This window comes from Serratia marcescens (assembly GCF_001902635.1).
In the GTDB taxonomy this organism is placed as follows: Bacteria; Pseudomonadota; Gammaproteobacteria; order Enterobacterales; family Enterobacteriaceae; genus Serratia; species Serratia marcescens_F.
On record NZ_MJAO01000003.1, the window covers coordinates 109,488 to 166,812 of the forward strand.

Annotated in this window: 54 protein-coding genes (2 of these 54 only partly in view); 31 read left to right on the forward strand and 23 right to left on the reverse strand. The window is 59.5% G+C overall.

Annotated features, from left to right (window positions below; genetic code table 11):
• Both brnQ and proY read left to right on the forward strand, forming a co-directional pair.
• On the forward strand, window positions 1–262 hold the 3' end of the coding sequence (gene brnQ, locus BHU62_RS03660; RefSeq protein WP_073529207.1) for a branched-chain amino acid transport system II carrier protein. 1,055 nt of this gene lie to the left of the window's left edge; only the last 262 of its 1,317 coding nucleotides appear in the window; the start codon falls outside the window, past its left edge; the stop codon is at window positions 260–262.
• 73 nt (window positions 263–335) lie between these two features.
• On the forward strand, window positions 336–1,742 hold the full coding sequence (proY, locus tag BHU62_RS03665) for a proline-specific permease ProY (protein WP_073529343.1): 1,407 nt from the start codon (window positions 336–338) through the stop codon (window positions 1,740–1,742).
• A gap of 31 nt (window positions 1,743–1,773) precedes the next feature.
• Here the strand turns inward: proY and BHU62_RS03670 are convergent, their stop codons facing one another.
• The gene (locus tag BHU62_RS03670) at window positions 1,774–2,037 is read right to left on the reverse strand and encodes a hypothetical protein (protein ID WP_073529208.1); all 264 of its coding nucleotides are present in this window, start codon (window positions 2,035–2,037) and stop codon (window positions 1,774–1,776) included.
• 132 nt (window positions 2,038–2,169) lie between these two features.
• Window positions 2,170–3,426 carry a mechanosensitive ion channel family protein gene (locus tag BHU62_RS03675; protein WP_073529209.1) on the reverse strand — a complete coding sequence of 419 codons (1,257 nt, stop codon included), beginning with the start codon at window positions 3,424–3,426 and terminating at the stop codon, window positions 2,170–2,172.
• Between the two features lie 247 nt (window positions 3,427–3,673).
• Between BHU62_RS03675 and malZ the strand changes: the two genes are divergently transcribed.
• On the forward strand, window positions 3,674–5,497 hold the full coding sequence (malZ, locus tag BHU62_RS03680) for a maltodextrin glucosidase (protein WP_073529210.1): 1,824 nt from the start codon (window positions 3,674–3,676) through the stop codon (window positions 5,495–5,497).
• A gap of 52 nt (window positions 5,498–5,549) precedes the next feature.
• Here malZ and ggt read toward each other — a convergent pair whose 3' ends face one another.
• The 3 genes from ggt to BHU62_RS03695 form a co-directional block, all read right to left on the reverse strand.
• On the reverse strand, window positions 5,550–7,313 hold the full coding sequence (ggt, locus tag BHU62_RS03685) for a gamma-glutamyltransferase (RefSeq protein ID WP_073529211.1): 1,764 nt from the start codon (window positions 7,311–7,313) through the stop codon (window positions 5,550–5,552).
• Window positions 7,314–7,548: 235 nt separating this feature from the next.
• On the reverse strand, window positions 7,549–8,151 hold the full coding sequence (locus tag BHU62_RS03690) for a peroxiredoxin C (RefSeq protein WP_073529212.1): 603 nt from the start codon (window positions 8,149–8,151) through the stop codon (window positions 7,549–7,551).
• 229 nt (window positions 8,152–8,380) lie between these two features.
• A complete protein-coding gene (locus tag BHU62_RS03695; RefSeq protein WP_073529213.1) occupies window positions 8,381–8,962 on the reverse strand; it encodes an ACP phosphodiesterase in 582 nt (193 codons plus the stop codon).
• 120 nt (window positions 8,963–9,082) lie between these two features.
• Between BHU62_RS03695 and queA the strand changes: the two genes are divergently transcribed.
• From queA to secF, 5 genes are all read left to right on the forward strand, one after another.
• Entirely contained in the window at window positions 9,083–10,153 is a 1,071-nt protein-coding gene (gene queA, locus BHU62_RS03700; RefSeq protein ID WP_073529214.1) for a tRNA preQ1(34) S-adenosylmethionine ribosyltransferase-isomerase QueA, read from the forward strand.
• Between the two features lie 72 nt (window positions 10,154–10,225).
• Window positions 10,226–11,353, forward strand: coding sequence for a tRNA guanosine(34) transglycosylase Tgt (gene tgt, locus BHU62_RS03705; RefSeq protein WP_073529215.1), 1,128 nt, complete (start codon window positions 10,226–10,228; stop codon window positions 11,351–11,353).
• Window positions 11,354–11,508: 155 nt separating this feature from the next.
• Window positions 11,509–11,841: a preprotein translocase subunit YajC gene (yajC, locus tag BHU62_RS03710; RefSeq protein WP_004940391.1), complete on the forward strand. Its 333-nt coding sequence runs from the start codon at window positions 11,509–11,511 to the stop codon at window positions 11,839–11,841.
• A 24-nt stretch (window positions 11,842–11,865) separates the two neighbouring features.
• Window positions 11,866–13,713, forward strand: a complete 1,848-nt coding sequence (secD, locus tag BHU62_RS03715) for a protein translocase subunit SecD (RefSeq protein ID WP_073529216.1) — start codon at window positions 11,866–11,868, stop codon at window positions 13,711–13,713.
• Between the two features lie 10 nt (window positions 13,714–13,723).
• Window positions 13,724–14,692 (forward strand): protein translocase subunit SecF, encoded by a 969-nt coding sequence (gene secF / locus BHU62_RS03720; protein WP_019454209.1) that lies wholly within the window; start codon window positions 13,724–13,726, stop codon window positions 14,690–14,692.
• A gap of 65 nt (window positions 14,693–14,757) precedes the next feature.
• Here the strand turns inward: secF and BHU62_RS03725 are convergent, their stop codons facing one another.
• Window positions 14,758–15,318: a DUF3251 domain-containing protein gene (locus BHU62_RS03725; protein WP_073529217.1), complete on the reverse strand. Its 561-nt coding sequence runs from the start codon at window positions 15,316–15,318 to the stop codon at window positions 14,758–14,760.
• A 176-nt stretch (window positions 15,319–15,494) separates the two neighbouring features.
• Here BHU62_RS03725 and nrdR point away from each other — a divergent pair, with 176 nt between their 5' ends.
• From nrdR to pgpA, 6 genes are all read left to right on the forward strand, one after another.
• On the forward strand, window positions 15,495–15,944 hold the full coding sequence (gene nrdR / locus BHU62_RS03730) for a transcriptional regulator NrdR (protein ID WP_073529218.1): 450 nt from the start codon (window positions 15,495–15,497) through the stop codon (window positions 15,942–15,944).
• 10 nt (window positions 15,945–15,954) lie between these two features.
• On the forward strand, window positions 15,955–17,064 hold the full coding sequence (gene ribD, locus BHU62_RS03735; RefSeq protein ID WP_073529219.1) for a bifunctional diaminohydroxyphosphoribosylaminopyrimidine deaminase/5-amino-6-(5-phosphoribosylamino)uracil reductase RibD: 1,110 nt from the start codon (window positions 15,955–15,957) through the stop codon (window positions 17,062–17,064).
• Between the two features lie 107 nt (window positions 17,065–17,171).
• Complete coding sequence (ribE, locus tag BHU62_RS03740) at window positions 17,172–17,642, forward strand: 6,7-dimethyl-8-ribityllumazine synthase (RefSeq protein WP_004940385.1); 471 nt, start codon at window positions 17,172–17,174, stop codon at window positions 17,640–17,642.
• 20 nt (window positions 17,643–17,662) lie between these two features.
• The gene (gene nusB, locus BHU62_RS03745; protein ID WP_073529220.1) at window positions 17,663–18,079 is read left to right on the forward strand and encodes a transcription antitermination factor NusB; all 417 of its coding nucleotides are present in this window, start codon (window positions 17,663–17,665) and stop codon (window positions 18,077–18,079) included.
• A 51-nt stretch (window positions 18,080–18,130) separates the two neighbouring features.
• Complete coding sequence (gene thiL / locus BHU62_RS03750) at window positions 18,131–19,123, forward strand: thiamine-phosphate kinase (protein ID WP_073529221.1); 993 nt, start codon at window positions 18,131–18,133, stop codon at window positions 19,121–19,123.
• A complete protein-coding gene (gene pgpA, locus BHU62_RS03755; RefSeq protein WP_073529222.1) occupies window positions 19,116–19,610 on the forward strand; it encodes a phosphatidylglycerophosphatase A in 495 nt (164 codons plus the stop codon). Before thiL ends, pgpA begins: the two co-directional genes overlap by 8 nt.
• Before the next feature lie 32 nt (window positions 19,611–19,642).
• Here pgpA and BHU62_RS03760 read toward each other — a convergent pair whose 3' ends face one another.
• From BHU62_RS03760 to xseB, 4 genes are all read right to left on the reverse strand, one after another.
• On the reverse strand, window positions 19,643–20,617 hold the full coding sequence (locus BHU62_RS03760; protein ID WP_073529223.1) for an aldo/keto reductase: 975 nt from the start codon (window positions 20,615–20,617) through the stop codon (window positions 19,643–19,645).
• 107 nt (window positions 20,618–20,724) lie between these two features.
• Entirely contained in the window at window positions 20,725–22,590 is a 1,866-nt protein-coding gene (gene dxs, locus BHU62_RS03765) for a 1-deoxy-D-xylulose-5-phosphate synthase (RefSeq protein ID WP_073529224.1), read from the reverse strand.
• Between the two features lie 34 nt (window positions 22,591–22,624).
• Window positions 22,625–23,545, reverse strand: a complete 921-nt coding sequence (gene ispA, locus BHU62_RS03770) for a (2E,6E)-farnesyl diphosphate synthase (RefSeq protein ID WP_073529225.1) — start codon at window positions 23,543–23,545, stop codon at window positions 22,625–22,627.
• A 5-nt stretch (window positions 23,546–23,550) separates the two neighbouring features.
• Complete coding sequence (gene xseB / locus BHU62_RS03775) at window positions 23,551–23,814, reverse strand: exodeoxyribonuclease VII small subunit (RefSeq protein WP_015376838.1); 264 nt, start codon at window positions 23,812–23,814, stop codon at window positions 23,551–23,553.
• A 160-nt stretch (window positions 23,815–23,974) separates the two neighbouring features.
• On the opposite strand from xseB, the gene thiI reads away from it, so the two are divergent.
• Window positions 23,975–25,423, forward strand: a complete 1,449-nt coding sequence (gene thiI / locus BHU62_RS03780; protein ID WP_073529226.1) for a tRNA uracil 4-sulfurtransferase ThiI — start codon at window positions 23,975–23,977, stop codon at window positions 25,421–25,423.
• A gap of 66 nt (window positions 25,424–25,489) precedes the next feature.
• Here the strand turns inward: thiI and yajL are convergent, their stop codons facing one another.
• Together yajL and panE are read right to left on the reverse strand one after the other, a co-directional pair.
• Window positions 25,490–26,080, reverse strand: a complete 591-nt coding sequence (yajL, locus tag BHU62_RS03785; RefSeq protein ID WP_073529227.1) for a protein deglycase YajL — start codon at window positions 26,078–26,080, stop codon at window positions 25,490–25,492.
• Complete coding sequence (gene panE / locus BHU62_RS03790; RefSeq protein WP_073529228.1) at window positions 26,043–26,954, reverse strand: 2-dehydropantoate 2-reductase; 912 nt, start codon at window positions 26,952–26,954, stop codon at window positions 26,043–26,045. Before panE ends, yajL begins: the two co-directional genes overlap by 38 nt.
• A gap of 182 nt (window positions 26,955–27,136) precedes the next feature.
• Here panE and BHU62_RS03795 point away from each other — a divergent pair, with 182 nt between their 5' ends.
• Window positions 27,137–27,628 (forward strand): YajQ family cyclic di-GMP-binding protein, encoded by a 492-nt coding sequence (locus BHU62_RS03795; RefSeq protein WP_025301759.1) that lies wholly within the window; start codon window positions 27,137–27,139, stop codon window positions 27,626–27,628.
• Window positions 27,629–27,662: 34 nt separating this feature from the next.
• Here the strand turns inward: BHU62_RS03795 and BHU62_RS03800 are convergent, their stop codons facing one another.
• The 8 genes from BHU62_RS03800 to BHU62_RS03835 all read right to left on the reverse strand — a co-directional run bounded on the left by BHU62_RS03800 (window position 27,663) and on the right by BHU62_RS03835 (window position 36,569).
• On the reverse strand, window positions 27,663–29,027 hold the full coding sequence (locus tag BHU62_RS03800; RefSeq protein ID WP_073529229.1) for an MFS transporter: 1,365 nt from the start codon (window positions 29,025–29,027) through the stop codon (window positions 27,663–27,665).
• A 198-nt stretch (window positions 29,028–29,225) separates the two neighbouring features.
• Complete coding sequence (gene cyoE / locus BHU62_RS03805; RefSeq protein WP_073529230.1) at window positions 29,226–30,116, reverse strand: heme o synthase; 891 nt, start codon at window positions 30,114–30,116, stop codon at window positions 29,226–29,228.
• A gap of 17 nt (window positions 30,117–30,133) precedes the next feature.
• Window positions 30,134–30,472 carry a cytochrome o ubiquinol oxidase subunit IV gene (locus BHU62_RS03810; protein ID WP_004940369.1) on the reverse strand — a complete coding sequence of 113 codons (339 nt, stop codon included), beginning with the start codon at window positions 30,470–30,472 and terminating at the stop codon, window positions 30,134–30,136.
• On the reverse strand, window positions 30,469–31,086 hold the full coding sequence (locus tag BHU62_RS03815; protein WP_073529231.1) for a cytochrome o ubiquinol oxidase subunit III: 618 nt from the start codon (window positions 31,084–31,086) through the stop codon (window positions 30,469–30,471). Before BHU62_RS03815 ends, BHU62_RS03810 begins: the two co-directional genes overlap by 4 nt.
• Window positions 31,076–33,067, reverse strand: a complete 1,992-nt coding sequence (gene cyoB / locus BHU62_RS03820) for a cytochrome o ubiquinol oxidase subunit I (RefSeq protein WP_073529232.1) — start codon at window positions 33,065–33,067, stop codon at window positions 31,076–31,078. Before cyoB ends, BHU62_RS03815 begins: the two co-directional genes overlap by 11 nt.
• A gap of 3 nt (window positions 33,068–33,070) precedes the next feature.
• Window positions 33,071–34,021 (reverse strand): cytochrome o ubiquinol oxidase subunit II, encoded by a 951-nt coding sequence (gene cyoA, locus BHU62_RS03825; protein ID WP_073529233.1) that lies wholly within the window; start codon window positions 34,019–34,021, stop codon window positions 33,071–33,073.
• 439 nt (window positions 34,022–34,460) lie between these two features.
• A complete protein-coding gene (gene ampG, locus BHU62_RS03830; RefSeq protein ID WP_073529234.1) occupies window positions 34,461–35,939 on the reverse strand; it encodes a muropeptide MFS transporter AmpG in 1,479 nt (492 codons plus the stop codon).
• Window positions 35,940–35,990: 51 nt separating this feature from the next.
• A complete protein-coding gene (locus tag BHU62_RS03835; protein WP_073529235.1) occupies window positions 35,991–36,569 on the reverse strand; it encodes a lipoprotein in 579 nt (192 codons plus the stop codon).
• 313 nt (window positions 36,570–36,882) lie between these two features.
• On the opposite strand from BHU62_RS03835, the gene bolA reads away from it, so the two are divergent.
• The 9 genes from bolA to BHU62_RS03880 all read left to right on the forward strand — a co-directional run bounded on the left by bolA (window position 36,883) and on the right by BHU62_RS03880 (window position 47,529).
• Window positions 36,883–37,197, forward strand: a complete 315-nt coding sequence (bolA, locus tag BHU62_RS03840; protein ID WP_004940361.1) for a transcriptional regulator BolA — start codon at window positions 36,883–36,885, stop codon at window positions 37,195–37,197.
• Between the two features lie 367 nt (window positions 37,198–37,564).
• Window positions 37,565–38,869: a trigger factor gene (tig, locus tag BHU62_RS03845; protein ID WP_073529236.1), complete on the forward strand. Its 1,305-nt coding sequence runs from the start codon at window positions 37,565–37,567 to the stop codon at window positions 38,867–38,869.
• A 437-nt stretch (window positions 38,870–39,306) separates the two neighbouring features.
• Window positions 39,307–39,930, forward strand: coding sequence for an ATP-dependent Clp endopeptidase proteolytic subunit ClpP (gene clpP, locus BHU62_RS03850; RefSeq protein ID WP_073529237.1), 624 nt, complete (start codon window positions 39,307–39,309; stop codon window positions 39,928–39,930).
• Between the two features lie 143 nt (window positions 39,931–40,073).
• Complete coding sequence (gene clpX, locus BHU62_RS03855) at window positions 40,074–41,345, forward strand: ATP-dependent protease ATP-binding subunit ClpX (RefSeq protein ID WP_004940354.1); 1,272 nt, start codon at window positions 40,074–40,076, stop codon at window positions 41,343–41,345.
• A gap of 194 nt (window positions 41,346–41,539) precedes the next feature.
• Window positions 41,540–43,894 carry an endopeptidase La gene (gene lon / locus BHU62_RS03860; protein WP_073529238.1) on the forward strand — a complete coding sequence of 785 codons (2,355 nt, stop codon included), beginning with the start codon at window positions 41,540–41,542 and terminating at the stop codon, window positions 43,892–43,894.
• 216 nt (window positions 43,895–44,110) lie between these two features.
• The gene (gene hupB / locus BHU62_RS03865; RefSeq protein ID WP_004940351.1) at window positions 44,111–44,383 is read left to right on the forward strand and encodes a nucleoid-associated protein HU-beta; all 273 of its coding nucleotides are present in this window, start codon (window positions 44,111–44,113) and stop codon (window positions 44,381–44,383) included.
• 178 nt (window positions 44,384–44,561) lie between these two features.
• Complete coding sequence (gene ppiD, locus BHU62_RS03870; protein ID WP_073529239.1) at window positions 44,562–46,445, forward strand: peptidylprolyl isomerase; 1,884 nt, start codon at window positions 44,562–44,564, stop codon at window positions 46,443–46,445.
• A 138-nt stretch (window positions 46,446–46,583) separates the two neighbouring features.
• Window positions 46,584–46,961 (forward strand): ComEA family DNA-binding protein, encoded by a 378-nt coding sequence (locus BHU62_RS03875; RefSeq protein WP_073529240.1) that lies wholly within the window; start codon window positions 46,584–46,586, stop codon window positions 46,959–46,961.
• A 154-nt stretch (window positions 46,962–47,115) separates the two neighbouring features.
• Window positions 47,116–47,529 carry an acyl-CoA thioesterase gene (locus BHU62_RS03880; RefSeq protein WP_073529241.1) on the forward strand — a complete coding sequence of 138 codons (414 nt, stop codon included), beginning with the start codon at window positions 47,116–47,118 and terminating at the stop codon, window positions 47,527–47,529.
• 35 nt (window positions 47,530–47,564) lie between these two features.
• On the opposite strand, the gene queC is transcribed toward BHU62_RS03880, so the two are convergent.
• Together queC and BHU62_RS03890 are read right to left on the reverse strand one after the other, a co-directional pair.
• Window positions 47,565–48,263: a 7-cyano-7-deazaguanine synthase QueC gene (gene queC / locus BHU62_RS03885; protein ID WP_073529242.1), complete on the reverse strand. Its 699-nt coding sequence runs from the start codon at window positions 48,261–48,263 to the stop codon at window positions 47,565–47,567.
• Between the two features lie 115 nt (window positions 48,264–48,378).
• Window positions 48,379–50,094, reverse strand: a complete 1,716-nt coding sequence (locus BHU62_RS03890; protein ID WP_073529243.1) for an SgrR family transcriptional regulator — start codon at window positions 50,092–50,094, stop codon at window positions 48,379–48,381.
• A 104-nt stretch (window positions 50,095–50,198) separates the two neighbouring features.
• Between BHU62_RS03890 and cof the strand changes: the two genes are divergently transcribed.
• The gene (gene cof / locus BHU62_RS03895; protein ID WP_073529244.1) at window positions 50,199–51,023 is read left to right on the forward strand and encodes an HMP-PP phosphatase; all 825 of its coding nucleotides are present in this window, start codon (window positions 50,199–50,201) and stop codon (window positions 51,021–51,023) included.
• A 60-nt stretch (window positions 51,024–51,083) separates the two neighbouring features.
• On the opposite strand, the gene BHU62_RS03900 is transcribed toward cof, so the two are convergent.
• Entirely contained in the window at window positions 51,084–52,124 is a 1,041-nt protein-coding gene (locus tag BHU62_RS03900) for a PLP-dependent cysteine synthase family protein (protein ID WP_015376851.1), read from the reverse strand.
• A gap of 122 nt (window positions 52,125–52,246) precedes the next feature.
• Here BHU62_RS03900 and BHU62_RS03905 point away from each other — a divergent pair, with 122 nt between their 5' ends.
• From BHU62_RS03905 to amtB, 5 genes are all read left to right on the forward strand, one after another.
• Window positions 52,247–52,708 (forward strand): Lrp/AsnC family transcriptional regulator, encoded by a 462-nt coding sequence (locus tag BHU62_RS03905; RefSeq protein WP_073529245.1) that lies wholly within the window; start codon window positions 52,247–52,249, stop codon window positions 52,706–52,708.
• 92 nt (window positions 52,709–52,800) lie between these two features.
• Window positions 52,801–54,576, forward strand: coding sequence for a multidrug efflux ABC transporter permease/ATP-binding subunit SmdA (gene smdA / locus BHU62_RS03910; RefSeq protein ID WP_073529246.1), 1,776 nt, complete (start codon window positions 52,801–52,803; stop codon window positions 54,574–54,576).
• Window positions 54,569–56,347 (forward strand): multidrug efflux ABC transporter permease/ATP-binding subunit SmdB, encoded by a 1,779-nt coding sequence (gene smdB, locus BHU62_RS03915; protein ID WP_073529247.1) that lies wholly within the window; start codon window positions 54,569–54,571, stop codon window positions 56,345–56,347. The genes smdA and smdB overlap by 8 nt, the downstream gene beginning before the upstream one ends.
• Before the next feature lie 284 nt (window positions 56,348–56,631).
• Window positions 56,632–56,970 carry a P-II family nitrogen regulator gene (gene glnK, locus BHU62_RS03920; RefSeq protein ID WP_073529248.1) on the forward strand — a complete coding sequence of 113 codons (339 nt, stop codon included), beginning with the start codon at window positions 56,632–56,634 and terminating at the stop codon, window positions 56,968–56,970.
• Window positions 56,971–57,005: 35 nt separating this feature from the next.
• On the forward strand, window positions 57,006–57,325 hold the start of the coding sequence (amtB, locus tag BHU62_RS03925; RefSeq protein WP_073529249.1) for an ammonium transporter AmtB. The gene runs 967 nt beyond the window's last position; the window shows 320 of its 1,287 coding nt (coding positions 1–320); it begins with the start codon at window positions 57,006–57,008; its stop codon lies beyond the right edge, outside the window.

Consider the following 57,325-nt stretch of genomic DNA (forward strand, 5'->3'; position numbering starts at 1 on the left):
CGTGCTGGTGGTGTTGAGCTTCACCCTGCGTTGGTGGCACAGCGCGCCGCGCATCATCGCGCCGGTGATGCTTGTCAGCCTGTTGTTTGGTATCCTTGACGCGGTGAAAGCGTCCAGCTTCCAGCAGTTGCTGCCGGCCTGGACCACTCACCTGCCGCTGGCGGAGCAGGGGTTGGCATGGTTGCCGCCTTCGCTGCTGATGCTGGTGCTGGTCGCGATTTATGATCGGGTGTGCACGCGTTCCCAAGTAACCGCGCACTGATAATCTCCCGGCTTAATCTAGGGCCACGGACATGTCCGTGGCTTTTTTACGTTTAAAACTATGGGTCATCTTCATGCAACAACAGTCACCCACCGCTGCCCCCGTCAATAAGCTGAAACGCGGCCTCAGCACGCGTCATATCCGCTTTATGGCGCTGGGGTCGGCCATCGGCACCGGGTTGTTTTACGGCTCGGCGGACGCCATCAAAATGGCCGGTCCGAGCGTGCTGCTGGCTTACCTGATCGGCGGCATCGTGGCCTTTATCATCATGCGCGCGCTGGGAGAGATGTCGGTCAACAACCCGCAGGCCAGCTCGTTTTCCCGCTACGCGCAGGACTACCTCGGCCCGATGGCGGGTTACATCACCGGCTGGACTTACTGCTTTGAAATCCTGATCGTCGCCATCGCCGACGTGACCGCTTTCGGCATCTATATGGGGGTCTGGTTCCCGGAAGTGCCGCACTGGATCTGGGTGCTGAGCGTGGTGCTGATCATCGGCGCCATCAACCTGATGAGCGTCAAGGTGTTCGGCGAGCTGGAGTTCTGGTTCTCGTTCTTCAAAGTCGCCACCATCATCATCATGATCGCGGCCGGCATCGGTATCATCATCTGGGGCATCGGCAACGGTGGGCAACCGACAGGCATTCATAACCTGTGGTCGAACGGCGGCTTCTTCAGCAACGGCGTCATCGGTATGATCCTGTCGCTGCAACTGGTGATGTTCGCTTATGGCGGCATCGAAATCATCGGCATCACCGCCGGTGAAGCCAAAGACCCGAAAAAGTCGATTCCGCAAGCCATCAATTCGGTGCCGTGGCGCATTCTGGTGTTCTACGTCGGTACGCTGTTCGTCATCATGTCGATCTACCCGTGGAACCAGGTGGGTACCAACGGCAGCCCGTTCGTGCTGACTTTCCAGCATATGGGCATCACCGTGGCGGCAGGCATCCTTAACTTCGTGGTGATCACCGCTTCGCTGTCGGCGATTAACAGCGACGTATTCGGCGTCGGCCGCATGCTGCACGGCATGGCCGAACAGGGCCACGCGCCGCGGGTGTTCAGCAAGGTGTCGAAACGCGGCATTCCGTGGGTGACGGTGGTGGTGATGATGCTGGCGCTGCTGCTGGCGGTGTACCTCAACTACATCATGCCGGAAAATGTGTTCCTGGTGATCGCCTCGTTGGCCACTTTCGCGACCGTGTGGGTGTGGATCATGATCCTGTTCTCCCAGATCGCCTTCCGCCGCAGCCTGAGCAAAGAACAGGTCAAGCAGTTGGCGTTCCCGCTGCGCGGCGGGGTATTCACCTCGGTGGTGGCGATCGTGTTCCTGGTGTTCATCATCGGCCTGATCGGCTACTTCCCGACCACGCGCGTCTCGCTATACGCCGGTCTGGTTTGGGTCGTTCTGCTGTTGGCGGGGTACTGGTTCAAGGTTAGCCGCCAGAAAAAACAGGCGGAGCTGGCGCCGCAGCAAGACTAAATGAAAAAACACCGGCTGAGGCCGGTGTTTTTTAGCGTTTGTCTTCCACTTCATCCTCCCCGGTGGCGCGCGCTTCGATACGCATGTCGCCGCCGTTCAGGCGTTCCTCCTCTTCCTCGCCGGCGCAGCGCGCCAGCACTTCGCGAATGTCCTGCATGTTGCTGCTGAGAGCGCTCAGCGAAGGTTGCAGATTGCGGGGCATGCGGCTTTCATCCAGCGAAGCGCTGTGCAGACAGCCGATAAACAGCAGGGTGGCCATCAGGGTAAACAGCCGATGACGTAACCGTTTCAGCAAGGGTTTTCCCTCTCAGTGATGAAGGTGATGGCGCATTAACGCCGTTTTCGCCGGGGAAAAGAAGGGGATGGAGATATCTGTTGGCAATTGAAAGAACATGATTACCAGCAGACACAGTTACGTCAGCCGACGTCAGGAAGCGTTCGCGCTGTGTAGCAGCATGCCGCGCAGGTCATTGCCGGTCGGTGTCTGATGCACGCGCAGGCCGAACTCATCGATCACCGCCAGAATATGGTCGAAAATATCCGCCTGAATGCTTTCGTACTCCGCCCAGACCGTGGTGTTGGTGAAGGCGTAGATTTCCAACGGCAGGCCTTCCGGCGTCGGCGCCAGCTGGCGCACCATCAGCGTCATGTTCTGGTGAATGCGCGGGTGAGCGCGCAGATAGGCTTCCAGATAGGCGCGCAGCGTGCCGAGGTTGGTCAAGCGGCGACCGTTGAGCGGCGAGGCCAGATCGACGGCGATATCCTGGTTGTGCCGGCTCAGCTCCTGGGTCTTATCGTTCAGGTAACTGTGCAGCAGCGGGTTGCGCTGCAGGCGACGCTGTTCCTCTTCCGACAGGAAGTGCACGCTGCCGGTGTCGATATTCAAGCTGCGCTTGATGCGGCGCCCGCCGGATTCCGACATCGACCGCCAGTTTTTGAACGAGTCGGAGATCAGCGCGTAGGTGGGAATGGTGGTGACGGTGTTGTCCCAGTTGCGCACTTTGACCGTGGTCAGGCCGATGTCGGTGACCGCGCCGTCGGCGCCGTATTTCGGCATTTCCAGCCAGTCGCCGATCTTCAGCATGTCGTTGGCGGAGAGCTGAATGCCGGCCACCAGCCCGAGGATCGGATCCTTGAACACCAACATCAAGACCGCGGTCATGGCGCCCAGGCCGCTGAGCAGCAGCAGCGGTGATTTACCCATCAGCAGCGAGACGATCATGATGCCGATCAGGATCGCCGCCACCAGTTTCAGGCCCTGGAAAATGCCGCGCAGCGGCAGCTGGTTGGAGATCGGGCTTTGACGCAGCAGCGCCAGCAGCGTATCCAGCAGTGAGAACAGCGCCAGCAGAGTGAAGGCGAGGATCCACACTTGCGCAGCGGTGACGATCACCGCCTGCGTCTGGCTGCCGCTCTGCAACCACAGCGTCGCCTGGATGCTGATGATCACCCCTTGCAGCAGCAGCGCCACGCGCTGGAACAGTTTGTACTGGGTGATGGCCTGTTGCCAGACGCGCTGCGACTGCTGGCCGCGACGCTGAATGGCGGCCAACACCACCCGGTGCAGCACCAGGTGAATCACCACCGAGATCAGGACGATCAACCCCAATACCATCAACAGCGACATCACTCCGCCGAATTCCAAACCAAATTGCTCCAGCCAGCGCGTTATCTGTTGTTGCATTACCGCCCCTTAAAAAATGCGCAAAAAATATCCTGTAAGCTCAAAACGCGTTAGCCTAATGGTTAACGTGCGGGATTTGTGCCTGTTTACCTTTTTTTACATCGGGTTAGCGTTATTTTTCGGTCTCCGCCCCCCGGCTCATCCCCGGGTTTTGCGGCCAGAGAGGAGGGGAAGTTGCACTTAACGTGGCATTGTTCGCTTCCGTGAATAACGCCGTCGATTTCGTTTGGTACAGCAGGAGAACAGTATGCTTAACGCCTGGCATCAACCGGTTCCGCCTTTTGTGGTGAAGCAAGGGCAACGTTTGGATATCACGCTGTGGTTACAGGGGGATGAACTGCCCGAACGGGTGTTTTTGCGCGCCGAGCCGGACAACGAAGAGTGGCTGCTGGCGATGAAAGCGCAGCGCCACGAAGGTATGCGGCGTTACCAGGCCAGCTTGACGCTGAATGAGGGCGAGCCGACGCGGCGTTACTGTTTCAAGTTGCTGTGGGCCGATCGCCAACAGTGGTTCGGGCCGCAGGGCTGGTCGCCAACGCCGCCGGGCCAACTGGCGCAGTTTGCCGTTGACGAGCCAGACAACGGCCCCGAGTGGGTGGCGGATCAGCTGTTCTACCAGATTTTCCCCGATCGCTTCGCCAGCAGCGGCGGTGAGCACGGCATCCAAAGCGGCAGCTACCGCCATCACGCGGCCGGTGCCGAGGTGATTCGGCGCGACTGGCACCATCCGCTGGAGGACAGCCACGCCGCCTCGACCTTTTACGGCGGCGATCTGGACGGCATCAGCGCCAAACTGCCGTATTTGCAGCAGCTGGGCGTGACGGCGCTGTACCTGAACCCGATTTTTACCGCGCCGAGCGTGCATAAATACGATACCGAGGACTATTACCAGGTCGACCCGCACTTCGGCGGCAACGCGGCGCTGCAGCGTTTGCGAGTGAGCACTCACAAGGTGGGCATGAAGCTGGTGTTGGACGGGGTATTCAACCACACCGGCGACTCGCATCCGTGGTTCGACCGCCACCGCCAGGGCGAAAACGGCGCCTGTCACCACCCCGATTCGCCGTATCGCGGCTGGTTCAACTTTTACCCGGACGGCCGCGCGCTCGACTGGAAAGGCAACGCCAGCCTGCCGAAGCTCAACTTCGCCGAGCCGCAGGTGGCGGAAGCGATCTATCGCGGGGAAGGCAGCGTGGTGCGCCACTGGCTGCGCCCGCCGTACAGCATTGACGGTTGGCGGCTGGACGTGGTGCACATGCTGGGAGAGAACGGCGGCGCCACCGGCAACCTGCATCACCTGGCAGGCATCTATCAGGCGGTGAAGCAGGAGAACCCGCAGGCCTACGTATTGGGCGAGCACTTCGGGGATGCGCGCCGCTGGCTGCACGCCGGCGTGGAGGATGCAGCGATGAACTACATGGGCTTCGCGCTGCCGGTGCGGGCGTTTTTGGCGGGGCTGGACGTGGCCTATCACCCGGTGCGGTTGGATGCCGCCGGGTGCGCGCAGTGGATGGACGGCTATCGCGCCGGCCTGCCGCACGGCCGCCAGCTGATCCAGTTCAACCAGCTGGACAGCCACGACACCGCGCGTTTTCTCACGCTGTTGCAGGGAAATCAGGCGCGCATGCAGATGGCAGCGGTGTGGCTGATGAGCTGGATCGGCGTGCCTTGCCTCTATTACGGCGATGAAATCGGTCTGGACGGCGGCAACGATCCGTTTTGCCGCAAGACGTTCCCGTGGGACGTCGGCGACTGGGACCGGCCGCTGTTGGCGCTGTTCCAGCGCATGGCAGCGCTGCGTAAACAGAGCGTGGCGCTGCGGCGCGGCGGCTGTCAGGTGCTGTATGCCAGCGGGGAAACGCTGGTGTTCGTGCGCCTTTATCGGCAGGAGCAGGTGCTGGTGGCGCTGCAGCGTGACGGCAGCGGCCAGGCGCAGCTGCCGCGCAACCCGCTGTTGGCGCGCGGCCCGTGGCGGCGTGTGGAAGGGCGGGGAGAGTTGAGCGAAACGGCGGGCGGGCTGCGGCTGCAGCTGGCGGAAGAGTCGGCCACCGTGTGGCGCTGCGAAGGCTAAAGGGTTGCGGGGGCCGAAGGGCCCCCGTGATTAAGGTAAGTGGGTGTTTACATCAGTAACCGACCGCGGAGCCTGCCGGGCGGCGCACATCGTTGGCGCCGTACAGGTAGCCTTCGCGTACCTTGCCGGACACCGCCGAGTCGTTGCCGGAGTTGGCCGGGCTGACGCCTGCCGCGCCCGGCAAACCGACCAGAATCAGTTCGGCGGCGCCCCACGGCGTTTGTTCTACCATCTTATAACCCATGCCGTTCAGCAGCTTCAGCGTATCGGCGGAAACGCCGCGCTGTTCGTAGTACACCTCATCTGGCAGCCACTGGTGGTGGATGCGCGGCGCGTCTACCGCTTCCTGCGGCGCCATGCCGTGGTCGATCACGTTCAACGCGGTCTGCAGGGTGATGGTGATGATGCGCGAGCCACCCGGTGAACCCAGCACCATAAAGATCTTGTTGTCCTTGGTCACCAGCGTCGGGCTCATTGACGATAGTGGGCGCTTACCGGGGGCAATGCTGTTGGCGGTGCCCTGCACCAGCCCGTACAGGTTTTTCTCGCCCACTTTCACCGTGAAGTCGTCCATTTCGTCATTGAGGAAGAAGCCGGTGCCCGGTGCGATCACCACGGCGCCGAAGCGGCCGTTGACGGTATAGGTGGTGGAGACCGCGTTGCCGTCGTGATCGACGATCGAATAGTGGGTGGTTTCCGGTTTCTCATGCGGTTCCATGCCGGGCTGCACGTTCTCCGACGGCGTGGCCTTGTCCGCGACGATTTTCTTGCGGATCTGCTCGGCGTAGCTCTTGCTCACCAGCTGGTCGATCGGGTTCTTGATGAACTCCGGGTCGCCGAGGTAGGTGTTGCGGTCCATATAGGCATGGCGCATCGCTTCGGTCATGGTATGAATGGCTGCCGCCGAGTTGAAGCCCATGCTTTTCAGGTCATAGCCTTCCACCACGTTGAGGATTTCGCATAGCGTTACGCCGCCGGAGCTGGGAGGCGGCGCCGACACGAACTTGTAGCCGCGATAGCTGCAGGCGATCGGTGGGGTTTCGGTGACTTTGTAGTTGGCGAAGTCGGCCGCGGTCAAGATGCCGCCGCCCTGTTTGGCTGCTGCCTCCACCGCCTGCGGGATCTTGCCTTTATAGAAGGCGTCGGTTCCCCCCTTGGCGATGGCTTCCAGCGTATTAGCCAGATCGGTTTGCACCAGTTTGTCCCCCGGCTGCAGCGGGCTGCCGTCCGGGCGCAGGAAGATTTTGGCCGACTCGGGATCCTGTTTGAAGCGCGCGACGGTGGTGTCGAGGATATCGGTGTCGGCACGGGTCAGCACAAAGCCTTCGCGCGCCAGCTTGATCGCCGGTGCCAGCACCTGCTCACGGCTCAGTTTGCCGTACTTCTCACGCGCGGTTTCCATCCCCAGTACGGTGCCCGGCACGCCCGCCGCCAGATAACCGTACAGGCTGGCGTCTTTCTTCACCTTGCCGTCGGCATCCAGATACATGTTGGCGCTGGCCGCCGCCGGCGCGGTTTCGCGGAAGTTGATGAAGGTGTCGGTGCCGTCCGCCAGGTGGACGGTCATAAAGCCGCCGCCGCCGATGTTACCGCAGCAGGGGTTGACCACCGCCTGCGCATAGCCGACCGCCACGGCGGCGTCGATGGCGTTGCCGCCCATCTTCAGGATATCCACGCCGACCTGCGAGGCCAGATGCTGCGAGGTGACCACCATGCCGTTTTTGGCTTCCACCGCCGGGTTGGATGCCGCATACAGGCTGCCGCTGACCAGCAGCGCCGCCATGGTCAGGGGTTTGCTCCATTTCTGTAAAAACATAGTTATTCCTACCCTGTCAGTTTTTTATTGTGTTGTGTTTTGCTTGCCGCTGTTCACTTGCAAAGCGCGAGCCAGCGTTATTGATAGTAGCCGCAGATGGGCGTGCGCGCGGCGAGCAGGGTGGGAAATGTGAGCGGAAACAGGGAAATAAAGCACTGAAGGCGGGCGGGCTGCCCCAAAAAAGGGCATAAAAAAACCGGCCGCGGGGGCCGGTTGATTCGCTATCAGGCTGAAATTACAGCTTGGCAGCGTTTTCAGACAGGTATTTTGCAACGCCGTCTGGGGAGGCGCCCATACCTGCTTTGCCTTTTTCCCACTGAGCCGGGCACACTTCACCGTGCTCTTCGTGGAATTGCAGCGCGTCAACGGTACGGAGCATTTCGTCGATGTTACGGCCGATTGGCAGGTCGTTAACAACCTGAGCACGTACGATGCCGTCTTTGTCGATCAGGAAGGAGCCGCGCAGCGCAACGCCGGCTTCCGGGTGTTCGATGCCGTAAGCTTTCTGGATTTCACGCTTGATGTCAGCAACCATTGCGTATTTCACTTCACCGATGCCGCCTTTGTCGACAGGGGTTTTACGCCATGCGTTGTGAACGAACTCTGAGTCGAAGGAAACGCCAACCACTTCAACGCCACGCTTCTGGAACTCTTCATAGCGGTGATCGAAAGCGATCAGCTCGGAAGGGCATACGAAGGTGAAGTCCATTGGCCAGAAGAACAGGACGGCCGGTTTGCCGTTCAGGTGCTTCTTCAGGTTGAAGTTTTCAACGATTTCGCCGCTACCCAGTACGGCAGCTGCAGTGAAGTCAGGGGCTTGACGAGTTACCAGGACCATAATTACTCCTGTAATAGGTGTTAAAGGGTGGATGTAAAAACAAGGGCCAGTATAGGGGCCGCGACTTGGTGAATAAAGGGTAAAAGACCAATCGATGAGATAGTTTTTACCTATCAAAGTCGTTAATTAAATTTAGCGAGCTTTAAAAATAAACTTTTCCCACAAAAGGGCAAGCGGCAAAACGTAAATTCTTGCAAGGCGTTGCAATTTCAATCGGTTGGGCTTGACCCTAGAGCGCTTTATCCTTCGCCAGCCGCATCATTTGCGGGTAAAACTGCCAAAACTGTGTTTCAAGCTGATGATAATGTTGCTCGACGTCGGCGAATGAGCCGGCCAGTGCATCGAGGCGCGGGCGGCGGCTGGCCATGCCTTGCAGCACCTGGGCGATGAACGGCAATTCGGCGTAGCGCTCCAGCCAGCGTTCCGGCCACAGGTAGCCGTTCAGGTTCTGAAAACGCGGCGGCGTGAGCGGCAGATAAGGTTCGATCTGGCTGCGGGCTTCCTGGGTAAACTGGTGCAGGTCGCGCGAAGGCTCCAACTGCTGCCAGTGGCGCGCCAGAAAATGGTCCCACACCACGTCGAGAGTGATTGGCGCCACGCGGCGGTAGGGGGCGCTGAAATAGTCGCGGCTGGCTTTGACCTGCGGCAGGCTGTCGGTCAATACGTCGACGCGGCGGTGCATCATGATGCCGGCCACCACGTCGGGCGGGTAGTCGGCGGCGGGGTTGCCGCGCACGAAATCGGCCAGCAGGTTGCCCAGCAGCGAGCTGTCCGCCAGCATGGCCAGGTGAAGATGAGCGAGAAAATTCATCCCTCAACTATACCCGAAGTCAGGCAAATCCTCCTTATTTCTTGCCGCTGACCGCCCCCGGCTTTAGACTAGGCCGCCTGTTTTTTACCAACCAGCCCTAAATTGAAGAAGTGAATACCCATGCGCGTCGCTGATTTTTCGTTTGAACTTCCCGAATCCCTGATTGCCCACTATCCCCAGGCCGAGCGCAGCGCATGCCGCCTGCTGCAGCTGGACGGGCCGAGCGGGGCGCTGACGCACGGCGTATTCACCGATCTGCTGGATAAGCTGGAAGCCGGCGACCTGCTGGTGTTCAACAATACCCGCGTGATCCCAGCGCGCATGTTCGGCCGCAAGGTCAGCGGCGGCAAGATTGAAGTGCTGGTGGAGCGCGTGTTGGACGACCATCGCGTGCTGGCGCACGTGCGCGCGTCGAAAGCGCCGAAGCCGGGCGCCGAGCTGCTGCTGGGGGACGACGAGAGCATCGCCGCCACCATGGTGGCGCGCCACGAGACGCTGTTCGAGCTGCGCTTCAACGACGAACGCGACGTGTTCACTATCCTCAACGCCGCCGGCCACATGCCGCTGCCGCCTTATATCGCCCGCCCGGATGAAGACGCCGACCGCGAGCTGTATCAGACGGTCTACAGCGAGAAGCCCGGTGCTGTCGCCGCGCCGACCGCCGGCCTGCACTTCGACGAGCCGCTGCTGGCGGCGCTGCGCGCCAAGGGCGTGGAAATGGCGTTCGTGACGCTGCACGTCGGCGCCGGCACCTTCCAGCCGGTGCGCGTGGAAACCATCGAAGATCACGTGATGCACGCCGAATACGCCGAAGTGCCGCAGGACGTGGTCGATGCGGTGCTGGCCTGCAAGGCGCGCGGCAAACGCGTCGTGGCGGTGGGCACCACCTCGGTGCGCTCGCTGGAAAGCGCCGCGGCGGCCAGCAAAGAGGCACTGATTGCGCCGTTCTTCGGCGATACCAGCATCTTTATCTATCCGGGCTATCACTATCAGGTGATCGACGCGCTGGTGACCAATTTCCACCTGCCGGAATCGACTCTGATCATGCTGGTGTCGGCCTTCGCCGGCTATAAAAACACCATGCACGCCTATCAGCAGGCGGTGGCCGAGCAGTATCGCTTTTTCAGCTACGGCGATGCGATGTTCATCAGCCGTAACCCGCAGGCGGAAAACGAATCCGTCGGCGGTTAATTTCCCGGGCTGCGCCCACGGCGCGGCCCCGTTTCAACGACATCAGACTGTTTCTCTGATGCTGGAGGCTTTGTGAAGTACGAATTACAAACTACCGATGGCCGCGCGCGTCGCGGCCGCCTGATCTTCGACCGCGGCGTGGTGGAAACCCCGGCCTTTATGCCGGTCGGCACCTACGGTACGGTCAAGGGCATGACGCCGGAAGAAGTGAAAGAGACCGGCGCGCAGATCCTGCTGGGCAACACCTTCCACCTGTGGCTGCGCCCGGGCCAGGAGATCATGAAACTGCACGGCGATCTGCACGACTTCATGCAGTGGCATGGGCCGATCCTCACCGATTCCGGCGGTTTCCAGGTATTCAGCCTGGGGGCGATGCGCAAGATCAAAGAGGAAGGCGTGTACTTCCGCAACCCGATCAACGGCGACAAGGTTTTCCTGAGCCCGGAAAAATCGATGGAAATCCAGTATGACCTGGGTTCCGACATCGTGATGATCTTCGACGAATGTACGCCGTACCCGGCCGACTGGGACTACGCCAAGCGTTCGATGGAAATGTCGCTGCGTTGGGCGCAGCGCAGCCGCAAGCGTTTCGACGAGCTGGAAAATAAAAATGCGCTGTTCGGCATTATTCAGGGCGGCGTTTACGAAGATTTACGTGATGTTTCAGTCAAAGGGCTGGTGGATATCGGCTTTGACGGGTACGCTGTGGGCGGCTTGGCTGTAGGCGAGCCGAAAGAGGATATGCATCGCATTCTTGAACACGTTTGCCCGCAAATTCCGGAAGATAAGCCACGCTATTTGATGGGCGTCGGCAAGCCGGAAGATTTGGTGGAAGGCGTGCGCCGTGGCATCGACATGTTCGACTGCGTCATGCCGACCCGCAACGCCCGCAACGGCCATCTGTTCGTGACTGACGGTGTGGTAAAAATCCGTAATGCCAAGCACAAGGATGATACTTCTCCGCTGGATAAGGACTGTGATTGCTACACGTGTCGCCATTACAGCCGCGCCTACTTGCACCATCTTGACCGTTGCAACGAAATATTGGGTGCTCGATTGAACACGATTCATAACCTGCGTCACTACCAACGCCTGATGGCGGGTTTACGCCAGGCTATTGAAGAGGGTAAATTAGAGCAGTTTGTTGCGGATTTCTATGGTCGGATCGGCAAGCCGGTTCCGCCTTTAAATACCCAATAGATTTCAAGATGCAGCAAGGCGGCGACCGGATGAGTCCCAGGAGCTTGGATTGCCAAGTGACTGGGGTGAAAAAGGAAGTCAACACCGCTGCAGTTTGAAAGATGAAGGGTAGAAACGCTTGATCTAATAATTGATAACTTAATGAGGGAATTTCAATGAGCTTTTTCATTTCTGACGCCGTCGCATCCGCAGGGGCTCCGGCTCAGGGAAGCCCGTACTCTCTGATCATTATGCTGGTGGTGTTCGGCCTGATCTTCTACTTCATGATCCTGCGCCCACAGCAGAAACGCGCTAAAGATCACAAGAAGCTGATGGACTCCATCGGTAAAGGCGACGAAGTGCTGACCACCGGCGGCCTGATCGGTCGCGTGACCAAAGTGGCCGACACCGGCATCATCGCCATCGCGCTGAACGACACCACGGAAGTGATGATCAAGCGTGACTTCGTGGCGGCCGTTCTGCCGAAAGGTACCATGAAGGCCCTGTAATCTTTTTTCCCGAAGGGAATTGCCGTGCTAAACCGTTATCCTTTGTGGAAGTATCTGATGTTGATCGCTGTGATCCTCATCGGTCTGCTTTATGCGCTTCCCAACATCTACGGTGAGGATCCGGCCGTACAAATCACTGGCGCGCGCGGCGTCGCCGCCAGTGAAACTACGCTGGACCAGGTCCGTACCGTATTAGAAAAAGACAACATCGCGAGCAAGTCGATTGCGCTGGAAAATGGCGCCATCCTGGCTCGCTTTAAAGATCCTGACGTTCAGCTGCGCGCCCGCGAAGCGCTGGTGACCGAGCTGGGTGACAAATTCGTCGTGGCGCTGAACCTGGCGCCGGCCACGCCGACCTGGCTGGCCATGCTGGGCGCAGAGCCGATGAAACTCGGCCTGGACCTGCGCGGCGGCGTGCACTTCCTGATGGAAGTGGATATGGACACCGCGTTGAGCAAGCTGCAGGAACAGACCATGGACACCCTGCGCAGCGAGCTGCGTGAGAAGGGCATTCCTTACGCGTCTATCCGCAAGCTGGACAACAACGGCGTGGAAGTCCGCTTCCGCGACGATGCGGCCCGCGATCAGGCCATCAGCTACATCGGCCCGCGTCAGCGCGATCTGGTGCTGTCCGCCAACGGCGCCAACACCATGAAAGCCAGCCTGACGGACGCCCGTCTGAGCGAAGCGCGCGAATACGCCGTACAGCAGAACATCACTATCCTGCGTAACCGCGTCAACCAGCTCGGCGTCGCCGAACCGCTGGTGCAGCGCCAGGGCGCCGACCGCATCGTGGTCGAACTGCCGGGCATTCAGGACACCGCGCGCGCCAAAGAAATTCTGGGCGCCACCGCGACCCTGGAATTCCGTCTGGTGAACACCAATGCGGACGCCACTGCGGCGGCCAACGGCCGCGTGCCGGGCGATTCCGAGGTGAAATACACCCGTGACGGCCAGCCGATCGTGCTGTACAAGCGTGTGATCCTGACCGGTGACCACATCACCGACTCCACCTCGAGCACCGACGAATACAACCAGCCGCAGGTTAACATCTCGCTGGACAGCGCCGGCGGCACGTCCATGTCCAACTTCACCAAGGACAACATTGGCAAGCCGATGGCGACCCTGTTCGTGGAGTATAAGGACAGCGGCAAGAAAGACGCCAACGGCCGCGCGGTGCTGGTGAAACAGGAAGAAGTGATCAACGTGGCGAACATTCAGTCGCGTCTGGGCAACAGCTTCCGCATCACCGGTATCGGCAACCCGAACGAAGCGCGTCAGCTTTCGCTGCTGCTGCGTGCGGGTGCGCTGATCGCGCCGATTCAGATCGTCGAAGAGCGTACCATCGGTCCAACTCTGGGTCAGCAGAACATCACCCAAGGTCTGGAAGCCTGTCTGTGGGGCCTGGTGGCGTCCATCGTCTTCATGGTGGTTTGGTACCGTAAGTTCGGCGTGATCGCCACCACGGCGCTGGTCGCCAACCTGGTGCTGATCGTTGGCGTGATGTCCCTGTTACCGGGGGCGACGCTGACCATGCCGGGTATTGCCGGGATCGTGTTGACGCTGGCGGTGGCGGTCGACGCCAACGTACTGATTAACGAACGTATCAAGGAAGAGCTGAAGAATGGCCGGTCCATTCAGCAGGCGATTCATGAGGGCTATAAAGGCGCGTTCTCCAGTATCGTCGACGCCAACATCACCACGCTGATCACCGCGGTCATCCTGTACGCAGTGGGCACCGGTTCGATCAAAGGCTTTGCGATCACCACCGCTATCGGTGTGGCGACGTCCATGTTCACCGCGATTGTCGGTACCCGTGCCATCGTCAACCTGCTTTACGGCGGCAAACGCATTAACAAGCTGTCTATCTGAGGAGTGCGTTGTGGCACAGGATTATACTGTTGAGCAACTCAACTACGGCCGTAAAGTCTATGACTTTATGCGCTGGGACTACGTGGCCTTCGGCATTTCGTTGGTGCTGTTGGTCGCGTCGATCGCCACCATGTCGGTGCGCGGGTTTAACTGGGGTCTGGATTTCACCGGCGGTACGGTGATTGAAATCAACCTGGAGAAACCGGCTAACCTCGACCTGATGCGCGATACGCTGGAGAAGGCCGGGTTCCAGGATCCGATCATCCAGAACTTCGGCAGCAGCCGCGACGTGATGGTGCGTATGCCACCGGCGACCGGTACCGCAGGCCAGGAACTGGGCAACAAAGTGATCGGCGTGATCAACGACTCGGTGGATAAAAATGCCACCGTGAAGCGCATTGAGTTCGTCGGCCCGAGCGTGGGCAGCGAACTGGCGCAAACCGGCGGCATGGCGCTGCTGGTGGCGTTGATCTGTATCCTGATCTACGTCGGTTTCCGCTTCGAATGGCGCCTGGCGCTGGGGGCGGTCATCGCGCTGGCGCACGACGTGATCATCACGCTGGGCGTGCTGTCGCTGTTCCACATCGAGATTGACCTGACCATCGTCGCGTCTCTGATGTCGGTTATCGGCTACTCGCTGAACGACAGCATCGTGGTTTCCGACCGTATTCGTGAGAACTTCCGCAAGATCCGCCGCGGCACGCCTTACGAGATCATGAACGTGTCGCTGACCCAGACGCTGAGCCGTACGCTGATGACTTCCGGTACTACCCTGATGGTGGTGCTGATGCTGTACATCTTCGGTGGCGCGATGCTGCAAGGCTTCTCGCTGGCGATGCTGATCGGCGTGTCGATCGGTACCGTCTCCTCCATCTACGTCGCGTCCGCGCTGGCGTTGAAGCTGGGGATGAAACGCGAGCACATGCTGCAGCAGAAAGTGGAAAAAGAGGGCGCGGATCAGCCTTCGATTCTGCCTTAACCGCCGCAGTATTCAGCGAAATGAGAAGGAGCGCCTATCGGCGCTCCTTTTTTTTGCTGCGGGTTTCAGTATTGCCGCACGACCGCCGGCTGGGCGGTCGATATCAGACTGTGCAGACGGATATAGCCCAGCTGTTCCGGCGTCAGGCCGCTGAGGCGCAGTTCGAAGTCCTGACCGGGTTTCGGCAGCAGCGAATCGGCGCTGGCGATCGGTTGCGACAGCGCCTCGGCGCTCAACGGCCGGCCGGTGGCGGCATCCAACTGGCCCCATTCCACTACCGCTTTGAACGGCGGCAGCATGGCTTGGGAGAGGATGCGCACATGCAGCTGCGCCTGCGTGCCGTTGGCTTCGCTCTTGATATGACTGAGCGATACGCTCAGCTCGCCGATGCTGCTCTGCAGGCGGGCGGCGCTCCTGGCCGCCGGCAGCAGGTAGACGCCGCTGTCGGAGTGTTGGTTGAGCTGATTCTGCCGCTCCAGCGCGGTGGTTTGGTCGGTTAGCACGCTCACCTTCTGGTTCAGTGCGGCGACCTGGTGGCGCAGCTGAGGCACGGCGGCGTTGTGCGCGCAGCCCGCCAGCAATACGGCGGCGGCGAGCAGGACGATTTTCGGGCAACAGGTTGTCATAACGGCGATTTCCTATGCAGAATCTCCTGTTATCAGCTTAGTCCGCGCGGAGGGGAAAGTCATATCGGCACCGGCTTCCCGGTCGCCGGTCGCAACAAATGGCCGCCGCCCTTTGTTGTGGCTGCACTTCGGGTTAAACTGCGCTTATCTATAAAAAACGTTTATCAGGACGTGTTATGCATTGCCCTTTCTGCGCCGCCGTTGATACCAAAGTCATTGATTCCCGCCTGGTGGGGGACGGTTCGCAAGTGCGCCGTCGCCGCCAGTGCCTGGTGTGCAATGAGCGCTTCACCACCTTCGAGGTGGCCGAACTGGTGATGCCGCGAGTGATTAAAAGCGATGACGTGCGCGAGCCGTTCAACGAAGACAAACTGCGTCGCGGCATGCTGAAAGCGCTGGAGAAGCGCCCGGTGAGCTCGGACGACGTGGAAAACGCCCTTAATCATATCAAATCTCAACTGCGCGCCACCGGCGAACGCGAAGTGCCGACGAAATTAGTGGGCAATCTGGTGATGGACGCGCTGAAAAAGTTGGATAAGGTGGCCTACATTCGCTTTGCGTCGGTGTACCGCAGCTTCGAAGATGTGCGCGAATTCGGCGAAGAGATCGCCCGCCTGCAAGACTAAAGGATCTTTCATGCATCACGACGAATTTTACATGGCGCGCGCCTTCGAGCTGGCGCGGCTGGGGCGTTTTACGACCGCACCTAATCCGAACGTCGGCTGCGTTATCGTGCGCGACGGTGAGATTGTCGGCGAAGGCTATCATTTGCGCGCCGGCGAGCCGCACGCGGAAGTGCACGCGCTGCGGATGGCGGGCGACAGGGCGCGCGGCGCCACCGCCTATGTCACGCTTGAGCCGTGCAGCCATCATGGCCGCACGCCGCCCTGTGCCGATGCGCTGGTGGCCGCCGGCGTGACGCGGGTGGTTGCGGCGATGCAAGATCCCAACCCGCAGGTGGCGGGGCGCGGGCTGTACAAGCTGCAGCAGGCCGGCGTTGAGGTGCGGCACGGCCTGATGTTGGCCGAGGCGGAAGCGGTCAACCTGGGGTTCCTCAAGCGCATGCGCACCGGTTTCCCTTATGTGCAGCTGAAGCTGGGCGCGTCGCTGGACGGCCGCACGGCGATGGCCTCTGGCGAGAGCCAGTGGATCACCTCACCCGAAGCGCGTCAGGACGTGCAGCGCCTGCGCGCGCAGAGCGCCGCCATTCTCAGCACCAGCGCCACCGTGCTGGCGGACGATCCGTCGCTGACGGTGCGTTGGGATGAGCTGGACGCCGAGACGCAGCGCCTCTATCCGCGCGAAAATCTGCGCCAGCCGTTGCGCATCTTGCTGGACAGCCAAAACCGTATTACCCCGCAGCACCGCGTAGTGCAGCAGCCGGGGGCCACCTGGCTGGCACGGTTGCAGGCGGATGAACAGGCTTGGCCGCAGGAGGTCGAACAGTTTATCTGCCCGGCGCACGGCGGCGGCGTCGATCTGGTGGTGATGATGATGCTGCTGGCGAAGCGCCAGGTCAATTCAGTCTGGGTAGAGGCGGGCGCAACGCTGGCCGGCGCGCTGTTGCAGGCCGGATTGGTGGATGAGCTCATTTTGTACATCGCACCGAAACTGTTGGGCGATAATGGCCGCGGCCTGTGTCATTTGCCTGGCCTTGAACGGCTGGCCGACGCGCCGGAATTCGTCTTTAGCGACGTGCGCCAGGTCGGCCCCGACCTGCGTTTACGTCTGCGGGCGAAACACTGAATCTCGCGCCCGCGCGTCGGTTTTACAAAACCGCCGCGCAGGCGATGAAAGAATATGATAGAATCCGCCCCCCTGCGGGGTATTGAACCCATTTTTAAGGAAAGCCCATGAAAGTTATCGAAGGTGTTGTTGCTACTCCAAATGCCCGTGTGGCGATCGCAATTGCACGTTTTAACAATTTCATCAACGACAGCCTGCTGGAAGGCGCCATCGACGCCCTGAAACGCATTGGTCAGGTTGCTGACGACAACATCACCGTTGTCTGGGTCCCGGGTGCTTACGAACTGCCGCTGACGGCGAGCGTATTGGCCAAAACCGGTAAATACGACGCGGTTATCGCGCTGGGCACCGTTATCCGTGGGGGCACCGCGCACTTCGAATATGTGGCGGGCGAAGCCAGCTCCGGCATCGGCAACGTTGCGATGAATGCCGAAATCCCGGTTGCCTTTGGCGTGCTGACCACCGAAAGCATCGAACAGGCGATCGAACGCGCCGGCACCAAAGCGGGCAACAAGGGCGCTGAAGCCGCGCTGACCGCACTTGAAATGATTAATGTTATCAAAGCTATTAAAGCCTGAATTTAGTTAAGGGGAATTCCGTGAAACCTGCTGCTCGTCGCCGCGCTCGTGAGTGCGCTGTTCAAGCGCTTTACTCTTGGCAGTTGTCTAAAAACGACATTGCCGATGTTGAACACCAGTTCCTGACGGAGCAGGATGTCAAAGATGTTGACGTCGCCTATTTTCGCGAGTTGCTGTCCGGCGCGGCAGTGAATGCAGGTATGCTGGACGAACTGATGGCGCCTTACCTGTCGCGTCAGCTCGAAGAGCTGGGCCAGGTGGAACGCGCGGTGCTGCGCGTCGCGCTGTTTGAACTGAAAATGCGCGAAGATGTCCCTTATAAGGTGGCGATCAACGAAGCGATCGAACTGGCGAAAACCTTCGGCGCGGAAGACAGCCACAAGTTTGTGAACGGGGTGCTGGATAAAGTGGCGCCAACCCTTCGCAAGAAAAAGTAAAACATTAAGGCCGGCACTCCCGGCCTTAATTTCTTCTAGTGGAATATCGATATGGCATGCGGCGAATTTGACCTCATTGCCCGCTATTTTGACCGGTTTAAGCGCGTGCGCCGGGATGTACAGTTGGGCATTGGAGATGACTGCGCACTGCTGGCAGTGCCGGAAAAACAGCTGGTGGCCGTCAGTACCGACACGTTGGTAGCGGGCGTTCATTTCCTGCCGGACATCGATCCGGCCGATCTTGGCTATAAGGCGCTGGCGGTCAATTTGAGCGATCTGGCGGCGATGGGCGCCGATCCGGCCTGGCTCTCGCTGGCGCTGACCCTGCCGGAGGTGAACGAACCCTGGCTGAAGGCCTTCAGCGACAGCCTGTTCGATCAGCTCAACTATTACGGCATGCAGCTGATCGGCGGCGATACTACGCGCGGCCCGTTGAGCATGACGTTGACCATCCAGGGGCTGATCCCGGCCGGCCGGGCGCTGACCCGCAGCGGCGCGCGCATCGGCGACTGGATCTATGTGACCGGCACGCTGGGCGACAGCGCCGCCGGTCTGGCGATCCTGCAGGATCGTCTGGCGGTGACCGATGCGGCGGCGCGCGACTATCTGGTTGGCCGCCATTTGCGCCCGCAGCCGCGGGTGTTGCAGGGGCAGGCGCTGCGCGATCTGGCCAGTTCGGCGATCGACATCTCCGACGGCCTGATCTCCGATCTGAAGCACATCCTGAAGGCCAGCGAGTGCGGCGCGCGCATCGTGCTGGACGAGTTACCGATGTCGCAGGCCCTGAGTGGCCAGACCGATGCCGAGCAGGCGCTGCGTTGGGCGCTGGCGGGCGGCGAAGATTACGAGCTGTGCTTCACCGTGCCGGAGATCAACCGCGGCGCGCTGGAAGTGGCGCTGAGCCACCTCGGGGCGGACTACACCTGTATTGGCCAGATTGGCCCGCTGTCTGAAGGCATCCGTTATTACCGCAACGACGAAGCGGTGGAACTGGACTGGACCGGGTTCGATCATTTCAACGCGGAGCCGGGCACCCATGGATGAAGCCAAGCGTCGGCTGCGGATGAGCAATCCGTGGCACCTGCTGGCCATCGGTTTCGGTAGCGGGTTGTCGCCGGTGATGCCGGGCACCATGGGATCGCTGGCGGCGATCCCGTTCTGGCTGCTGCTGATCCAGCTGCCGTGGCAGCTCTACTCGCTGGCGGTGATGTTCAGCATCTGCATCGGCGTTTATATTTGCCACCGCACGGCAAAAGACATGAAGGTGCACGATCACGGCAGCATCGTCTGGGACGAGTTCGTCGGCATGTGGATCACGCTGATGGCGCTGCCGGTCAACGATTGGCGCTGGGTCGCCGCCGGTTTCGTCATCTTCCGCATTCTCGACATGTGGAAGCCGTGGCCGATCCGCTGGTTCGACCGCAACGTGCATGGTGGCATGGGCATCATGGTCGACGATATCATCGCCGGCGTGCTGTCTGCCGGCATCATCTACCTGATTGGGCACCACTGGCCGATCGGGCTGTTCTGACCGACGGGCGCGGCGTTTCGCGCCCGTTTCTCTTATTTAAACCCCGTCACCCGGTGCGGCACATAAGCCGTCTCCAGCTCCGCCACTTCTTGCGGCGACAAACTCAAGTCGACCGCGGCGATGGCGTCATCCAGCTGCTCGCTGCGTGACGCGCCGACGATCGGCGCGCTGACCGCTGGCTTGTTCAGCAGCCAGGCCAGTGCGATCTGCGCGCGGGAAACGCCACGTTCGTCGGCGAGGCTGGCGATGCGTTCGGCGATGATGGCGTCGATGCTTTCGGTTTCCTCGTAGAGGCTCTTGCCGAACGGGTCGGCAACCAGCCGCGCGGTGGTTTCGCCCCAGGGGCGAGTCAGGCGGCCGCGCGCCAGCGGGCTCCACGGCAGGACGGCGATGCCTTCGGCGGTACACAGCGGGTGCATTTCGCGCTCTTCTTCGCGCTGAATCAGGTTGTATTGATCCTGCATGCTGACGAAGCGCGTCCAGCCGTGCAGATCGGCGGTATACAGCGCCTTGGCGAACTGCCAGGCGTACATCGAGGAGGCGCCGATATAACGCGCCTTACCGGCTTTCACCACGTCGTGCAGCGCTTCCAGCGTCTCTTCCAGTGGCGTTTCGTCATCCCAGCGATGGATCTGCAGCAAATCGACATAGTCGGTGCCCAGACGGCGCAGGCTGTCGTCGATGGACTGCATGATCTTGGCGCGCGACAAGCCGCGCTCCAGATTGCTCAGCGGGAAATAGACCTTGGTGGCGACCACCACGTCCTCGCGGCGCGCATAGTCGCGCAGCGCCCGGCCGAGGATCTCCTCGCTGCTGCCGTCGGAATAGCTATTGGCGGTGTCGAAAAAGTTGATGCCGGCTTCCAGCGCCTGTTTCAGCAGCGGGCGGCTGCTCTCTTCCGGCAGCGTCCAGGTGTGATTACCGCGGTTCGGGTCGCCGTAGGTCATGCAACCCAGGCAGATGCGTGAGACGTTCAGATCGGTATTGCCCAGTTTCAGGTACTTCATGCTTGCCTCCCATTCACAGCTTAGACAGTAACTGTAGCGCGGCGCTCGGAGGGCTGAAACGAAAACGCCCCCGAGAGCGGAGGCGTTTATTCAGGCGCTGGCGATGATTACTGCGCCAGCCAGGTTTCGATTTGGCGCTGAATGCCGGCGGCATCGAGCCCCAGATCGGCGCGCACTTCTTCCTGGCTGCCCTGCGAGACGAAGCTGTCCGGCAGGCCGAGGTTCAGCACCGGTACCGGACGGCGTTTGGCCATCAGCAGTTCGTTGACGCCGCTGCCGGCGCCGCCCATGATGGCGTTCTCTTCCAGCGTGACCAGCGCTTCATGGCCGGTGGCCAGTTCGAGCACCAGCTGTTCGTCCAGCGGTTTGACGAAGCGCATGTCCACCAGCGTAGCGTTGAGCGCTTCCGCCGCCTCAGCCGCCTCCGGCAGCAGGGTGCCGAAGTTGAGAATGGCGATCTTTTCCCCTTGGCGGCGCACCACGCCTTTGCCGATCGGCAGCAGGCTGAGCGGCTCCAGCGCCGCGCCGGTGCCGGTACCGCGCGGATAGCGCACGGCGCTCGGGCCGGCATTGTAGTGATAGCCGGTATACAGCATCTGGCGGCATTCGTTTTCGTCGCTCGGCGTCATGATCACCATGGTCGGGATGCAGCGCATGAACGACAGATCGAACGCCCCCTGGTGGGTTTGGCCGTCGGCGCCGACGATGCCGCCGCGATCGATGGCGAACATCACCGGCAGGTTTTGGATCGCCACATCGTGGATCAGCTGATCGTAGGCACGTTGCAGGAAGGTGGAATAGATCGCCACCACCGGCTTGTAGCCGCCGATCGCCAGCCCGGCGGCGAAGGTGACCGCGTGCTGCTCGGCGATCGCCACGTCGAAATATTGCTGCGGGTAGTCGCGGGAGAACTGCACCATGCCGGAACCTTCGCGCATCGCCGGCGTGATCGCCATCAGCGAGCTGTCTTTGGCGGCGGTTTCACACAGCCAGTCGCCGAAGATTTTCGAATAGGTCGGCAGACCGCCGGCGCTCTTCGGCAGCGTGCCGCTGGCGGGATCGAACTTCGGCACCGCGTGGAAGCTGATCGGATCCTTCTCTGCCGGCGCGTAACCGCGGCCTTTCTTGGTCATGATGTGCAACAGCTGCGGGCCTTTCAGATCGCGCATGTTTTTCAACGTGGCGACCAGACCCTGCACGTCGTGGCCGTCTACCGGGCCGATGTAGTTGAAACCCAGCTCTTCGAACAGCGTGCCCGGCACCACCATGCCTTTCAGGTGCTCTTCGGTGCGTTTCACCAGCTCCTTGATGGGCGGCACGCCGGCCAGCACTTTCTTGCCGCCTTCGCGCAGGGTGGAATAAAGCTTGCCGGACAGCAGCTGCGCCAGATGGTTGTTCAGCGCGCCGACGTTTTCCGAGATCGACATCTCGTTGTCGTTCAGCACCACCAGCATGTCCGGGTTGATGTCGCCGGCGTGGTTCATCGCTTCGAACGCCATGCCGGCAGTGATGGCGCCGTCGCCGATCACGCACACTGTGCGGCGGCCTTTACCTTCACGCTCCGCCGCCACCGCCATGCCGAGGCCGGCACTGATCGAGGTCGATGAGTGGCCGACCGACAGTACGTCGTATTCGCTTTCGGCGCGCCACGGGAAGGGGTGCAGACCGTTCTTTTGCCGAATGGTGGCGATGCGGTCGCGGCGGCCGGTCAGAATTTTGTGTGGGTAGGCCTGGTGGCCGACGTCCCACACCAGATGATCGAACGGCGTGTTGTAGACGAAATGCAACGCCACCGTCAGTTCGACGGTACCCAGCCCGGAGGCAAAGTGGCCGCTGGAGCGACTGACGCTGTTCAGCAGGTATTGCCGCAGCTCATCGCACAGCTTAGGCAAGCTCTCTTTGGGCAGTGAGCGGAGTTCCTCGGGGTTTTCCGCTAGCGCCAGGGTTGGGTATTTGGCTATATCAAGACTCATTCGATACTCATATCAGAGGAGTTAACGTCACACGTTAATTGTCGCGTTCAATAATGAAGCTGGCTAACGCTCGCAATGGCGCTGTGTTATAAGATTGCGCTGCCAAAGTGTCTAATGCAGCTAATGCTTCCTGATAGAGATCCCACGCTTTTGCTTTCGCGCTGTCAAGCCCGAGCAACGCCGGGTAGGTACTCTTTCCGTGTTGTTGGTCCGCTCCCTGGCGCTTGCCGATTTTTTCAGTCTCGCCGACAACGTCCAAAATGTCATCCTGCACCTGGAACGCCAGGCCAACCGCGGCGGCGTAACGATCCAGCTGCGGCAGCGCCGCACGCCCGGCAGCGCCGGCGCTCAGCGCACCCAGACGCACCGCCGCACGGATCAGCGCACCGGTTTTGTGGCGGTGGATCTGCTCCAGCGCCTGCAGGTCGACGTGCTTGCCTTCGGCTTCCAGATCCAGCGATTGGCCGCCGCACATGCCGGCTACGCCGCTGGCGGCCGCCAGTTCGGAGACCATCGCCAGCCGATCGTGCAGCGCCACGTCGGGCATCTCGGCATCGGCCAGGATTGAAAACGCCAGCGTTTGCAGCGCATCGCCGGCCAGGATCGCGTTGGCTTCACCGAATTTAATGTGGCAGGTCGGCTGGCCGCGGCGCAGATCGTCGTCGTCCATCGCCGGCAGATCGTCGTGGATCAGCGAGTAGGCGTGAATGCATTCCACCGCCGCCGCCGGCGCGTCCAGGTTGGCCAACGACACGCCGAACATCTGGCCGGTGGTGTACACCAGGAACGGGCGCAGGCGTTTGCCGCCCAGCAAGGCGCCGTGGCGCATCGCCGCCACCATGTTGCCGTCGTTGAACGGTAGCGGGGCGATGAAGTCCAGCAGCGCGCGATCGGCACGCTGGCGGAAAATCTGCATTTGATCGGCAAAAGCGGCCGATGGGGCGATCTCAGACATGTCGTTTACTCGGCATCCGGTGTGAAAGGCGCCAGCGCCGCATCATCGGCGCTGTCGTTAAGAAGTATCTGCACACGCTGTTCCGCCTGTTGCAGTTTCTGCTGGCCCTGACGCGCCAGCTGTACGCCGCGTTCGAATTCGTTCAGCGCGTCTTCCAGCGGCAGTTCGCCCGACTCCAGACGCGTCACGATGCTTTCCAGCTCGCCGAGGGCGCTTTCAAAGCTGGCAGTTTGCTCTGTACTGGCTGATTGTGCTGGTTTTTTCGGCATAATTTTCTTTTTACGTCATCATGTGAACCGTGGCGCCAGAGCCTATCCTAGCGGATCTTGATTAGCAAATCATGGCGCTCATGTGTGGTTTTGTGCGCAGAGCACGGCGATATGATGATATACTCCGCGCCGTAATTCTTATCTGACAACAAAGACCGCCATGAAGTTTATCATTAAATTGTTCCCGGAAATCACCATCAAGAGCCAATCTGTGCGCTTGCGCTTTATCAAGATTCTCTCGACCAATATTCGCAACGTCCTGAAGCAGTATGATGAAACGCTGGCGGTCGTCCGTCACTGGGATCATATCGAAGTTCGCGCCAAAGATGAAAATCAGCGGCCGATCATCGCCGACGCCCTGACGCGTATTCCCGGCATCCACCATATTCTGGAAGTGGAAGATCGCGCTTATACCGACATCCACCACATCTTCGAGCAGACGCTGGAAGCCTACCGCGCCCAGCTGGAAGGCAAAACCTTCTGCGTGCGCGTCAAGCGCCGCGGCAAGCAGGCGTTCAACTCGCAGGACGTGGAGCGCTACGTCGGCGGCGGCTTGAATCAGCATATTGAAAGCGCGCGCGTTAACCTGACCCGCCCGCAGGTCACGGTAAACCTGGAGATCGAAGACGACAAGCTGATGCTGGTGAAACGCCGCCTCGAAGGCATCGGCGGTTACCCGGTCGGCACCCAGGAAGACGTGATGTCGCTGATTTCCGGCGGTTTCGACTCGGGCGTGTCCAGCTACATGCTGATGCGTCGCGGCTGCCGCGTCCACTTCTGCTTCTTCAATCTGGGCGGCGCTGCGCACGAGATCGGCGTGAAGCAGGTGGCGCACTACCTGTGGAACCGCTTCGCCAGTTCGCACAAGGTGCGCTTCGTTGCCATCGATTTCGAGCCGGTGGTCGGTGAGATCCTGGAGAAGGTCGACGACGGCCAAATGGGCGTGGTGCTCAAGCGCATGATGGTGCGCGCCGCTTCGCAAGTGGCCGAACGCTACGGCGTGCAGGCGCTGGTGACCGGTGAGGCGTTGGGGCAAGTCTCCAGCCAGACGCTGACTAACCTGCGCTTGATCGACAACGCGTCCGACACCCTGATCCTGCGTCCGCTGATCTCGCACGATAAAGAGCACATCATCAAACTGGCGCGCGAAATCGGCACCGAAGACTTCGCCAAAACCATGCCGGAATACTGCGGCGTGATTTCGAAGAGCCCGACGGTGAAAGCGGTCAAGGCCAAGATCGAAGAGGAAGAGAGCCACTTCGATTTCAGCATTCTCGATCGGGTGGTGAGTGAAGCGAAGAACGTTGATATTCGCTCCATCGCCGAGCAGGCGCAGGAACAGGTGACCGAGGTGGAAACCGTCGCGGCCTTCGGCGGCGCCGATGTTATTCTGGATATTCGCTCCAACGACGAGCAGGAAGAGAAACCGCTGCAGCTGGAACAGGTTGAAGTGAAAGCGCTGCCGTTCTACAAGCTGAGTACCCAGTTCGGCGATCTGGACCAGAGCAAAACCTACCTGTTGTACTGCGAGCGCGGCGTGATGAGCCGCCTGCAGGCGCTGTACCTGCTGGAGCAGGGCTACTCCAACGTTAAGGTTTATCGTCCGTAACGCACGGCGCACCATAAACGATAAGGGCTGAACCGGTGTTCAGCCCTTTTTTTATCGGCAAGCCGCTCAGTCGCGAAAATCGTACATCCCGGGGATCAGCACCAGCTGTGCGGCGATCTCCGCCGCCTTGGCCTTGCCGAGCAGCAGGTCTATCAGCTTCAGCGCAAACTCCATCGCGGTGCCGGGCCCCTGACTGGTGAGCAGGTTGACGCGTGCGTCGTACACCACGCGGCGCTCCATCCATTTATCCGCCGGTATCTGGTCTTTCAGGCCCGGGAAGCCGGTCATGTTGCCGACCGGGAACAGATCGTGGTGCTGCAGCACCAGCGCCGGCGCCGCGCAGATGGCGGCGACGATATTCCCCTGCAGGTGCATCTGCCGCACCTTTTCCACCAGTAGCGGGCTGTCGCGGAAGCACTCCGCGCCTTTCAGGCCGCCGGGCAGTACGATGGCGTCGAAAGGCTCATCGACGATCGCCACCAGCGGCGCGTCGGCCAGCAGTTTGACGCCGCGTGAACAGACGATAGTCAGCTCGCCGTCGCCGGCAACGCTGGCCGTGGTGACGTTGACGCCCGCCCGCACCAGCAGATCGATGGTGGTGACGGCTTCGGTTTCTTCGCTACCAGGTGCCAGGCAGACTAGCGCCGATACGCTCATATTCATTTTCCTTTCGTTTAATCAGTTCGAACAGCCGCGCATTTTCCGGCAGCGTGAGGCCGTGGCTGCGCGCACGGCGCAGCAGGTAGCCGGTGATGTAGTCGATCTCGGTGTGCCGCTGGCTGCGGATATCCTGCAGCATCGACGAAACGTTGTCGGCGGTGCTGTGGATCACGTCCATCACGTATTGCATCAGGCCCTCGCAGGAGGTGTGGTAGCCTTCCATCGCCATCACGCCGGCGACTTCACGGCACAGCGTTGCGATCTGCTCCGGGTAGCGTTGCAGATCGCCGTTGCGGCAGTCATACAGCGCCGTCAGCGGGTTGATCACGCAGTTGACCGCCAGTTTGCGCCAGTTGGCCGAGGCGATGTTGTTGTGCCAGGCGACGTCGGGTAGCGCCTGATGCAGCACTTCCGCCAGGTGGCTGAGGTGCTGGGCGGCCGGCGAGGTCGGGCCGATGTGGGTGATGCCGGTAGCGACGTGAATAATGGTGCTGCCTTCATGGCGTGCCGCGTGGGTGGTGGTGCCCTGCAGGATGGGGTGGCCGTTCGGCGGCAGTTCCTCCTGGGTGCCCATGCCGTTGTGCAGCAGCAAGATGGCGCACTGGGGGTTCAGCTTCGGCAGCAGCGCGCTGACCGCGCCGGAAACTTGCCAGGCTTTCAGCGTGACCAACAGCAGTTCGCTCTGCGCGAGATGCTCCGGATCGTTGGTGGGCAAGTTGCGATTGAACGAGACGCCTTCCGGCTCTATCACGTTCACGGCGCAAAAAGGCTGCGGCACTCTTAGCCATCCCTGTACATCGTGGCCCTGCTGATACAGCCGGGAGAGCCACAGTTGTCCGAGCGCGCCGCAACCAAGAATGGTTATTTTCATTCAGTCTCCTTGGAAACACGGGAATACCGCTCAATTACCGTGAATTAACTATAGGCTTTATGGCAGCCCGAAGCGCTATCCCTGCGTGCGTTCAGCAGATTTTGTCTGAGGCGGCAAAGCGGTTATCATGCTCGGCATCAAAATCGCCTAAGCTATTAGGCACTCATTCAGGAGGAAGAAGTATGCCATCTTTCGACATCGTTTCCGAAATTGATATGCAGGAAGTGCGTAACGCCGTTGAGAACGCCACCCGCGATCTCGGCACCCGCTGGGATTTTCGCAACGTGCCGGCCAGCTTTGAGCTAAACGAGAAAGACCAAAGCATCAAGGTTGCTACCGAGTCGGATTTCCAGGTACAGCAGCTGCTCGACATTCTGCGCGAAAAGCTGAGCAAACGCAGCATTGACGGTGCCGCGCTGGAGATCCCGGAAGAGTTTACCCACAGCGGTAAAACCTACAGCGTGGAAGCCAAGCTGAAGCAGGGGATTGAAACCTCAGTGGCGAAGAAAATCGTCAAGCTGATCAAAGACAGCAAGCTGAAGGTACAGGCGCAGATCCAGGGCGAAGAAGTGCGGGTGACCGGTAAGTCACGCGATGATTTGCAGAGCGTGATGGCGCTGGTGCGCGGTGGCGATCTGGGGCAACCGTTCCAGTTCAAGAACTTCCGCGATTAATCTCAGCAGGGCCGGCATTGCCGGCCCTGATTCTTTACAGCGAATTGACCAGCGCTTCCAGTTGACCGCGATTGGTCTGTTTGGTATCGACCTTGACGTAAGCGCTGCGCTCCTCCGGCACCACGATCGCCTCCGCAACGCCGGGCTGCGCCTTCAGGCGGCTTTCCAGCGCCGAATCCTTCACCGCCAGTTCCGACAGCGTAATGCGCAGGCTGCTGACATACGGCGGCTCTTTCATGGTGCTGCTGACCAGGAACCAAACGGCGGCCAGCACTGCGCCGGCGATAAACACCAAGCCCGCACCCTGCAAACCGTATAGCCAGCCACCGAGGCTGCCGCCGATCGCCACGCCGATAAACTGGCTGGTGGAGTAGACCCCCATCGCGGTGCCCTTGTAGCCGGCCGGCGACTCTTTGCTGATTAACGAAGGCAGAATGGCTTCCATCACGTTGAAGGCCATGAAGAACAGCTGCACGCCGGCGATGATGCCCCACAGGTGCGCGCCAGAGAACCACAGCAGCACTTCAGCGCAGAACAGCACCGCTACGCAGCCCATAAAGACCTGCTTCATGCGGCGATATTTTTCGGCATAGATGATGAAAGGCACCACGGCGGCGAACGATACCAGCATGGTCACCAGATAGACGATCCAGTGTTCGCTGGCCACCAGCCCGGCTTTCTCCATCGCCAGCGGCAGCGCCACGAAGCTCGACATCAGCAGGATATGCAGACACATGATGCCGAAGTTGAGCTTCAACAGGCGCGAATTACTCAGCACCTTGCTGAAACTGCCGCGCACGATGCTGGATTCACGGTTCAGCAGGTGGGTGTCGGCGGAAGGCACCACCGCCAGGGTGATGATAATGCCGGCCAGCGCCAGCACGGCGATCATCCAGAACAGCGCATGCAGGCCGAAGGCGTGGGTGATGATCGGGCCCAATACCATGGCGATGGCGAAGGTGATGCCGAAGCTGACGCCGATAAACGCCATCGCTTTGGTGCGGTTCTGCTCGCGGGTCAGATCGGAGAGCAGCGCCATCACCGCAGCGGCGATCGCGCCGGAACCCTGCAGCGCGCGGCCGAGGATCACGCCCCAGATCGAATCGGTAGCGGCGGCGATCACGCTGCCGAGGGCGAAGATCAGCAGGCCGCCGACGATCAGCGGTTTGCGGCCGATGCGGTCGGACACCAGGCCGAACGGGATCTGAAACACCGCCTGCGCCAGGCCGTAGATGCCGATGGCGATGCCGATCAGCGCTTCGCTGGCGCCGTTGAGCGCCATGCCGTAGGTGGTCAGCACCGGCAGGACCATAAACATGCCGAGCATGCGCAGGGAAAATACGGTGCCCAATCCCCAGGTGGCGCGGCGCTCCTGCGGGGTCATTGAATTATCGTTCACATCAAACCTCGGTAAAAACCATGCCATCAGACGTTGAGACAGCGCCTGATGGCATGATTTCTGTAAAGCTGCGTCATTTTAGTGTGCAGGGCAGGGGGGGTAAATCGAATGTTGTTTAACAGATATTACAGTTCAGCCGCTTTTCGGCGTGACAAATAAAATGGGCCGCAAAAGCGGCCCATTTACAGATGATTTGGCTTACCAAACGTAGGTCACCAGCGCTTCAGGCGCCGCTGTCGCGCTGAAGTCGATCGACATCATCACGCTCAGCGAGGTGATGGCGACGATGGAGAACACGAACAGTTTACGCGCCCAGACGCTGTCGTTTTCGGTTTTGTAACCGCGCAGCGCCATGCCGAGCCACCATACGCTCACCGCCGCAGCGACGATCAGGTATTTGTAGCCGGCGTAACCCACCAGGGTCAGCATCAACGTGGCGATCATAAACGCCAGGATGTAGACCGTGATGTGGTTCTTGGCGACGGAAATGCCTTTCACCACCGGCAGCACCGGAATGTTGGCCGCCTGGTAATCTTTAAAGCGGAAGATAGCGATCGCATAAGAATGCGGCATCTGCCACAGGCTAAAGATAGCCAGCAGGATCAACGCGCCGGCGTCGAACTCGTTGGTTACCGCGCAGTAGCCGATAACCGGCGGCGCGGCGCCCGACAGGCTGCCGATCAGCGTGCCGTATACCGAGTGGCGTTTCATGTACAGGCTGTAAACGCCGACATAAACCACGAAGCCCATCACCGCCAGCCACATGGCCAGCGGGTTAGCCACGATATACAGCAACGCAAAGCCCACAATACCCAGAACGGTCGCATAAACCAGGGTGACACTCGGCGCGATCAGGCCTTTTACCAGCACCCGATTCTTCGTTCTCTCCATTTTCTTGTCGATGTCGCGGTCGATGTAGTTGTTAAACACACAGCCCGACGCGACCACCAACGAGACACCCACCAGGGTGGCGAGAAACAGGGGATAGTCGATGCTCCCTTTGGAAGCGAGCAGGAATCCCCCAACGACAGAAATTAAATTGCCGAAAATAATTCCTGGTTTAGTGACTTGCAGGTATTGCTTAATCATCACGTGCAGCTCAGCTCTTAATCGACCATCATATTGATGTTGAGGTTGTACATAATCCAGAGTGAACCCACAACAACGATACCGATGATCATAGCGGTGAACAGCAATGCCACCAGGTTCCAACGCTCTTCCGATGAGGTGTTCATGTGCAGGAAGTAAACCAGGTGAACAATCACCTGGATAACCGCCATGCCGACAACAACCGCCAGGATGGTGGAATGAGAGGCAGTGCCGTTCATTACCATCGCAAATGGAATTACCGTCAGGATGATCGACAGGATAAAGCCGATCAGGTATGACTTCACGCTACCGTGGCTTGCGCCGCCGTGAGAGGTTTCATGGGATGAATGACTCATGACATAGCCCCCAGCAAGTAGACAACGGTAAATACGCAGATCCAGACCACGTCCAGGAAGTGCCAGAACAGGCTCAGGCACATCAGGCGGGTTCTGTTGGTCGCGGTCAGGCCGAACTTGCTGACCTGAATCATCATCACGATGATCCACACCAGGCCGGAGGTTACGTGCAGACCGTGAGTACCGACCAGCGCGAAGAAGCTGGACAGGAACGCGCTGCGATCCGGGCCGTAGCCTTCTTCGATCAGTTTGTGGAACTCAAAGACTTCCATTCCAACGAAGCCCAGACCGAACAGGAAGGTCAGGAACAGCCAGAGATTGACGCCCGCAACTTTGCCCTTGTTCATGGCGATCATCGCCATGCCGTAGGTGATGGAGCTGAACAACAGCAGGAAAGTTTCGACCAGGACAAAGTCCAGTTCGAAAATGTCTTTACCTGCAGGACCGCCGGCGGTCCCGTTCACCAGGACTGCAAACGTCGCGAACAAGCTCGCAAACAAAATACAGTCGCTCATCAGGTAGATCCAGAATCCGAAGACTTTGGTCTCTCCCGCGTCGTGGTGCCCATGCTCTGCATGGGCCGCGTTATGATTGGTCAGAGTTTCAGTTGACATGTTTCACGCCTGCTTTACGGATTTGTTCGTAGTGTTGGTTCTCAATGCGCTCGATTTCATCAACCTGCACATAGTAGTCAACATCGTGATCGAAGCTCTTGCCGATCCAGACAACGATCATACCGATGAAGCCAGCCAGAGCCATCCACCAGATTTCCCAAATCATTGCGAAACCGAATACCAGGCTGAAGAAGGCGATGATAACGCCGGCGCCGGTGTTCTTAGGCATATGAATCGGTTCGTATTTAGCCGGTTTCTTATACGCTTCGCCTTTTTCTTTCATGTCCCAGAACTCGTCACGGTCATGAATTTTCGGTACTACGGCAAAGTTATAGAACGGCGGTGGAGACGACGTTGACCACTCCAGAGTACGAGCACCCCACGGGTCACCGGTCAGATCGCGGTTTTGTTCGCGGTCACGGATACTGACGAAGATCTGAATCAGCTGGCACAGAATGCCGCAGGCGATCAGCGCCGCACCACCGGCTGCAACCAGCAGCAGAGGGTGGAACTCAGGGTTGATGTCCTGGCTGATACGACGGGTCATGCCCATAAAGCCCAATGCGTACAGCGGCATGAAGGCGGTGAAGAAGCCGATGATCCAGAACCAGAACGCGCGGATACCCCATTTTTCGTTCAGCGTGAAGCCGAAGGATTTCGGGAACCAGTAGGTCAGGCCCGCGAAGCAACCGAACACCACGCCGCCGATGATGACGTTGTGGAAGTGCGCGATCAGGAACAGGCTGTTGTGCAGCACGAAGTTCGCGCCCGGCACTGCCAGCAGAACGCCGGTCATACCACCCACGGAGAAGGTGATGATGAAGCCAACGGTCCACAGCATGGCGGAGTTGAGCTTGATACGGCCCTGATACATGGTGAACAGCCAGTTGAAGATTTTCACCCCGGTCGGGATGGAAATGATCATGGTGGCGATACCGAAGAAGGCGTTAACGTTCGCGCCGGACCCCATGGTGAAGAAGTGGTGCAGCCATACGATGAACGACAGAACGGTGATCGCGATGGTTGCCCATACCAGTGAGGTATAGCCGAACAGGCGTTTTCTGGAGAAGGTCGCGGTGACTTCGGAGAACACGCCGAACACCGGCAGAACCAGGATATACACCTCTGGGTGACCCCAGGCCCAAATCAGGTTGATGTACATCATCATGTTGCCGCCCATATCATTGGTGAAGAAATGGGTGCCCAGATAGCGATCCAGGGTCAGCAGCGCGATGGTGACGGTCAGAATTGGGAAAGCAACGATGATCAGGACGTTAGTACACAGAGCCGCCCAGGTGAACACCGGCATCTTCATCATAGGCATGCCAGGGGCACGCATCTTCAGAATGGTGGCGAAGAAGTTCACGCCGGTCAGCAGGGTACCCAGACCGGAAATCTGCAGACTCCAGATCCAGTAATCGACCCCGACGCCAGGACTGTACTCTTTACCCGACAGCGGCGGATACGCCAGCCAACCGGTCTGAGCGAACTCACCGACCCCCAGGGAGATGTTGATCAGCACAACGCCCACCACGAAGAACCAGAAGCTCAGGGAGTTCAGGAACGGGAAGGCGACGTCGCGCGCACCGATTTGCAGTGGCACCACGACGTTCATCAGGCCGACCACGAAAGGCATCGCCATGAAGAAGATCATGATAACGCCGTGCGCGGTGAAGATCTGGTCGTAGTGGTGCGGCGGCAGGAACCCGGCTTCGCCGGCGGACGCCAACGCCTGCTGGCTACGCATCATGATGGCGTCGGCAAAGCCGCGCAGCAGCATGACCATCGCCACGATGATGTACATGATACCAATTTTTTTATGGTCGACCGAAGTCAGCCATTCGCTCCACAGCCACTTCCATTTGCCGAAGTATGTCAGCAGCGCCAGCACTGCCAGGCCCCCGACAATAATTGCGGCTACGGTGACCATGATGATCGGTTCGTGGTACGGAACCGCATCAAGTGTTAATTTTCCCAACATCAGTTATTCCTCGGCTCCGGCGTGAGCAGCATGTTCACCCATGTCCATACCTTGGCTCATGTCCATGCCTTCGTGCGCGCCAGCGCCCTTGTGCATATCCATGTCGCCCATGAATTTGGCAATTGTTTCTTTGAACAAATTCGGTTTGACAGCGGCAAAGTACTCAACCGGGTTGTTTTCACTCGGCTCTGCCAGTTTGTTAAAGTCGTCGGTGGTGTTCAGGTTTTTAGACGATGCCTTCACCTTGGCCACCCACTGATCGAAGTCGCCTTCGGTCGGGGTAACGATCGCGGTGAATTTCATACCGGAGAAGCCTGCGCCGCTGTAGCTGCTTGAGATGCCCTTGTAGGCACCGGCTTCGTTGCCGATCAGGTGCAGTTTGGTCTGCATGCCGGCCATCGCATAAATCTGTCCACCCAACTGCGGGATAAAGAACGAGTTCATTACCGAGTTAGAGGTGATCTTGAATTCGACTGGAACATCTTTCGGGAAAGCCAGCTCATTAACAGTCGCAATGCCTTGTTCCGGATAGATGAACAGCCATTTCCAGTCGAGCGATACCACTTCGATCGTCATCGGCTTCTTGTCGGTGACAATCGGCTTGAACGGGTCGAGTTCGTGGGTGGTCTTCCAGGTAATGGTGCCAAGGATGGCGATGATAATGATAGGAATGGTCCAGACGACCGCTTCGATCTTGTTGGAGTGGGCCCAGTTCGGACTGTACTTGGCGTCTTTGTTGGAAGAGCGATACTTCCAGGCAAAGGCGAACGCCATGAAGATAACTGGCACCACCACGATCAACATCAACGCGATTGCAGTGATAATCAGTGTCCGTTGCTCAACACCAATTGCTCCTTTGGGATTCATCAAAACCATATCGCAACCACTGAGCAAAACAGTGGCTGCGATTAATGACAGCATCCCAATACTTTTATTGTATTTCTTAAGTCTCATCTAACGACCTCAATAACAAAGGCTCAATTGTCGTTTCATGTGTGCGGGCATTTTACGGGAAGGTTGCAGTACTGTAAACATGCTTAAGGGAGTGTCAGCGGCTTGTTGACACTTTCTGTTAAGGGGGTCACAGATGTAACCTTGCGTGACAATTTACCAATGACAACAACGCGTTGGCGCGCTGAATCGTGACGAGCAGCCCGTATGTTAAGGAAAACTAAAGGTATGATGAATTTGGCGGCAAAAAGCGCGGCGGGGAAATACGCAGAAAAGGTTTATTTAATGTAAAATATTTGTGTCTTAAAGGTGAATTTAATTTTATTTCCGAGTGTGGCAGTCGGATAAAAAATAATTTCCGCGCCGATTATCTTTTTTTAACGAAATAAATATATCCCCGGATCGCTTTTTTTTCGGCCGGCGAAATCGCCGGCCGGTCGAGTTATGCCAGCCGGGTGCGCCGTAGCGCCAGGTAGTCCAACGTGCTGCCCAGCGCTACGCCGATCAAACTCAGCGCGGCGCCGAATTGCAACAGCCAGTTGGCCAGCTGCGGCGCCTGCGTCCAGTCCAGTGCATTGGCGATCAGCAACAGCAGCCACAGACCCAGCAGTGAACAGCCCAGCGTCAGCAGATGCAGCGCCCAGCGATAGACGCCGGAGAATTCGGTGCGCGGCATAAAGTCGCCATGTTGCTGGGTGTGTTCCAGCGTCTGACGACAGACGCCGAGCAGCAACAAACCGGGCAGCGCGGCGGCGATCGAGAACAGGTAGAATAACGGCCAGCCGTTGGCTTCAACGAACCAGCCGGCGATCGGGCCGACATAAACGCGGCCCACGGCGGACAACGCCGACAACAGCGCGAACTGGGTGGCGGAAAATGAACGGTTGCACAGCGTCATCAACAGCGCCACGAAGGCCGCGGTGCCCATGCCGCCGCACAGGTTCTCGAGGAAGATGGCGCTGCCCATGGTGAGCAGACTCTTGTCGGTCACCGCCAGGATCCAATATCCGAGGTTGGAGACCGCCTGCAGGATGCCGAACAGCATCAGGGCGCGGAACAGGCTGAGGCGCTGCATCAATACGCCGCCGAACAGCGCGCCGACGATGGTGGCGAACAGGCCGAGCGTTTTGTTCACCAACCCCACTTCGCCGGCGTCGAAACCCACGCCGCGGATCAGGAAGGTGGTGCTCAGGCTGCCGGCGAAGGCGTCGCCCATTTTGTACATCACGATCAGCAGCAGGATCAGCCAGGCGTTGTTGCGGCCGAAGAAATCGCGCAAGGGCGCGACGACTGCTTGTTCCATGGTGCGCGGTGCCGGGATGCTTTCATCCGGTTCCGGTGCCAGCAGCGTGGCGGCCACGCCGATCAGCATCAATCCGGCCATCAGCCAGTAGGTGGCTTGCCAACCGAAATAGCGATCCGCCAGCCACAGCGCCAGGCCGCCGGAAACCAGCATCGCCAATCGGTAACCCAGCACCGAGATCGCCGCGCCCGTGCCACGCTCTTCGGCCTTCAGCAGATCGGTTTTGTAGGCGTCGAACACGATATCCTGCGAAGCGGAGCAGAACGCCACCAGCACCGCCAGCGCCGCCAGCCACCACAGGTGCTGGGCAGGCTGCATAAAGCCCATTGCCACGATCGCCGCCACCAGCAGCAGTTGGCTGATCAACAGCCAGCCGCGCCGCCGCCCGAGGAACGGCGGAGTATAGCGGTCCATGAAGGGCGACCAGAGGAATTTAAAGACGTAGGCTTGCCCCACCAGCGAGAAGATGCCGATGGTTTTCAGATCGATGTTTTCGACGGTCATCCAGGCTTGCAGCGTGCCGGAGGTCAATGCCAGCGGCAGACCCGACGCGAAGCCCAGCAGCAGCAGAATGGCGGAGTTACGCTGGGTGAAGATGTTCAGATAGTGTTTCGACATGAGTTCCCTGTCTGCGCCGCCCGATCCGCCGGGCGGCGCAAGACGCGCCGATTAACGCGCGTTTTGCTTGATGAAGTCGTTGACGCTGGTGTCCTGCGCCATGTCGGCGATCACGTCGCCCAGCACGGTGTTGACGGCGTCGGTGATCTTCTCGTTGGTGGCCGTGAAGGCACCCTGCACGTTATAGGTCGAGCGGTAGTTCTTCACCTGCTTGTTGCCGTTCTTCGCCTGGGCGATGATCGAGATGTCGGCTTTGGTGGTGATGTTGTAACGCAGGTTGCCTTCGGAGACGTCCGCGTACAGGTTATTGACGACGATCTGCAGTGCGACCGGGCCGTCGGCGCCGATCATGTAACCGCGCGCACCCATCTGTTTCTCCAGCACCTCCTGCAGCAGGAAGCGCAGATCGCGCGATGGCGTCAGCGTGACCAGTTGGCCGTCGCGGTTCACCTTGGCGAGCGCCTGATCGCGGCGCTGATCCGCGCCGTTGATGCTGACGGTGATGCCCTGCAGGGTAGGATCCTGCTGCGGCAGAACGATTTTCGGCGTCACGTTCAGAGTGTTACTGCTGGTCGCGCAGCCGGCCAGCAGCAGCGCGGCCAGCAAAGGAAGACAAAGTTTTTTTAACATGTTTACTGTCTCATTCTCGATGGATTTAGCAATAATCAGAGCGGGATAGCCGACAACAAATTGCCGACATCATAGCATCGCCGCCGTGCGGTGGAAGCGCGGAAGGCGCCTGAGTGACAAATTTTTACCTGTCGTTGATAAAAACATGCTTTTTTGGCCCGCTCAATCGGATAATCCCCAAGCGGCGGGGATGGTGCTCATCCTTTGGCCGCAGAAAAGAGAAATTTGTCCCGGTGATGGTCTAAACGGGGGAAAACCGGCTAATATTGAACTAGATGGGCACGGTCCTCTGCCGGTGTTGTAAGGAGATCCTATGATTCGCGAGCAAATAGAAGCAAAGTTAAGGGCGGCGTTTGAGCCCGCGTATCTGGAAGTCGTTGATGAAAGCTATCGTCATAACGTTCCGGCGGGTTCAGAAAGCCATTTCAAAGTGGTATTGGTCAGCGATCGCTTCGTCGGCGAACGTTTTTTGACGCGTCACCGCTCCATCTACGGCGTACTGTCGGAGGAGCTGGCGGACGGCGTACACGCGCTGGCGTTGCACACCTATACGCTCAAAGAGTGGGAAGGGTTGCAGGATACCGTGCCGGCCTCGCCGCCGTGCCGCGGTGCCGGGACGCTGGCCTGAGGGGGAATTTTTCAGGTATCAGTGGAACTTTGCCCTCGAATTAGGGTATTACTACTGACGAATTTTGAAACGGCCTGCGGGCCGTTTCTGTTTTAGACGACGACACGGCCGACGCGCAATGTGGCCAACGTTCGGTCTGTTTTGGCGGCCTTTTGGCGATCGAATCGACAAAAGTGTGAGTTTTAGCGCGCCTGCGCCGCCTAGCTTTCCTCGACTCGCCATGCATGCGCCGCTATAATGTCGCGTCTTATTTTTCCGGAATGGTTTCGGGACGCTTCTGTCATCAGGGAACTCGGTTCTTATTTGTAGCCGTCCTGGTTGTTGGAACGGAGTTGACCGAGCACTGTGATTTTTTTGAGGTAACAAGATGCAAGTTTCAGTAGAAACCACTCAAGGCCTTGGGCGCCGTCTCTCTATTACTGTACCGGCTGATACTATCAAGCAGGCGGTGAAAAAAGAGCTGATCAACGCAGCGAAAAGCGTGCGTATCGACGGCTTCCGCAAAGGCAAAGTGCCGATGAACATCGTGGAACAGCGTTACGGCGCCTCTGTTCGTCAGGACGTGCTGGGCGAAGCGATGCAGCGCAGCTTCGTTGACGCGATCATCAAAGAAAAGATTAATCCGGCCGGCGCACCAAACTACGTGCCGGGCGAGTACAAAGAAGGTGAAGACTTCTCCTTCGCCGTTGAGTTCGAAGTGTATCCAGAAGTTGAGCTGAAAGGCCTGGAAAACATCGAAGTTGAGAAACCAGTGGTTGAAGTGAACGACGAAGACGTCGACGCGATGCTGGATACCCTGCGCAAGCAGCAGGCGACCTGGAAAGAAACCGATCGCGCAGCGGAAGCTGAAGATCGCGTGACCGTTGACTTCACCGGTTCTATCGACGGTGAAGAGTTCGAAGGCGGCAAAGCGTCCGACTTCGTGCTGGCAATGGGCCAGGGCCGCATGATCCCAGGCTTCGAAGAAGGTCTGGTCGGTCACAAAGCGGGCGAAGAGTTCTCCATCGACGTGAACTTCCCGGAAGACTATCACGCGGAAAACCTGAAGGGCAAAGCGGCTAAATTCGCTATCGTGCTGAAGAAAGTTGAAGAGCGCGAGCTGCCGGAACTGACCGAAGAGTTCATCAAGCGTTTTGGCGTGGCGGACGGTTCTGTTGCCGGCCTGCGCACCGAAGTTCGCAAGAACATGGAGCGCGAGCTGAAAGGCGCCGTGCGTAACCGCATCAAGTCTCAGGCGATCGAAGGCCTGGTGAGCGCGAACGAAATCGACGTGCCTGCTGCGCTGATCGACGGCGAAATCGACGTGCTGCGTCGTCAGGCTGCACAGCGTTTCGGCGGCAACGAGAAGCAAGCGCTGGAACTGCCGCGTGAGCTGTTCGAAGAGCAAGCGAAACGCCGCGTCGTGGTTGGCCTGCTGCTGGGTGAAGTGATCAGCACCAACGAGCTGAAAGCGGACGAAGATCGCGTGAAAACGCTGATCGAAGAAATGGCCTCTGCTTACGAAGATCCGAGCGAAGTCATCGAGTTCTACAGCAAAAACAAAGAGCTGATGAACAACATGCGCAACGTGGCTCTGGAAGAGCAAGCGGTTGAAGCCCTGCTGGCGAAAGCGAAAGTGACTGAAAAAGCCACTACCTTCAGCGAGCTGATGAACCAGACTCAACAGGCGTAATGCCGGCGTGCCGGGCGCGATGAACGGCGCCCCCGGTTTCGCCTGGCGAACCGGCGCACGATGAAAAAGCCCGCAACCCCGGTTGCGGGCTTTTCTTTTTGCCACGTTGCTGATTAATCTCAGGTTAAGCGTGGCAATATGCACTATATTTACCCTGTTGCCTGGGGAACTGGCTGGCATGATAACGGTCAGAAGAACGGCATCATTTCCGGCGCGTGGAGAAAATCGGCCTCTGGCCTTGAAATCGCGCCGAGGCTCCCCAATCTGTAAAGAATAATTCTGGGGCTGTTTGCCAAAGTGCGCGGGATGAAATAACCGTCGGGTACGTGTGGCGCGGGTCGAATGCTTGAGCATAGTCATCATGGCCGTTCTCAAGTAGAATCGGCGTATTAGGGTGACACCCTGGCCGCCAAGGCAATTTCTATTAGGAGACGGTAATGTCATACAGTGGCGAACGAGATCAATTTGCACCGAGCATGGCGCTGGTGCCGATGGTGGTAGAGCAGACTTCACGCGGGGAGCGTTCTTACGACATCTATTCCCGCCTGCTGAAAGAGCGCATCATTTTCCTGACCGGCCAGGTGGAAGATCACATGGCCAACCTGATCGTGGCGCAAATGCTGTTCCTCGAAGCGGAAAGCCCGGAAAAAGACATTTTCCTCTACATCAACTCGCCGGGCGGGGTAATCACCGCGGGCATGTCGATTTACGACACCATGAAGTTCATCAAGCCGGACGTCAGCACCATCTGTATGGGCCAGGCGTGCTCGATGGGCTCCTTCCTGCTGACCGCGGGCGCCAAAGGCAAACGTTTCTGCCTGCCGAACTCGCGCGTGATGATTCACCAACCGCTGGGCGGCTACCAGGGCCAGGCGACGGACATCGAAATCCACGCGCGTGAAATCCTCAAGGTGAAAGCGCGCATGAACGAACTGATGGCCGAACATACCGGTCAGTCGCTGGAGCAGATCGAACGCGACACCGAGCGCGATCGCTTTATGACCGCGGAAGAAGCCGTGGAATACGGCCTGGTTGACGGCATTCTGACACACCGCAGCTAGAACCACGCGGCGCCGATGGACTATAGTAATCAGAGTGGGCTGGGGCTCGCTCTGTTGCGGCCCCTCGGCGTTCCCGATATGAGTTTGGGCGCACTGCCGTCGTGATTTTCCTGCGGGACAAGACTAAAGAAGAGGTTTGACTGATGACAGATAAGCGCAAAGACGGTTCAGGAAAGCTGCTGTACTGCTCTTTTTGCGGCAAAAGCCAGCATGAAGTGCGTAAGCTGATTGCCGGGCCGTCAGTGTATATCTGCGATGAGTGTGTCGATCTGTGTAACGACATTATTCGCGAAGAGATTAAAGAAGTTGCCCCGCATCGTGAGCGCAGTGCGCTGCCGACGCCGCACGAAATCCGCCACCACCTGGATGACTACGTCATCGGCCAGGAGCAGGCGAAGAAAGTGCTGGCGGTTGCGGTGTACAACCACTACAAACGCCTGCGCAACGGCGATACCAGCAACGGTATCGAGTTGGGCAAGAGCAACATCTTGCTGATCGGCCCGACCGGCAGCGGCAAGACCCTGCTGGCGGAAACGCTGGCGCGCTTCCTGGACGTGCCGTTCACCATGGCCGACGCCACCACGCTGACCGAAGCCGGTTATGTGGGCGAGGACGTGGAGAATATTATCCAGAAGCTGTTGCAAAAATGTGACTACGACGTGCAGAAAGCGCAGCGCGGCATCGTTTATATCGATGAAATCGATAAAATTTCCCGCAAGTCCGATAACCCGTCGATCACGCGCGACGTCTCGGGTGAAGGCGTGCAGCAGGCGCTGTTGAAGCTGATTGAAGGCACCATCGCCGCGGTTCCGCCGCAGGGCGGGCGCAAGCATCCGCAACAGGAGTTCCTGCAGGTCGACACCTCCAAGATCCTGTTCATCTGCGGCGGCGCATTCGCCGGCCTGGATAAGGTGATCGGTCAGCGCGTCAATACCGGCTCCGGCATTGGCTTCGGCGCGACCGTCAAGGGCGAGTCCGAGAAAGCCACCGAAGGCGAATTGCTGCTGCAGGCCGAACCGGAAGATCTGATCAAATTCGGTCTGATCCCTGAGTTCATCGGCCGTCTGCCGGTGGTGGCGACCCTGAGCGAGTTGAGCGAAGACGCGCTGATTCAGATCCTGAAAGAGCCGAAGAACGCCCTGACCAAGCAGTATCAGGCGCTGTTCAACCTGGAAGGCGTGGAGCTGGAGTTCCGCGACGAAGCGCTGAATGCCATCGCCAAGAAAGCCATGGCGCGCAAAACCGGCGCCCGCGGCCTGCGTTCCATCGTGGAAGGCGCGCTGCTCGACACCATGTACGATCTGCCGTCGATGGACAGCGTCGACAAAGTGGTGATCGACGAGTCGGTGATCGCCGGTCAATCCAAGCCGCTGCTGATTTACGGCAAGCCGGAAGCCCAGGCATCTGGCGAATAATTCGCCAGTTAAACCAGAGCGTTATCAGCAAAATGGGGGATTTCATCCCCCATTTCTTTTTCCTGCATTCTTGCCGTTGAATGTAAGAGATTCATCCCCATATACTCATTAACCAGATTTTATGAAACGTTAGATGCTTGCGTCTCATGAGATTCCCCCTCAACCTGGCGGAAATTAAACTAAGAGAGAGCTCTATGAACCCTGAGCGTTCCGAACGCATTGAAATCCCCGTCCTGCCATTGCGCGACGTGGTGGTTTATCCGCACATGGTGATCCCGTTATTTGTTGGCCGGGAAAAATCGATTCGGTGCCTCGAAGCCGCAATGGATCACGATAAGAAGATCATGCTGGTGGCACAGAAAGAGGCCTCAACGGATGAACCAGGCATTAACGACTTGTTCTCGGTTGGCACCGTAGCGTCGATCTTGCAGATGCTGAAGCTGCCGGACGGCACGGTAAAAGTGCTGGTCGAGGGGCTGCAGCGCGCGCGCATCACTACGCTGTCCGACAGCGGTGAGCATTTCGCCGCGCAGGCGGAATACCTTGAGTCGCCGTTGATCGACGAGCGTGAGCAGGAAGTGTTGGTGCGCACCGCGATCAATCAGTTTGAAGGCTATATCAAGCTGAACAAAAAAATCCCGCCGGAGGTGCTGACTTCACTGAACAGCATCGACGACGCCGCGCGCCTGGCGGACACCATCGCCGCCCATATGCCGCTGAAACTCAGCGACAAACAGTCGGTGCTCGAGATGTCCGACATCACCGAGCGTCTGGAATACCTGATGGCGATGATGGAATCGGAGATCGACCTGTTGCAGGTCGAGAAACGCATCCGCAACCGCGTCAAGAAGCAGATGGAAAAGAGCCAGCGCGAGTACTATCTGAATGAGCAGATGAAGGCGATTCAGAAAGAGCTGGGCGAGATGGACGACGCGCCGGACGAGCACGAAGCGCTGAAGCGCAAGATCGATGCGGCTAAAATGCCGAAAGAGGCGCGCGAGAAAACCGAAGCGGAACTGCAAAAGCTGAAGATGATGTCGCCGATGTCGGCGGAAGCGACCGTGGTGCGCGGCTATATCGACTGGATGTTGCAGGTGCCGTGGAACGCGCGTAGCAAGGTGAAAAAAGATCTGGTTAAAGCGCAGGAAGTGCTCGATACCGATCACTACGGCCTTGAGCGCGTCAAGGATCGCATCCTCGAGTACCTCGCGGTGCAGAGCCGCGTCAGCAAAATCAAGGGGCCGATCCTGTGTCTGGTAGGGCCTCCAGGCGTGGGTAAAACCTCGCTGGGGCAGTCGATCGCCAAAGCGACCGGCCGCCAGTATGTGCGCATGGCGCTGGGCGGCGTGCGTGACGAAGCGGAAATTCGCGGTCACCGCCGTACCTACATCGGTTCGATGCCGGGCAAACTGATCCAGAAAATGGCCAAGGTCGGGGTGAAGAACCCGCTGTTCCTGCTGGACGAGATCGACAAGATGTCTTCCGACATGCGCGGCGATCCGGCTTCCGCTCTGCTGGAGGTGCTGGATCCGGAACAGAACGTGGCGTTCAACGATCACTATCTGGAAGTGGATTACGATCTGTCCGACGTGATGTTCGTCGCCACCTCGAACTCAATGAACATTCCTGCGCCGCTGCTGGACCGTATGGAAGTGATCCGCCTGTCGGGTTACACCGAGGACGAGAAGCTCAACATCGCCAAGCAGCACCTGCTGCCGAAGCAGCTTGAACGCAATGCGCTGAAAAAAGGCGAACTGACGGTCGACGACAGCGCCATCATCGGCATCATTCGCTTCTACACCCGCGAAGCCGGGGTGCGTAGCCTGGAGCGTGAAATCTCCAAGCTGTGCCGTAAGGCGGTGAAAACGCTGCTGATGGACAAGACGCTCAAGCATATCGAGATCAACGGCGACAACCTGAAGGATTACCTGGGCGTGCAGCGCGTCGATTACGGCCGTGCGGATACCGAAAACCGCGTGGGCGAAGTCACCGGGCTGGCATGGACGGAAGTAGGCGGCGATTTGCTGACCATCGAAACCGCCTGCGTGCCGGGCAAAGGCAAGCTGACCTACACCGGTTCTCTGGGTGAAGTGATGCAGGAATCGATTCAGGCTGCGTTGACCGTGGTGCGCGCGCGCGCGGAGAAACTGGGCATTAACGCCGATTTCTATGAGAAGCGCGACATCCACGTGCACGTGCCGGAAGGGGCGACGCCGAAAGACGGCCCGAGCGCCGGTATCGCGATGTGCACCGCGCTGGTCTCCTGCCTGACCGGCAACCCGGTGCGCGCCGATGTGGCGATGACCGGCGAGATCACGCTGCGTGGTCAGGTGCTGCCGATCGGCGGCCTGAAAGAGAAGCTGTTGGCGGCGCATCGCGGCGGCATCAAAACCGTGCTGATCCCTTACGAGAACAAGCGCGATCTGGAAGAGATCCCAGACAATGTTATCGCCGATCTGGAGATTCATCCGGTGCAGCGAATCGATGAAGTTTTGAACATTGCGTTGCAAAACCCGGCCTTCGGCGCACTGCCGGTAGCGGCAAAATAGTGACGAATCGCAAAAACCATTGATAAAACTTATACTGGCAAGCCATTTCGGACTTGCCAGTATTTTTTTGTACCGCTAAGTTAGATCTCTGTCGGCCCGCGTTTTGCCACCCGGTCGGTGGCTTGCCAAGGTTCGATGGGATTGATATAACAGCTGCGCTGTCGCAACCGTAGGGATTTTTCGGTGCGACGATAGAATTCTAGAGGGGATGATAGAGTGAATAAGTCACAACTGATCGACAAGATTGCCGCAGGTGCTGATATTTCCAAAGCGGCAGCGGGACGTGCTTTAGACGCAGTAATCGCTTCCGTTACCGACTCTCTGAAAGCAGGGGATGACGTGGCTCTGGTAGGTTTCGGTTCCTTCACCGTGCGTGAACGTTCGGCTCGTACCGGCCGCAACCCGCAGACCGGTAAAGAGATCAAGATCGCGGCAGCCAAAGTGCCGGCCTTCCGTGCAGGGAAAGCGCTGAAAGACGCTGTAAACTGATTGAGCGTCTAACCGTTTAGCGTAACAGGGTTTTGTAATAAACAATCACCTGACGCAGCGGTGCTGGTAAGGTAAGATACAAGGCGCATCGGACTGATGCGCTTTTTTTATTTTTGTCGCAGGGAACGCGCCTGCACAAGGGTTGTTAATCCACATCACAGCGGAGTGTTGTCACACTATGATGGACAATTTACGCGCGGCTGCTAATCACGTCGTGCTCAAAATCATCCTGGCCCTGATCATCCTGTCATTCGTTCTGACCGGGGTGGGTAACTACCTGATCGGCGGCTCCGGCGATTATGCTGCGAAAGTAAATGGTCAGGCGATCGAACGTGCTCAGCTGGAACAGGCTTTCCAAAGCGAGCGCAGCCGCATGCAGCAGCAGCTGGGTGACCAGTTCTCCGCGCTGGCCGGCAACGAAGGCTATATGCAGCAGATGCGCCATCAGGTGTTGTCCCAATTGATCGACAACATGCTGCTCGACCAATACGCCAAGAAGCTGGGCCTGGCGGTCAGCGACGATCAGATCAAGGACGCCATCCGCAAGGCGCCTTACTTCCAGACCAACGGCCAGTTTGATAACGCCAAGTACCTCGATCTGATCGGCCGCATGGGCTATACCGCCGACAACTTCGCGCAGTCGATGCGCCAGCAGTTGGTCAATCAGCAGCTGATCCAGGCCTTCGGCGAATCCGGTTTCGTGTTGCCGTCCGAATCGCAAGCCATGGCGGCGCTGGTGCTGCAGGAGCGCGACGTGCGCCTGGCGACCATCGATCTGAAAGCGCTGCAGGCGAAACAGAACGCCGGCGACGACGAACTGAAAGCGTATTACGATCAGAATAAAAACAGCTTCATCGCACCGGAGCAGGTGAAGGTGAGCTATATCCCGCTGGACGCCGCGTCCATGCAGGACAAGGTGAAAGTGAGCGAAGAGGACATCAGCGCTTACTACGACCAGCACAAGAGCAGCTACGGCCAACCGGAGCGTAAAAACTACAGCGTGATCCAGCTGAAAACCGAGGCGGAAGCCAACGCAGCGCTGGACGAGCTGAAGAAGGGCGCCGATTTCGCCACCCTGGCGAAAGAGAAATCCACCGACATCATCTCACGCCGCACCGGCGGCGAGCTGGGCTGGCTGGAGCCGGAAACCACCGCCGACGAGCTGAAGCAGGCTAACCTGAGCGAGAAAGGGCAGCTGTCTGGCGTGGTGAAATCCTCCGTCGGCTACCTGATCGTGCGTTTGAACGACATCGAACCTGAGAAAGTGAAGCCGCTGAGCGAGGTGCATGACGCTATCGCCAAGCAGGTGCAGCAGGAGAAGGCGGTAGACGCGTATTACGCGCTGCAGCAGAAGGTGAGCGAAGCGGCGACCAGCGATAACGAATCCTTGGCCTCGGCTGAAGATGCGGCCGGCGTGAAAGCGGCGCAAACCGACTGGTTCACCCGTGACAGCATTCCTGCCGCGCTGAACTTCAAGCCGGTGGTGCAGGCGATCTTCGATGGCTCGTTAATCGGCGAGAACGGCGCGCCGGGCAGCAACTCCGACGTGATCACCGTAGACGGCGACCGCGCCTTCGTGGTGCGCGTGAGCGGCCACAAGCCGGAAGGCATTGAGCCGTTTGACCAGGTGAAAGACCGCGTGGCGGAGCTGGTGAAACGCAATAAAGCGGTACAGGAAGCGAAATTGCAGGGTGAGAAGCTGCTGGTTGAGCTGAAGCAGGGCAAGGGCGACGAAGCGATGAAAGCCGCCGGCCTGAGCTTTGGCGCCGTGCAGAAGATGGCACGCGCGCCGGAAGACAGCCAGCTGGTGGAGAGCGTGTTCGCGCTGCCGCACCCGCAGGACGGCAAACCGGTGTACGGCATGTCGCAGGATCGCCAGGACAACGTGGTGCTGATCGCTCTCGATGCGGTGAAGCCAGGCACGCTGCCGGAAGACGAAATGAAAACCTTCGTCGGCAAGATGGAAGAGGGCGCGACCGGCGTTTCCTTCGATTCGCTGCTGGCGAGCCTGCGTAAAGAAGCCAAGATCAAAATGGGCGCCGCTGAGCAACAGCCTCAGTAATCGCCGCATTTTTCTGCAACGCAGTGCAACAAATAAAGGCCGCTTTCGCGGCCTTTTCCACATCTGACATCCGCTGATTGCTGAATTTCCGCCGCCGCGGCAAGGTAGCCTTGCTGTCACACACAAGGAGGATACAGCATGCAACATACAGAGAAACAAGCGTTTTCCGGTTGCCGTTATCATGCCAAAGCCGCGCTCACCGCGCTGCTGTTGTGCCTGGCGGGGCCGGTCGCCGCGGCGGAAAAAGCCGGTGCACCGGCACCTATGCTCTCGGCGCCGGCGAGCAACGGCGGGCAGGAAAGGGTTAAGGCGACCGAAGAGGCGGCGGTCAGCATCAATCAGGCCACTGCCGAACAGCTGGCCGCCGCATTGAGCGGCGTCGGCTTGAAGAAGGCGGAAGGCATCGTGCGCTACCGCGAGCAGAACGGGCCGTTCACACAGGTTGATCAACTGCAGGAGGTGCCGGGCATTGGGCCTGCGCTGTTTGAGAAGAACCGCGCCCGGCTTAAAATGTGATCTCGGTCGCGGCTGCGTGGCAAAATGCCGCTGAGGCCATTGCTCCTCTGCTACATTTTACAGGTCTTACCAGTTTGGCGCGTTGACCAAACGGGCGAGGGAGCCGCCGTGGCTCCCTCTTTCTGTAATCACCAGGCAGGAGCGATTTTCCCCTATGCAAACCTTTATCAAAGTTCGCGGTTATCACCTTGATGTTTACCAGCATGTTAACAACGCCCGCTATCTGGAGTTTCTGGAAGAGGCGCGTTGGGAGTGGCTGGAAAACGAGGCCGGGTTCCGCTGGATGACGGAAAACAACATCGCTTTCATCGTGGTGAACATCAATATCAACTACCGCAGCCCGGCGGTATTGGGGGATAAGCTGCGTATCGACAGCCAAATGGTGCAGCTCAACGGCAAGAGCGGCGTGCTGAGCCAAAAGGTGACGCAGGATCCGGCGGGGACGCCGGTGGCCGACGCGCTGTTGACCTTTGTGTGCGTCGATCTGAAAACGCAGCGGGCGCTGCCGATCGAAGGGGAATTGCGCGAGCACCTGGCGGCGCTCACGCTGAAGGATAATCCGCAGTAAGTTCACGGGCGGCAGAGGCTGCCGCCGTCACTGCCTCAGGCCAGACCGGCTTTCTGTTTCAACGCCGCCATCACGCCCGCCTGGTTGGCCTGGTACTGCATCAGGCCATTGGCGCGCAGGTTGCAGGCGGCACATTCGCCGCAGCCGTCGCCCTTGATGCCGTTGTAGCAGGTCAGCGTATCCTGACGCACGCGGTCCAGCTGGTGGTAATAATCCGCCAGCGCCCAGGTTTCGGCTTTGTTCAGCCACATCAGCGGCGTTTCGAAACGGATATCGCGGGCGATGCCCAGTACCACCGCCTTGTTCAGCGCTTTAACGAACTCGTCGCGGCAATCCGGGTAGCCGGAGAAGTCGGTTTCACACACGCCGGTGATCACCGCTTCCGCTTCCACCTGGTAGGCATAGATCGCCGCCAGCGTCAGGAACAGGATATTGCGGCCCGGCACGAAAGTGCTCGGCAGCGCGTTCTTCTGGTTGGGATCGTAGGCGGGGACCGGAATGTTGTCACGCGTCAGGCTGCTGACGGCCAACTCATTGAGCAGCGTCACGTCCAGCACCTTGTGCGCCTTGGCGCCGAGGGCCACCGACAATTCCTGAGCCACTTCAATCTCGGCGCGATGGCGCTGGCCGTAATCGAACGTGACGCAGTGAACTTCGTCATACTGTTGCAATGCCTGGATCAAGCAGGTCGTGGAGTCTTGTCCACCGCTGAAAACGACAACCGCGCGCTTCATAAAATCACCTTTTTGGGCTTTGGCCTCTCCCGATACACATTCGGGCGGCAGGATAAAAATTGCGTTGCGGCGACAATAGTAGCAGAAAGGGCCGCCAGGCGCAGGGCGGTTCGGCTCAGGCCGGGGCGTCGTCCACCGGCGGTGGCAGCCACGCCTGGCAAAAATCGAACCAGCCGTGGGCAGTCAGCGTCACGCCATGCATGCGCGGCGGTGCGCTGATCTGATACTGGTAGTGAAACAGCGGCGTGATGATGGCGGCGGCCATCAGCTGTTGATAATAAGCCTGCAGCCGTTCGAAGCGCGGTTGCTGCGCCTGCAGCTGTTGGATCTGCCGCAGCGTCTCCTGCTGCTGCTGCCAGCGGCTTTCCGTCAGGATGCCGCGCCACAGCGTATCCTGCCGCAGCCAGCTTTCCAGCGTCGCCTCCGGCGCTTCGCCGATCAGGTTGTCCGCCAACAGCAGGTCGGCCTCGGCGATCTGCGCTTCGCTTTGCCAGCGCTTGCCGGCGTAGTAGCGCACCTCCAGCTCGCAGCCGTGCTGCGCCAACAGCCGCTGCAGCGCGACCGTCACCGTTTCCAGCTCGACCGGCGGCCGATACAGCAGCGTCAGCCGGGCGGGAAGAGGGACATCTTCCTCGATCTGTTGGAGTGGGATGCGCCAGCCGGGCAGCATTTCATGGCTGGGAGTGATCACGCTGTTGGGGATCGGCAGATGGCTCAGCAGACCGGACTGCTGGATCAGCATCAGCAGCTTTTGCCCCTGGGCTTCGTTCAGCAAGCCGTGGCGCAGGTTCAACGCCAGATAGCACCAGCCCAGACTCATGCTGCGCTGCACCGGCCGGGCCTGCGCCAAATCCTCTTGCTGGCCGATGGTAATCCGCACCGGGTGCTGGCAGCTGGCATCGGGACTGGTGGTGGGCAGGTCGGGTGTGATCCAGTATTCGATGGTTTCCAGATACGGATGTTGCAGGTGGTAGCCGGCGTGCTGTTCCAGCCTCACCAGCTGTGGTTCATTCAACGCCAATTTGAACGGGCCGGCGCCGATGGTCGGTAGCTCTGGGTGCGTCATCAGACAGGGCAGTTCCGCCAGGCGGTGCGCCAGCCAGTAGTCGGGCAGGCGCAGATCGAATTGAATGCACAGCGGATGCGGCAGGCTGATGTCCGCGACGTTGGCCAGGCTGGGCTGGCTGCGTGGGTGACGCTGCAGTTTTTCCAACGTTTGCAGCAGCTGCTGACCGGTCAACGGCTCGCCGTTGTGCCAGCGCAGTTGGCTGCGCAGAAAGAAGCGCCAGCGCAGGCCGTGCTCGCCGATCTGCCAGTGGTGCGCCAGATCGGGCTGCGGCTCTGGGTTGCCGGTCATCAGGCGCGTCAGCCCGGCGTGCAGGGTCGACACCAGATGTTGCTCGGCGCGGCCGGTCAGCGTGAGCGGTTCGAGCGCTTCCAGCGTGCGGTAGTAGGGGATGCGCAGCGTCGGGCTGCCGGCCTGCCACTGCCCGCCGAGGTGTGGGCTGAGCAGATCTTGCAGGTGCTGCGGATCGAGCTGTGCCATCTCCAGCGCTCCCTGATGGTTGCCCTGTTGCAGCAGCTGTTGCAACAGCTGAGCGCGCAGTTCATCCGGGGTTTTCAGGCAGTGCAGGCTGGCGCGTTTGCCGCGGCCGGGCTGCGAATGCCAACTCAGCCAGCCTTGATCCCGCAGCTGCTGCACCAGCGTGCGGGCGTGCCGTTCGCTGCAGTAGAACATCGCCGCCAGCTCGCCGATGGTCACGGCGACCGGCGCGCTGCCGAGCTGATGGTACAGGCGTTGATATTGGCTGAGACGGTGAACCAGGCGCATGGGCAGAAATCCGGAACAGTTTTCTCAAATTGTTCACTATTACTTCCGTAAATACCATTCCATACTGCACGGATTGTAATCGCGTTCACATTCAAGAGGTCTTTATGTATCGCCTGGCAGCTTTCGACATGGACGGCACGCTATTGATGCCGGATCACCGGGTTGGCCCGGAAACGCTGGCGGTGCTGAACCAGCTGGTGGAGCGGGAGATGGTGGTGACGTTCGCCACCGGGCGCCACTACCTCGACGCGCAGCCGATCATGGCGCAGCTGGGGCTGCGGGGTTATCTGATCACCGGCAACGGCACGCGAGTGTATGACAACCGCGGCCAACAGCTGCACGCCACCGATCTGCCGGCGGCGGTCGCCGAAGAGGTGCTGCATCATCATTGGCGTACCCGCGCCAGTATGCACGTGTTCCGCGACGAAGGCTGGCTGACGGAATTCCCCGTGCCGGAAGAGATGCTGCGGGCGCACCACCTGAGCGGTTTTCGTTTTCAGTTGGCCGACGTGCGCCGCTTACCGGCGTTCGGCAACAGCAAGGTGTGCTTTGTCGCGCCGCACGAGGAGTTGCTGGAATTGCAGGTGCAGCTGCGGGCGCAGTTGGGCGGCGATGCCGATCTGTGCTTCTCCGCCTATGACTGCCTGGAAGTGCTGCCGCTCGGCTGCAACAAGGGGGCGGCGCTGGACCGGCTGAGCCGCCATCTGGGGCTGACGATGGCCGACTGCATGGCGTTTGGCGACGCAATGAACGACAAAGAAATGCTGGGGGCGGTAGGGCACGGCGTGGTGATGGGCAATGCCCTGCCGCAGCTGAAATCCCTGCTGCCGCAGCTACCGGTTATCGGCCATTGCCAACAACAGGCGGTGGCCCACTATTTACAACATTGGCTGCGTTCACCTTGCCTCACCTATTCCCCCGAAGAATGAGGTTCTCCTTACAGCCGGCCGGGTATGACTACCCGGCTTTTTTTTACCCGAAGCCTGGCGTTACAAATCCGCCAGCTGCGCCAGATACGGCTGCAGGTCGCCGATGTTGTTGCTGACCCATTCCGGGTTGTAATAGGTATCCAGATAGCGTTCACCGCTGTCGCACAGCAGGGTGACGATCGAGCCTTGCTCGCCGTTTTCCCGCATCTGCTTCGCCAGCTGCAGCGCACCCCAGACGTTGGTGCCGGTGGAGGCCCCGACCTTGCGGCCCAGCACGCCTTCCAGCCAATGGATGGTGGCGACGCTGGCGGCATCCGGCACCCGCAGCATGTTATCGACCACTGACGGAATAAACGACGGCTCGGCGCGTGGGCGGCCGATGCCTTCGATACGGCTGCCGCAGCTGCCGATCAGGGTGCGGTCGCCGTGGTGGAAGCAGTCGTAGAACACCGAGTTTTCCGGATCGACCACCGTCAATTGGGTGTCATGCCCTTGATAACGGATATAGCGCCCCAGCGTGGCGGAGGTGCCGCCGGTGCCGGCGCTCATCACGATATGTTTGGGCACCGGGAAGGGTTCGCGCGCCATCTGGCGGAAGATGCTGTCGGCGATGTTGTTGTTGCCGCGCCAGTCGGTGGCGCGCTCGGCGTAGGTGAACTGATCCATATAGTGTCCGTTCAGTTCTTTCGCCAACTGCTCGGAGGCGGCGTAGATCTGGGCGGCGTGATCGACGAAGTGGCAGCGGCCGCCGTAAAAAGCGATCTGCTCTACCTTGCGGCGCGCAGTGCAGGACGGCATCACCGCGATGAACGGCAGGCCGATCAGGCGGGCGAAGTAGGCTTCGGAAACTGCCGTGCTGCCGGAAGAGGCCTCGATGATGGTGGTGTTCTCGGTGATCCAGCCGTTGCACAGGCCGTAAAGGAACAGCGAGCGCGCCAGGCGATGTTTCAGGCTGCCGGTCGGATGGGTGCTTTCATCTTTCAGGTACAGACAGATGCCGGGAAACGCCGGCAGATTCAGGCGAATCAGGTGCGTATCGGCGGAGCGCTGAAAATCCGCTTCTATTTCACCGATAGCATATTTTACCCAAGAGTTTGTCATGATTTGGCCTCAGAATAGGGGGCAGGTTTATGGCGTAGCATAGCCTGTCGGCAGGAAAAAAGGATTGCCATTTTCCCTGTTTAATCGCCTAATGAGAGAAAATTTTTCTCCTGGTGGCCGTTATGTTAGATAAAACAGACCGTAAACTGCTGTGCATGCTGCAACAGGATTGCACCCAGTCGCTGCAGGCGCTGGCCGATGCGGTCAATTTGACCTCCACGCCGTGCTGGAAACGGCTGAAGCGCCTGGAAGACGAAGGCTATATCCGTGGCCGGGTGGCGCTGCTGGATAGTGAAAAGCTCGGTTTAGGATTGACGGCATTCGTGTTGATCAAGACCCAACAGCACAGCAGCGAGTGGTATCAGGCGTTTGTACGGCTGACCAGCCAGATGCCCGAGGTGCTGGCGTTCTACCGCATGGCGGGGGAGTACGACTACCTGATGCAGGTCGAAGTGGCGGACATGAAAAGCTACGACGGTTTTTACAAGCGCCTGGTGAACGGCGTACCGGGCCTCATCGATGTCACCTCGAGCTTTGCCATGGAAAAAATCAAATACACCACCGCGCTGCCGGTGCCGGAGTGAAAAGTTCACCGGGCGGGCGGCTCAACGGTGGTATCCTGCGCTGCTAAAGCAGAAAAAGAGACAAACCCCATAAAACCCTGGAATCAAACTGCGTGAGATTATTTGCACAAATCGGCTGGTACTTCCGCCGGGAGTGGCGCCGCTACCTGGGCGCGGTGGTATTGCTGATCGTCATCGCCATCCTGCAACTGTTGCCACCCAAGCTGGTCGGCATCATCGTGGACGGCGTCACCGAAAAACAGATGTCCACCGGCGTGCTGATGGCCTGGCTTGGGCTGATGATCGGCACCGCGATCGTCGTTTACCTGCTGCGCTATGTGTGGCGGGTGCTGCTGTTCGGCGCCTCTTATCAGCTGGCGGTCGAGCTGCGCGAAAACTTTTACCGCCAGCTCAGCCGGCAAAACCCGGCGTTCTACCTGCGTCACCGCACCGGCGATCTGATGGCGCGGGCCACCAACGACGTGGACCGCGTGGTGTTCGCCGCCGGTGAAGGCGTGCTGACGCTGGTGGACTCGCTGGTGATGGGGTTGGTGGTGTTGGTGGTGATGAGCACCCAAATCAGCTGGCAGCTGACGCTGCTGGCGTTGATCCCGATGCCGCTGATGGCGATCGCCATCAAATATTACGGTGACCAGCTGCACCAGCGCTTTAAATCGGCGCAGGCGGCGTTTTCCAGTCTGAACGATCAGGCGCAGGAGAGCATGACCAGCATCCGCATGATCAAGGCCTTCGGGCTGGAGGATCACCAATCCAATCGCTTCGCCGAAGTCGCGGCGCAGACCGGCGCCAAAAACATGCACGTGGCGCGGGTGGATGCGCGCTTCGATCCGACCATTTATATCGCCATCGGCGCCTCCAACCTGCTGGCTATCGGCGGCGGCAGCTGGATGGTGGTGAACGGCTCGCTGACGCTCGGGCAACTGACCAGCTTTGTGATGTACCTCGGCTTGATGATCTGGCCGATGTTGGCGCTGGCCTGGATGTTCAACATCGTCGAGCGCGGCAGCGCGGCCTACAGCCGTATCCGCAGCCTGCTCGATGAAGCACCGGCGGTGCAGGATGGCCCGCAGGCGCTGCCGGCCGGACGCGGCGTGCTGGACGTGGATATCCGCGCGTTCCACTACCCGGAAAACCCACACCCGGCGCTGCATGATGTGGCGCTGACGCTGAAGCCGGGGCAGATGCTGGGGCTGTGCGGGCCGACCGGCGCCGGCAAATCGACGCTGCTGTCGTTGATCCAGCGCCAGTTCGACGTCGACGAAGGGCAGATCTGCTATCACGGCCTGCCGCTGCCGCAGGTCAAACTCGACGACTGGCGTTCGCGGCTGTCGGTGGTGAGCCAGACACCGTTCCTGTTCTCCGATACCGTGGCGAACAACATCGCGTTGGGCCATCCGGGGGCGACGCAGGCGCAGATCGAGCAAGCGGCGCGGCTGGCCAGCGTCCATGAGGATATTCTGCGGCTGCCGCAGGGCTATGACACCGAGGTGGGCGAGCGTGGCGTGATGCTGTCGGGCGGCCAGAAACAGCGTATCTCCATTGCGCGCGCGCTGCTGCTGGATGCGGAAATCCTGATCCTCGACGACGCGTTGTCGGCGGTGGATGGCCGTACCGAGCACCAGATCCTGCATAACCTGCGCAGTTGGGGGCAAGATCGCACGGTGATCATCAGCGCGCACCGGCTGTCGGCGCTGACCGAAGCCAGCGAGATCCTGGTGATGCAGCACGGCGGCGTGGCACAGCGCGGCGACCCGGCGGCGCTGGCGGCGCAGCCGGGCTGGTATCGCGATATGTACCGTTATCAGCAGCTGGAAGCGGCGCTGGATGAAGCGCCGGAAAACGGCGAGGAGGCGTTGGCCGATGAATAAAGTGCAAAAGCTGTGGCCGACGCTGAAGCGGCTGCTGGCCTACGGCTCGCCGTACCGCAAACCGCTGGGGTTGGCGGTGCTGATGCTGTGGGTGGCGGCGGCGGCGGAAGTCGCCGGGCCGATCCTGGTGAGCTATTTTATCGATAATTACGTCGCCAAAGGGCAACTGCCGCTGATGATCGTCGGCGGGCTGGCGGCGGCCTACGTGCTGCTGGAACTGCTGGCGGCGGCGCTGCACTATTTCCAGGCGCTGTTGTTCAACCAAGCGGCGGTGGGCGTGGTGCAGCGGCTGCGTACCGACGTGATGGATGCCGCGCTGCGCCAGCCGCTCAGCGCCTTCGACACCCAACCTGTCGGGCAATTGATCTCGCGCGTCACCAACGACACCGAAGTGATCAAGGATCTGTACGTGATGGTGGTCTCCACGGTGCTGAAAAGCGCCGCGCTGATCGGCACCATGTTGGTGGCGATGTTCAGCCTCGACTGGCGCATGGCGCTGGTGGCTGTCTGCATCTTCCCGGCGGTGTTCGTGGTGATGGGCATCTACCAATACTACAGTACGCCGATCGTGCGCCGGGTGCGCAGCTATCTGGCGGACATCAACGACGGCTTCAACGAAGTGATCAACGGCATGGGCGTGATCCAGCAATTCCGCCAGCAGGTGCGCTTCGGCGAGCGCATGAGCGCCGCCAGCCAGTCGCACTATCTCGCGCGCATGCAGACTCTGCGGCTCGACGGCTTCCTGCTGCGGCCGCTGCTCAGTCTGTTTTCGGCGCTGGTGCTGTGCGGCCTGCTGATGCTGTTCGGCTTCAGCGGCGAAGGTGCGATCGGCGTTGGTGTGCTCTATGCCTTCATCAATTACCTGGGGCGTTTGAACGAACCGCTGATCGAGCTGACTTCGCAGCAGTCGATACTGCAGCAGGCGGTGGTGGCCGGCGAGCGTATCTTCGAACTGATGGATCGCAGCCAGCAGAATTACGGTGCCGACGATCGTCCGTTGGCCGGCGGCCGCATCGATATCACCGATCTGAGCTTCGCTTACCGCGCGGACAAAAAGGTGCTGCAACATATCTCGCTGGCGGTGCCTTCGCGCGGCTTCGTGGCGCTGGTCGGCCATACCGGCAGCGGCAAGAGCACGCTGGCCAGCCTGCTGATGGGCTATTATCCGGTCAGCGAGGGGGAAGTGCGTCTCGACGGCCGCCCGCTGTCCAGCCTGTCGCACCGCACGCTGCGCCAGGGGGTGGCGATGGTACAGCAGGATCCGGTGGTGATCGCCGATTCGGTGCTGGCTAACGTCACGTTGGGGCGCAACATCGATGAAGAGGCCGTCTGGCGAGCATTGGAAACGGTGCAGCTGGCGGCGCTGGTGCGCGGTTTTCCGCAGGGTATCCATACCCGGCTGGGCGAGCAGGGAAATAACCTGTCGGTCGGGCAGAAACAGCTGTTGGCGATGGCGCGGGTGTTGGTGCAGGCGCCGCAGATCCTGATCCTCGACGAGGCGACCGCCAATATTGACTCGGGCACTGAGCAAGCGATCCAACGCGCGCTGCGGGTGATCCGCGAACACACCACGCTGGTAGTGATCGCCCACCGGCTGTCGACCATCGTCGACGCCGATTCCATTCTGGTGCTGCATCGCGGCCAGGCGGTGGAGCAGGGCAACCATCAGCAGCTGCTGGCGCAGCAGGGGCGCTACTACCAGATGTATCAGCTGCAGTTGGCGGGCGAGCAGCTGGCGGAGGCAGTGCGCGAGGAGAGCCAACCCGCCTGAACATGGGCCGCCATCGCGGCCCTTCTTTTTCCCGACGTCCCGACGCACCACAAGCAGGCAACCCGCCTGCGCCATTCTCCCGTTCTGCACTTTTTCAACGCGCCGCGCACCAAATCAGTGCGCGTTATTTGACCAATGCGTAATGGCGGCACGGCACCGCGTCGCAGCGGCACCCGCGTTCCCGCTAATCCGCTGAATCGCCATGCAAAATAAAATTTGGCACAGGCCTTGCTACGTATAAGGCGTACCGGGGGGAGTTTGGGCTTAATTCGTGGAGGGGCAATATGAAGCTGGTGACCGTGGTAATCAAACCGTTCAAGCTGGAGGACGTGCGCGAGGCGTTGTCCTCCGTGGGCATTCAGGGGCTGACCGTAACCGAAGTGAAGGGCTTCGGCCGCCAGAAGGGGCACGCCGAGCTGTATCGTGGCGCCGAATATAACGTCAACTTCCTGCCCAAGGTCAAAATCGACATCGCCATCGCCGATGATCAGTTGGATGAAGTGGTTGATGTGATTAGCAAAGCCGCCTACACCGGAAAAATCGGCGACGGCAAAATTTTCGTTGCCGAATTGCAACGCGTGATCCGCATTCGCACCGGCGAAACCGACGAAGCGGCGCTGTAACCACGAACTCAGTTAAGTGATGGGGATGATTGACAATGAAAAGACTGTTATCCATGTTGGGCCTGAGTTCGGTAACCCTGGTTCCTTCTTTGGCCCTGGCCGCCCCGGCGGTCGCCGATAAGGCCGACAACGCCTTCATGATGATTTGCACCGCTCTGGTGCTGTTCATGACGCTGCCGGGCATCGCGCTGTTTTACGGCGGCCTGCTGCGCGGCAAAAACGTGCTGTCGATGCTAACGCAGGTCACCGTCACTTTCGCGCTGGTCTGCGTGCTGTGGGTGCTGTATGGCTACAGCCTGGCGTTCAGCGAAGGCAATGCGGTGTTCGGTGGATTTGAAACGGCGATGCTGAAAGG

Coding starts and splice junctions, on each gene's coding strand:
- BHU62_RS03905 (WP_073529245.1), top strand. CDS start 52,247: ATGTTAGATAAAACAGACCGTAAACTGCTGTGCATGCTGCAACAGGAT.
- yajC (WP_004940391.1), top strand. CDS start 11,509: ATGAGCTTTTTCATTTCTGACGCCGTCGCATCCGCAGGGGCTCCGGCT.
- lon (WP_073529238.1), top strand. CDS start 41,540: ATGAACCCTGAGCGTTCCGAACGCATTGAAATCCCCGTCCTGCCATTG.
- BHU62_RS03795 (WP_025301759.1), top strand. CDS start 27,137: ATGCCATCTTTCGACATCGTTTCCGAAATTGATATGCAGGAAGTGCGT.
- BHU62_RS03760 (WP_073529223.1), bottom strand. CDS start 20,617: ATGAAGTACCTGAAACTGGGCAATACCGATCTGAACGTCTCACGCATC.
- BHU62_RS03900 (WP_015376851.1), bottom strand. CDS start 52,124: ATGACAAACTCTTGGGTAAAATATGCTATCGGTGAAATAGAAGCGGAT.
- queC (WP_073529242.1), bottom strand. CDS start 48,263: ATGAAGCGCGCGGTTGTCGTTTTCAGCGGTGGACAAGACTCCACGACC.
- queA (WP_073529214.1), top strand. CDS start 9,083: ATGCGCGTCGCTGATTTTTCGTTTGAACTTCCCGAATCCCTGATTGCC.
- BHU62_RS03875 (WP_073529240.1), top strand. CDS start 46,584: ATGCAACATACAGAGAAACAAGCGTTTTCCGGTTGCCGTTATCATGCC.
- ppiD (WP_073529239.1), top strand. CDS start 44,562: ATGATGGACAATTTACGCGCGGCTGCTAATCACGTCGTGCTCAAAATC.
- bolA (WP_004940361.1), top strand. CDS start 36,883: ATGATTCGCGAGCAAATAGAAGCAAAGTTAAGGGCGGCGTTTGAGCCC.
- glnK (WP_073529248.1), top strand. CDS start 56,632: ATGAAGCTGGTGACCGTGGTAATCAAACCGTTCAAGCTGGAGGACGTG.
- xseB (WP_015376838.1), bottom strand. CDS start 23,814: ATGCCGAAAAAACCAGCACAATCAGCCAGTACAGAGCAAACTGCCAGC.
- BHU62_RS03675 (WP_073529209.1), bottom strand. CDS start 3,426: ATGCAACAACAGATAACGCGCTGGCTGGAGCAATTTGGTTTGGAATTC.
- BHU62_RS03815 (WP_073529231.1), bottom strand. CDS start 31,086: ATGTCAACTGAAACTCTGACCAATCATAACGCGGCCCATGCAGAGCAT.
- proY (WP_073529343.1), top strand. CDS start 336: ATGCAACAACAGTCACCCACCGCTGCCCCCGTCAATAAGCTGAAACGC.
- BHU62_RS03725 (WP_073529217.1), bottom strand. CDS start 15,318: ATGACAACCTGTTGCCCGAAAATCGTCCTGCTCGCCGCCGCCGTATTG.
- cof (WP_073529244.1), top strand. CDS start 50,199: ATGTATCGCCTGGCAGCTTTCGACATGGACGGCACGCTATTGATGCCG.
- BHU62_RS03880 (WP_073529241.1), top strand. CDS start 47,116: ATGCAAACCTTTATCAAAGTTCGCGGTTATCACCTTGATGTTTACCAG.
- clpX (WP_004940354.1), top strand. CDS start 40,074: ATGACAGATAAGCGCAAAGACGGTTCAGGAAAGCTGCTGTACTGCTCT.
- tig (WP_073529236.1), top strand. CDS start 37,565: ATGCAAGTTTCAGTAGAAACCACTCAAGGCCTTGGGCGCCGTCTCTCT.
- thiL (WP_073529221.1), top strand. CDS start 18,131: ATGGCATGCGGCGAATTTGACCTCATTGCCCGCTATTTTGACCGGTTT.
- BHU62_RS03695 (WP_073529213.1), bottom strand. CDS start 8,962: ATGAATTTTCTCGCTCATCTTCACCTGGCCATGCTGGCGGACAGCTCG.
- pgpA (WP_073529222.1), top strand. CDS start 19,116: ATGGATGAAGCCAAGCGTCGGCTGCGGATGAGCAATCCGTGGCACCTG.
- cyoE (WP_073529230.1), bottom strand. CDS start 30,116: ATGATTAAGCAATACCTGCAAGTCACTAAACCAGGAATTATTTTCGGC.
- BHU62_RS03690 (WP_073529212.1), bottom strand. CDS start 8,151: ATGGTCCTGGTAACTCGTCAAGCCCCTGACTTCACTGCAGCTGCCGTA.
- BHU62_RS03835 (WP_073529235.1), bottom strand. CDS start 36,569: ATGTTAAAAAAACTTTGTCTTCCTTTGCTGGCCGCGCTGCTGCTGGCC.
- panE (WP_073529228.1), bottom strand. CDS start 26,954: ATGAAAATAACCATTCTTGGTTGCGGCGCGCTCGGACAACTGTGGCTC.
- ribD (WP_073529219.1), top strand. CDS start 15,955: ATGCATCACGACGAATTTTACATGGCGCGCGCCTTCGAGCTGGCGCGG.
- ggt (WP_073529211.1), bottom strand. CDS start 7,313: ATGTTTTTACAGAAATGGAGCAAACCCCTGACCATGGCGGCGCTGCTG.
- thiI (WP_073529226.1), top strand. CDS start 23,975: ATGAAGTTTATCATTAAATTGTTCCCGGAAATCACCATCAAGAGCCAA.
- cyoB (WP_073529232.1), bottom strand. CDS start 33,067: ATGTTGGGAAAATTAACACTTGATGCGGTTCCGTACCACGAACCGATC.
- ispA (WP_073529225.1), bottom strand. CDS start 23,545: ATGTCTGAGATCGCCCCATCGGCCGCTTTTGCCGATCAAATGCAGATT.
- ampG (WP_073529234.1), bottom strand. CDS start 35,939: ATGTCGAAACACTATCTGAACATCTTCACCCAGCGTAACTCCGCCATT.
- cyoA (WP_073529233.1), bottom strand. CDS start 34,021: ATGAGACTTAAGAAATACAATAAAAGTATTGGGATGCTGTCATTAATC.
- malZ (WP_073529210.1), top strand. CDS start 3,674: ATGCTTAACGCCTGGCATCAACCGGTTCCGCCTTTTGTGGTGAAGCAA.
- clpP (WP_073529237.1), top strand. CDS start 39,307: ATGTCATACAGTGGCGAACGAGATCAATTTGCACCGAGCATGGCGCTG.
- BHU62_RS03890 (WP_073529243.1), bottom strand. CDS start 50,094: ATGCGCCTGGTTCACCGTCTCAGCCAATATCAACGCCTGTACCATCAG.
- smdB (WP_073529247.1), top strand. CDS start 54,569: ATGAATAAAGTGCAAAAGCTGTGGCCGACGCTGAAGCGGCTGCTGGCC.
- nrdR (WP_073529218.1), top strand. CDS start 15,495: ATGCATTGCCCTTTCTGCGCCGCCGTTGATACCAAAGTCATTGATTCC.
- yajL (WP_073529227.1), bottom strand. CDS start 26,080: ATGAGCGTATCGGCGCTAGTCTGCCTGGCACCTGGTAGCGAAGAAACC.
- ribE (WP_004940385.1), top strand. CDS start 17,172: ATGAAAGTTATCGAAGGTGTTGTTGCTACTCCAAATGCCCGTGTGGCG.
- dxs (WP_073529224.1), bottom strand. CDS start 22,590: ATGAGTCTTGATATAGCCAAATACCCAACCCTGGCGCTAGCGGAAAAC.
- BHU62_RS03810 (WP_004940369.1), bottom strand. CDS start 30,472: ATGAGTCATTCATCCCATGAAACCTCTCACGGCGGCGCAAGCCACGGT.